This window comes from Alterinioella sp. B-7 (assembly GCF_056857775.1).
The window spans coordinates 1-55,139 of record NZ_JBSXNT010000032.1 but is presented as its reverse complement, the minus strand read 5'-3'; the positions used below and the strand labels follow the sequence as shown (position 1 = coordinate 55,139).

Here is a 55,139-nt window from a genome sequence, read left to right as displayed (position 1 = left end):
GAAGCCGTCAACGTGATTGCCGATTTCGCCGCCGAACGGCTGCGCGCAGAGGCGCGGATCGCCAGTTTTTCGATCGGCGGTTGGGACACGCATCGCAGCCAGCAGGGCGGGCTGACCCGCGCGCTCGGCCATCTGTCGACCGCGATCTTGCGGCTGCGCGCGGGGCTTGGACCGGACTGGGGCCAGACCACCGTTCTGGCAATGACCGAGTTCGGCCGCACGGCGGCTGAGAACGGCAGCGGCGGCACCGATCACGGCACCGGCAGCGCGTTGATCATGGCGGGCGGCGCGGTGCGCGGGGGCCGGGTGATGGGCGATTGGCCGGGGCTGGAGGAGGCCGCGCTCTTCGATCGGCGCGACCTGATGCCGACCCGTGATATCCGCGCCTATGCCGGGTGGGCCATGGCGGGGCTTTTCGGCACCGACCGCGGCGCATTGGAAGGCCAGGTGTTTCCCGGGCTCGACCTGGGCGCCGATCCCGGGCTGCTGCGATAGGTCACGGGGCGCCGATCAGACCGCCGCCATGCCCGCCATCCGGGAGACCAGCTGCGCCTTGAGCCGCGCCCGTTCGCCCTGCTTCAGCGTTCCCGGCAGCGCGGTCGCGGTTTCCGCCAGCAACGTGTCATGCGCCGAGCGGGCCAGCCCAAGCAGGAACCGGCGCAGATACCCCATCGGCGGCGCGTCCCGGTCCAGCAGCGCGATGGCATGGGCCAGGTCTTCGCGCAGCGCCAGACGGTCAGGCTCCAGCACCGTCGCATCCAGCGGGCGCGGCCCTTGCGGGCGCATATCCTCGGGCAGGTGACGCAGGATCTCGGACTGGAAGGCGGCCAGCGTGTCGACCGGCTTGGGCAGGAACCCGTCCGCCCCGGCCTCAAGCGCCGTCCTGGCCGCCGCTTCCCGCTCCGCGCCCGAAGTGGCCAGCACGACCGGCACCCGGTGCGCGGCGCGGTTCATTTCGCGGATCAGCGACAGGCCCGAGCCGTCCGGCAGCCCCAGATCGACCACCGCGACCGAAGGCCGGTAGGTTCTCAGGTGCCGATGGGCCGAGGCCAGGCAGTCGGCCCGCCGGATGCGCGCGCCCGAGCGCAGGCACAAGAGGCGCAGCGCCTCGGATGCGAAGCGGCTGTCTTCCACCGCCAGGATGGTCAGCCCCTGCAAGGGCCGCGCGGGCGTCGGTTTCGGATGAAAGAACGGCAGGTCAGTATCCGTTCTGGACGTATCGGTTTCCATAATCATAGCCCCCCAAAGGCGATTCTGGGGATGATTAAACAGTCTCAAGGTTGACAGATCGTAAATGCCGCCGCGGCGACGCGCCGCTTGTCTTTTCGCGGCCGCAGCGCCATATCCGGGACCAGACCAGCAAGGAAGGAAATCGGATGATCGGACGGCTCAACCACGTCGCCATCGCGGTGCCCGATCTGGAGGCGGCAACCGCCCAGTATCGCGACACGTTGGGAGCAAGAGTGAACCCGCCCCAGGATGAGCCCGACCACGGCGTCACCGTCGTCTTCATCGAGCTTCCCAACACCAAGATCGAGCTTCTGCACCCCCTGGGCGAGGGCAGCCCGATCGCGGGCTTCCTGGAGAAGAACCCCTCGGGCGGCATCCATCACATCTGCTACGAGGTCGAGGATATTCTGTCCGCCCGCGACCGGCTGCAAGCCTCGGGCGCACGTGTCCTTGGCACCGGCGAGCCCAGGATCGGCGCGCATGGCAAGCCGGTTCTGTTCCTGCATCCCAAGGATTTCACCGGCACGCTGGTCGAATTGGAGCAGGTGTGATGTCGATCTTTTCCGCCATCGCGCTTCTGGCCGTGATCTGGTTCATGACGCTTTTCGTGATCCTGCCGCTGAACCTGACCACCCAGGACGAGGCCGGATCGCGGGTGCGCGGCACCATGGGCTCCAGCCCGGTAGAGCCCCGCCTCAAGCGCAAGTTCATTCTCACATCAATCGTGGCACTGGTGCTGTGGCTGGTGATCGTCGGCGTGATCCTGAAGGGCTGGATCACGGTGGATGATTTCGACCTCTTCCGCCGTTTCGGCGGTCCGGGCGGCTAATTCCGGTTCAGCCGGTGATAGAGATGCGTGAAGGTGGCGGCCCCCAGGATCGGCACCAGAAGGTTGATCACCGGGATCGTCAGCGGCACCGCCATCAGCACACCCGCGGCGAAGATCTGCACCCGGTGACGCTTGCGAAAGCGGCGGGCCTCAGTGGGCTCCATCCGCCGCAACGCCACCAGTTGCGCGTATTCGCGGCCCAGGAGAATGCCGTTCACGCCCCAGAAGATCAGCGGCGCAAGCGGGGCCAGGAAGATATAGGCGACCAGCGCCACGAGGTTCACGGCCACCAGCAGCCCGAGAAACCGCGCCGAGTCCACCAGCCCCTCGGCCAGCCCCTGGTGGCGCGCGGGCGGCAGGGTGGGGTAATGCCGATCCTCCACCGCATCGGCGATCCGGTCGAGGAAAATGCCGGTGAAGGCCGAGGCGACCGGGATCATCAGGAAGATCGAGGCGAGCAGCATCACCGGCACGGCGGCCCACCCCGCGGCGGTGCCAATGCCGCCGATCTCGCCGATCCAGGGCAGGGTGAGGGTCTCGGGCACCAGCCAGCCGATCAGCAGCGCGACCAGCCAGTAGATCCCGACAAGCAGCGCCACGGTCAGCGCCAGCCCGGTCAGGAGGACAGAGGCAAAGCGCGGGTCGGGCAATTGCCGCAGCGCGCGCAGGAAATCGGTCAGGATCATTCCGCCACCCAGGTGGTGATGCGGTCGAGGTCGGGGCGCGGGCGTTCCGGGGGCAGGGCGGTTTCCGTGCCCAGGTGGATGAAGCCCGCGACGAATTCATGCGCCTCCAGCGTCAGGCCCTCGGTCAGGAACACCCGGTCCAGCGCCATCCAGCCGGTCAGCCAGTTGGCGCCCCATCCGCTGGCCAGCGCCGCATTGACCAGTGCAAGGCAGACCGCGCCGGCAGAGAGGATCTGCTCGACCTCCGGCACCTTTTCGGCCTCAACCGGCGCGGCGATGACCGCGACGACCAGATGCGCATCGGCAAAGCTGCGGCGCGATTTCTCGACCTTTTCAGCATCCAAACCGGCCTCGGCCCCCCGCGTCGCCGTCAGCTCTGCCAGCCGCGCACATGCCGCACGCTCCAGCACGACAAAGCGCCACGGTTCCAGCTTGCCGTGATCGGGGCTGCGGGCGGCGGCACGGAGCAGCGTCTCGACCGTCTCCCGATCCGGCACCGGCCCGGTCAGCGTCTTGGCAGGCCGCGAGCGGCGGCTCAGCAGGAACTCCATCACCTCGGGGCGCGGCGTCAGTGGGGCAAAGTCGGTCATCTGGGTCCTCGTGCGGCGTGTCTACAAGGCCATGTCGGACACGGGCGCGGAAAGATCAAGATGGGCGGGGCTGGTCTCGCCTGTCTTCGAGAACTTCTCCCATCTGACATTCTCGCGAAAAAGGACCGAACTCCGGCCGACTTTACTTTCATTTTGATGAAAATACCTCGGGGTCGTCATTGTTGCGCCATTGGTCCGAGCGGGTTGCCAGTGGTTGCGCCATTGGTCCGAGAACCCACTGGCGACGGCGACGGGCAGAGCCCCGGCGGATCTGATTGCGAAGCAATTCGACACCGCCCCGTGAGAATACCTACGACGCCTTCTTCTTGCGCGCCGTCTTCGTCTTGCCGCCCTTGGCCGCGCGTTCCTTGATCAGTTGCACGGCCATCTCCATGGTGACATCCGCGGGCTCCGTGCCCTTCGGGATCGTCGCGTTGACCTTCTCCCATTTCACATACGGCCCATAGCGCCCATCCATCACGTTGACGGGGCCACCTTTCTCGGGATGCTCTCCCAATTCCTTCAACGGCTTGGCCGTCGCCCGTCCGCCGCCGCGCTTGGCGGCTTTCTCGGCAATAAGCTCCACCGCGCGGTTCATGCCGACGGTAAAGACCTCCTCGACCTCGGGCAGGTTGGCGTAGATGCGGCCATGCTTGACGAAAGGCCCGTAGCGTCCGATACCCGCCTCGACCGGCTCGCCATCTTCGGGGTGCGGACCGATCTGGCGCGGCAGAGACAGCAGCGTCAGCGCCTTTTCCAGGTCCATATCCTCGGGCCGCCAGCCTTTCGGAAGCGAGGCGCGGGGCGGTTTCTTGTTCTCTTCCGTCGCCTCGCCACGCTGCACGTATGGCCCGAACCGGCCCGAGCGCAGGGTGATCACATCCTCACCATCCTCGCCCAACACCTTGTCACCGGTCAGGTTTTCCGGATCGCCGCCGATGGGCCGGGTGTAACGACATTCCGGGTAGTTGCCGCAGCCCACGAAGCCGCCGGTTTTCGAGGTCTTGAGATGCAGCTTGCCGGTGCCGCAAAGCGGGCAGATGCGCGGGTCCGAGCCGTCCTCGCGCGGGGGGTAGAGTTGCGGCGCGAGCGCTGCGTCCAGCTTGTCCAGGACTTCGGTGATCCGCAGCTCGGATGTCTCTGAAATCGCGGCGGAAAAGTCGCGCCAGAACTGGGCCAGAACCTGCTTGTAATCGCGATCCCCGGCGGAGACGTCGTCAAGCTCCTCCTCCAGGTTGGCGGTGAATTCATAGCCCACATACTTGCGGAAGAAATTCAGCAGAAAGATGGTGACGATCCGCCCCTTATCCTCTGGAATCAACCGGTTCTTGTCCTTGGTGACATATTCGCGGTCCTGGATCGTGGTCACGATCGAGGCATAGGTCGAGGGTCGCCCGATACCCAGTTCCTCCATCCGCTTGACCAGTGTCGCCTCGGTGTAGCGCGGCGGCGGCTGGGTGTGGTGCTGGAGCCCGAGGACTGCGCCGGATGTGCTGAGGATCGCGGCGTCATTGGCGCGCGCGCCTTCCGATTTCGTGACAGGTTTGTCCGCTTTTTCTGACAGTTTTGTCCATTCCGCCTCCAGCGCGCCCGCAACCGGCTTCAACGCGTCGCCCTCGTCGATCTGGGGCAGGCGGGCGCTGTCTTCGCCCTCGTCATCATCGCGGCCTTCCTCGTAGACCTTCAGGAAGCCGTCGAAATTGATCACCTGGCCGGTGGCGCGCAGGGCGACCTCGCCGCTGTCATCGGCAATATCGACGGTGGTGCGTTCCAGCCGGACCGATTCCATCTGGCTGGCGATGGTGCGTTTCCAGATCAGCTCATAGAGCTTGCGCTGGTCGGGTTCGCTCAGCTTGATCTTGTCGGGCGTCAGCGACATGTCGGTCGGGCGCACGCATTCATGCGCCTCCTGCGCGTTCTTGGCCTTGTTCTTGTAGAGGCGCGGCTTGTCCGGCACGTAATTGGCGCCGTAAAGCGTGCCGATCGTGTCGCGCGCGGCACTCACCGCCTCGGGCGCCATGTCGATGCCGTCGGTCCGCATATAGGTGATGTGACCCGCCTCATAGAGCCGCTGCGCGGTGCTCATGGTCTGGCGCGCGCCGAAACCGAATTTGCGACTCGCCTCCTGTTGCAGGGTCGAGGTCATGAAGGGCGCGGAGGGGTTGCGGGTGCCGGGTTTGGCCTCGACCCGCACGGCGCTGAGCGCGCGCGAGGCGACCGCCTTGACCGCCAGACCGGCAGCGGCGGCGGTTTCCAGGTCGAAACGATCCAGCTTCTTGCCGCCAAGCGTGGTCAGCCGCGCCTCGAAGCGTTTCCCGCGCGGGGTTTCCAGCACCGCCTTGACGGACCAGTATTCGCGCGGGTTGAAGGCCTCGATCTCCATCTCGCGTTCGACGATCAGGCGCAGGCAGACCGATTGCACCCGGCCCGCCGATTTCGCCCCCGGCAGCTTGCGCCAGAGGACCGGAGAGAGATTGAAACCGACGAGGTAATCCAGCGCGCGGCGGGCCAGGTAGGCCTCGACCAGTGGCGCATCGACCTCGCGCGGGTTCTTCATCGCCTCGGTCACGGCGGATTTGGTGATCGCGTTGAAGACGACGCGGGAAACCGGCGTGTCCTTCCTGATCGCCTTCCTTTTGCGCAGCGCCTCTTCCAGGTGCCAGCTGATCGCCTCGCCCTCGCGGTCGGGGTCGGTGGCGAGGATCAGGTTGTTGTCGTCCTTCAGCGCATCGGCGATGGCCTTGACGTGCTTGCGGCTGTCGGCACCGACCTCCCATTTCATCTCGAACCCGTTCTCGGTGTCGACCGATCCGTCCTTGGGGGGCAGGTCGCGCACATGGCCGTAGGAGGCCAGCACCGTGTAGTCGGAGCCGAGATATTTGTTGATTGTCTTGGCTTTGGCAGGGGATTCGACGACGACGACGGGCATTCATGAACCTTCAGATAACGGCGCTTGGGTGGCGGGCGAACATGTGGTGCCTCACCCGCGCTTGTCAATGCGTGATCGGAAAAAGCGCTACGGTACGGCGGGAATGGGCGAGGAGGGCCGCAGGCCCGAGGAGCGGCTAACCGCGCGGTGCGCCGATCGAAATCAGCCCGCCGGGTTGGCGGGTGATCTCTCCGTCCAGTTCCAGCGCGGCCAGCATCGGCGCGGCCTCGCCCGTGCTGACGCCCAGGTCGCGCAACAGCTGATCCTCCGAGACCGGAGCGGGGCCAAGCTGACCCAGGATCTGGCGGTGCAGCGCGGCGTGGTCGCGCCAGGGGCGCTGGGGTTGCGGCGGAGGGGCGGGCGGCTCCTGCAACTGCATCCGGGCCTGTTGCGGCGCGGGGGGGCCAAGCGCCTCGATCACGTCCTCGGCGCCGCGCACCAGCGTCGCGCCGTCGCGCAGCAGCAGGTTGCAGCCCGAGGCGCGGGTATCCATCGGGTGGCCCGGCACCGCCAGCACCTCGCGCCCCTGGTCGAGCGCGTTCTTTGCCGTGATCAGGCTGCCGGAACGCGCCGCCGCCTCCACCACCACGACGCCGAGGGCAAGCCCCGAGACGATGCGGTTGCGGCGCGGGAAATGGCGCGCCTGCGCCTCCATCCCGAAGGCCTGTTCGGAGAGGCGCAGGCCGGATCTGGCGATATCCGCCGCCAGGTCGGTGTTCTCGGCGGGGTAGACCACGTCGAGCCCGCCCGCCTGCACCGCGATGGTGCCGGTCTTCAGCGCCGCCCTATGCGCCAGCGTGTCGATGCCGCGCGCGAGGCCCGAGACGATGACATAGCCCGCCGCGGCCAGGTCAGCGGCCAGCCGCGTCGCCATCCGCGCCCCGAGTGACGAGGCGTTGCGGGTGCCGACCATCGCGATCATCGGGCGGGTCAACAGATCGGTGTCGCCAAGCGCCCAGAGGACGGGCGGCGCATCGGTGAGGTCGCAAAGTGCTGCGGGATAGGTCGGATCGCCCAGGCTGAGCATCCGTGCGCCCGCGCGTCTGGCCGCGCGAACCTCGGCCAGTGCGACCCCCTCGGGACAGGCGGTGTAGCTGTCGACACCGGCGGCCTGCGCGATCTGCGGAAGGGCGTCCAGCGCGGCGGTTGCGCGCCCGTGTGCCGCCATCAGGCGGCGATAGGTGGCGGGGCCGACGCGGCGCGATCTGATCAGGCGCAGACGTGCCAGCCGTTCCGCGCCGTCGTCTGCGGGGCGGGCGGTATAGGCGACGGCTGCCTCGTCGAATCCGGGTGCATCATCCTCGAACATGGCCCCGACGCTAGGGTGCCACTGGTTAACAGCGCGTTTACGGGCAGGATTACTGTGAAAGGCTCTTGGTGAAGCGGCGCACGGGCAGGGGGAAGGGGCCGTCGGAAGTGTCCAGCATGACCTCGATCACGCCCTCCTCACGCCAGCCCTGGCGCGCATAGAACCGCGCGGCGGCATGGTTGCCCAACCCGCAATCAAGCCGCGCGATGGGCGTACCGCCCGCTGCCAGCCGCGCCTCGGCATCGGCCATCAGCGCCGCCGCCAGCCCGGTGCCGCGTGCGGATGGCGCGACGTAGAGCTGGTTGATCTCGTCCGGTTTCAACGCCACGAAACCAAGCGGCGCGCCGTCGGGGCCGCCCACGTGCAGGCCCGCGTCAAAGCCGATCAGGCGGCGGGTGAAATCGTCGCGCGTGCGCAGCGCGGTCAGGGCGGCGGGCACGTCGGCGGCATGGGCCTCGTGCCAGCCCTGGTACCAGATCTCGGTGAGGGCGGGGATGTCTGCGGGTGTGGCGGGGCGGATGGGATGGGTCATAGGGGTGTCATCCGTCTCGTTCCGGTTCAGCCGGATCACTGGAGAAAATCGCGATCTTGTTTCCTTGCGGGTCGCGCAGGTAGCCGACATAGAAATCCGGTCCATAACCCGCGCGAAACCCCGGCTGGCCCTCATCGGAGCCGCCTGCAGCAAGGGCTAAGGCGTGAAGGTCGCGAACTTGGGCCTGATTGCGCGCCTCGAACGCGACCATCGACCCGTTGCCAGCCGTGGCGGGGCACCCGTCGAAGGGCGGCTTCACGTAGAAATCCGACGAGGCTGCAGGCTGCCCGACCGGTATCGGCAGCGTGTAGCTGAGGCCCGCCGGACCTTCGGTCAGCCCGTAACCAAGGACTGGCAGGAACGCCGAGTAGAACAGTTTTGCCCGCGCGATGTCATCCGCTCCGACGGTCACATAGGCAATCATGCCGCAGACCCGCCCACCGTCAGCCCGCCAATCAGCAAGGTCGGCTGGCCCACGCCCACCGGCACCCATTGACCGGCCTTGCCGCAGGTGCCCATGCCGGGATCGAGCGCCATGTCATTGCCGATCGCGCGGATTTTCTGAAGGGCGGTCGCACCGTCGCCGATTAGCGTCGCACCCTTGACCGGGGCACCGATCTTGCCGTCCTGCACCCGGTAGGCCTCGGTGCAGGAGAACACGAACTTGCCATTGGTGATATCGACCTGGCCGCCGCCGAAGCCCACGGCATAGATGCCGTCCTTGACCTCGGAGACAATATCGCCGGGGCTGGCCGCGCCGCCCAACATGTAGGTGTTGGTCATGCGCGGCATGGGCGCGTGGGCGTGGCTTTCGCGGCGGCCATTGCCGGTGGCGGGCACCCCCATCAGGCGGGCGTTCTGGCGGTCCTGCATGAAGCCCACCAGCACGCCATCCTCGATCAGCGTGGTCCTGGAGGACGGCGTGCCCTCGTCATCGACCGAGAGCGAGCCGCGCCGGTCGGGGATGGTGCCGTCATCCAGCACGGTGACGCCCTTGGCCGCGACCTGTTTGCCCATCAGACCGGCGAAGGCGCTGGTTCCCTTGCGGTTGAAATCGCCCTCCAGCCCGTGGCCCACGGCCTCGTGCAGCAAGATGCCGGGCCAGCCGGGGCCAAGCGCCACGTCCATGATGCCCGCGGGCGCGGCGACCGCGCCCAGATTGACCAATGCGATGCGCAGCGCCTCGCGCGCCAGCGCCTGCCAGCTTTCCGCCTGCAACCAGTCGCCAAGCTCGATCCGGCCGCCACCGCCCGCGTTGCCGCTTTCGCGGCGGCCGTTCTCCTCGACGATGACCGAGACATTGGCCCGCACCATGGGGCGCGCATCGCTGACGTGCAGGCCATCGGGGCGCAGGATCTCCACCTCCTGGTGGCTGGCGGCAAGGCTGGCCGAGACCTGGACGACGCGACGGTCGAGCGCGCGGGCGAAGGTGTCGATCTCGCGCAGGATATCCAGCTTGGCGGCAAAGCCCGCGCCCGCCATCGGGTCGGTATCGGTATAGAGGCGGTGATTCGTCGCCGCGGGCCCCGCCGCCCAGGTGCCGCCGCCATCGCCCACCGCCAGGCGCGCGGTTTCGACGGCGCGGCGCAGGGCGGCCTCGGAGATCTCGGTGGCATGGGCATAGCCCGCCACCTCGCCGCGCACCGCGCGCAGCCCGAAGCCTTCGGAGGCGTCGTAACTGGCTGTTTTCACGCGGCCATCGTCGAAGAGCAGCATTTCGGCACGCCTGCGTTCGAGGAACAGTTCACCGTCATCGGCCCCGTCTGTGGCCTCGCGCAGGAGCGCCAGACTGGCATCGAGGTCCAACTGGGTCTGGAAAGGGCGGAAGGCGGGGCTATCTGACATCTGAACTTGACCTCGGATGGGTGTCTGAAATGATCTGGATCAACAAAAGCGGGGGTGAGACATTTTTCACCACTGCCTTGCCTTGAACCCCTCTATATGGTTCATCACGACGAACACGCAACAGGGCCGGTTTGGGCCAAGGGGGCGTTCCCGCCAAGGACAGGACGAAAGCGAATGGATCTTTTCAACAAAATGAACGGCGCTGTCGCCGCAGTGACTGCCACTCTTGCCACTCGTGCCGCCGTCGCGCAGACCGCGCCCGAGGGGCTTGAAATCATCGGCGCGCCCGAAGCCGGCGGCACCGGCTTTCAGCCCGCCGCCACCAACCTGGCCGAGCAGATCCATTTCCTCGACAACCTGCTTCTGTGGATCAGCGCCATCATCGTGGTCTTTGTCTGCGGCCTGCTGGCCTGGGTCATCCTGCGCCACAACGCGCGGTCGAACCCGACCCCCGCCAGCTTCAGCCACAACACGCCGATCGAGGTCACCTGGACGCTCGTGCCGCTGGCCATCCTGGTCTTCATCGGGGCGTTTTCGCTGCCCGTCCTGTTCAACCAGCAGGAGATCCCCGAGGGCGACGTGGTCATCAAGGCGACCGGCAACCAGTGGAACTGGAGCTACGAATACCCCGGCACCGACATCGAGTTTTCCAGCTTCATGCTGCAACGCGACGAGCTTGAGGAGTATGGCTACAGCCAGGATGAATACCGCCTGGCCACCGACACCGCCGTGGTGGTGCCGACGGGCCAGGACATCGTTGTGCAGGTGACCGCATCGGACGTGATCCATTCCTGGACCATCCCCGCCTTCGGCGTGAAACAGGACGGCGTTCCGGGCCGCCTGGCTGAACTGTGGTTCAACGTCGAGCCGGGCATGGAAGGCATCTATTTCGGGCAATGTTCCGAGCTCTGCGGGCTGGACCATGCCTTCATGCCGATCACCGTCATGGCTGTCACGCCCGAAGAATACGAGGCCTGGCTGGGCACCGGCGGCACTGATTTCGCCGGGCTGATGAACGGCACCATCCTGGGCGATATCGAACTGGCCGCCGCCGAATGACCGCCGGTCCGGGGGGCCTTGTTCCCCGGACCTGATCCGCCCACCCCCGCGAAGGACGCCCCGCGCATGAGCGACGCTACCGCAAATACAAGCACGCAGGACCGGGAGGCGCAGTTCGGCGACTATGTCGCGCTGCTCAAGCCCCGGGTCATGTCGCTGGTGGTGTTCACGGCCTTTGTCGGCCTGATGGTCGCCCCCGTCGGCGTGCCGACCGTGGTGGGCTTTGCCGCGATCCTGTTCATCGCGCTGGGCGGCGGCGCCTCGGGGGCGCTGAACATGTGGTATGATGCCGATATCGACCGGGTGATGAAGCGGACGCAATCGCGGCCCATCCCCTCGGGCAAGGTTGCCCCCGGCGAGGCGCTGAGCCTCGGGTTGTGGCTGTCGGCGCTGTCGGTGGCGATGCTGGGGCTGGCCGCCAACTGGTTCGCGGCCGGGTTCCTGGCCTTCACGATCTTCTTCTACGCCGTCATCTACACCATGTGGCTGAAGCGCTGGACGCCGCAGAATATCGTCATCGGCGGCGCCGCCGGTGCGTTTCCCCCGATGATAGGATGGGCCGTGGCGACGGGGGGCGTGGCGATCGAGTCGGTGCTGATGTTCGCGCTGATTTTCATGTGGACGCCGCCGCATTTCTGGGCCTTGGCGCTGTTCATGAAATCCGATTACGACAAGGCCCATGTGCCGATGCTGACCGTCACCCATGGCCGCCCCTACACGCGCCGGATGATCCTGATCTATACGGCCCTGCTGGTCCCGGTGGCGCTTGGGCTTGGCCTGACCTCGATTGGCGGGCCGCTCTACATGGCGGCGGCATTGGTGCTGAACGCGCTTTTCGTGCGGGGCGCGTGGCGGGTCTGGCGGCGCGACGAGGACGCCGCCCGCGCCGACGCCTACGGGGCCGAGCGGCGGCTCTTCCGCTTTTCGCTGCTCTATCTGTTCCTTCATTTCGGCGCGCTGCTGGCGCAGTCTGGCCTTCGCACCCTCGATATGGGAGGTTGGTAATATGCCGATCACCGAGACCCACGAGATCCACCAGCGCCGCTTTGGCCGCAACCTCGGCGTGGCGCTGTGCCTGCTGGGGTTTGTCGGGCTGGTCTTCTTCCTGACCATCTCGAAGCTCAGAAATGGTGGTACCCTGGAGGGCTTCGACCATGCCGTGCGCCCATCGCTGACCGTGGAGGACACCGAATGAGCGCGCGCGGCGGCAATGCCAGGACGGTCTGGTCCCTTCTGGGGGTGGTCTTCGTCATGGGCGGGTTGGGGTTTGCCTCGGTCCCCCTTTATGACCTCTTCTGCCGTGTGACGGGGTATGGCGGGACAACGTCCACCTCCGATACCGCCAGCGAGGAAATTCTCGACCGGACCATGCTGGTGCGCTTCGACGCGTCGCTGGCCGAGGGGATGGCCTGGGAGTTCGAGCCCCCCGACGAACCGATGGAGATCCGCATCGGCGAAACCGGCATGGCCTTCTTTACCGCCACCAACCCGACCGACCGCACCATCGCGGGCACCGCCAGCTATAACGTGACGCCCTTCACCGCGGGGCTCTATTTCTCCAAGATCGCCTGTTTCTGCTTTACCGAGCAGGTTCTGGAACCCGGCGAAAGCGTCGAGATGCCGGTGACATTCTTTATCGACCCGGACATCGTGGATGACCCCGAGGCCAGCCGGATCCAGGCCATAACCCTGTCCTACACCTTCCACGTGTTGGACCTGCCCGATGACAATGACCTTGCCGCGCTAGACGGCACCAGTGAATAGACCACCCAGAGGACCACGCACCATGGCCCATGCCAAGAACCACGATTATCATATCCTGCCGCCATCGGTTTACCCGTTCCTCGGGGCGACCGCGGCCTTCCTGATGCTGTTCGGGGCCGTTGCCTGGATCTCGGGCGGGTTCACCACCTTCTTTGGCTCGGTCGAGCTGCCGGGCGGGCCCTGGCTGTTCCTGATCGGGTTTGTCGGCGTGCTTTACGTCATGTTCGGCTGGTGGCAGGACATGGTCGCCGAGGGCAATGGCGGTGTCGATCACACGCCCGTGGTGCGCATCGGGCTGCGCTATGGCTTCATCCTGTTCATCATCTCGGAGATCATGTTCTTCGTGGCCTGGTTCTGGGCGTTCTTCAAACAGGCGCTCTACCCGATGAACGAGTTTCCGGGCTCCAGCTACGAGATCCCGGACATCCATGCCGTCGATGCCTTCAACCTGCCGCTGATGAATACGCTGGTGCTGCTACTGTCGGGCTGTGCGATCACCTGGGCGCACCATGCGCTGGTGCATGAGAACAACCGTCGCGACCTGATCGCGGGGCTGGCCATCGGAATCATCCTGGGCGTGTTCTTTACCGGCCTTCAGGCCTATGAATACTGGGAGCTTCTGACGTATGAAGGCTGGTCCTTCGGCGGCGACATCTTCTATGGAGCCTTCTTCATGGCGACGGGCTTTCACGGCGCGCATGTGATCATCGGCACGATCTTCCTGACCGTGTGCCTGTTCCGCGCCATCCGGGGCGATTTCACGCCGCAGCAACATGCGGGCTTCGAGGCTGCTGCATGGTATTGGCACTTCGTCGACGTGGTCTGGCTGTTCCTGTTCTTCGCAGTCTATATCTGGGGGCAGTAGGACCAGGGCCTGACGCCGTTCGTGCCTGGCCTTGCATGACCTGTCCCCGGCCTGTCTGTCCGGAAGCCTCCGGCGGGGATATTTGCGGAACAAAGAAAGGAAGGGAGCGCCTTCCTTTTCGGGGGCGCGCGTTAACCTTAATGCGGGATGAAGGGCTGGCTTTGCGGTTGGCCCTTTTCTCTTTCGGGTAGGGGATCATGTCGAAGCGTATTGTCATGGCACTGCTGTTCGGGCTGGTGGGCGCGGGCGTGTTGATCGCGCTCGGGGTCTGGCAGGTCGAGCGGCTGGCCTGGAAAGAGGCCGTGCTGGCCGAGATCGCGGCGGGGATCGCCGCCGAGCCGGTGGCATTGCCGGTGGCGCCCGAGGACGCGCGCGACCGGTATCTGCCGGTGGCCGTCACCGGCCGGGTGCTGGAGGGCGAGATCGTGGTGCTGGCCTCGCTGCGCCAGGCGGGGCCGGTCTATCGCATCATCCGCGCCTTCGAGACCGCCGAGGGGCGGCGGGTTCTGGTCGATCTCGGCTTCGTGCATCCGAACGCGCGGGATCGGGCGCGGCCCGGCGGACCGGCGGAGATCGTCGGCAACCTCTACTGGCCCGACGAGGTGGATGGGTTCACGCCCGCGCCGGACCAGGACGCAGGCCTGTGGTTTGCCCGCGACCTGCCCGCGATGGCGGCGGAGTTGGAGACCGAACCGGTGCTGATCGTGGCCCGAGAGGCGCCGCAAGGCATGGATTGGGCGACCGTCTTTCCCGTCGATGCCTCGGGTATCCCGAACGACCACCTGGGCTATGCCGTGACCTGGTTTTTGCTCGCATTCGTGTGGATGGGGATGACAGGGTTTCTTGTCTGGCGTATCAGCAGAACACCCAACTGAAGGCACATCCGATATGCGCTATATCTCGACGCGGGGGGGCGCCCCCGATCTCAGCTTTGAAGAGGCGATGCTGACCGGGCTTGCGGGCGATGGCGGGCTTTACGTGCCTGCCGAGATCCCGGTGATGGCCGCAGGCGACATCGCGGGTTTGGCCGGGCTGAGCTACGAGGAGGTCGCGTTCCGGGTCATGCGGCCCTTTATCGGGGACGCCTTCACCGATGCAGAGTTCGCGGACATCATCGCGCGCGCCTATGCAGGCTTCGGCCATGCCGCCCGGGCGCCGCTGGTGCAACTCGGGGCAGGGCACCACCTGCTGGAACTGTTCCACGGGCCGACGCTCGCGTTCAAGGATTTCGCGATGCAGCTGATCGGGCAATTGTTCGAGGCCTCGCTGACGCGCTCGGGCCGCCGCGTGACCATCGTGGGCGCGACCTCGGGCGATACCGGTTCGGCGGCGATGGAGGCGTTTCGCGGCCTCGATGCGGTCGATGTGTTCATCATGTATCCGCATGGCCGCGTGAGCGAGGTGCAGCGCCGCCAGATGACGACGGTGTCCGAGGCCAACGCCCATGCGCTGGCGGTCACCGGCGATTTCGACACTTGCCAGGCGCGGCTCAAGGACATGTTCAACGACCATGCCTTCCGCGACGAGGTGCGACTGGCCGGCGTGAACAGCATCAACTGGGCGCGGGTGCTGGCGCAGGTGGTCTATTACTTCACCGCCGCCGTATCCTTGGGCGCGCCGCATCGTCCCGTCAGCTTCGCCGTGCCCACGGGGAATTTCGGCGACATCTTCGCGGGCTATATCGCGCGCCGGATGGGGTTGCCGATCGAGAAGCTGGTCATTGCGACCAACCAGAACGACATCCTGCACCGGGCGATTTCCGGCGGGGCATACGAGACGCAAGGCGTCACGCCTTCGATCAGCCCGTCGATGGATATTCAGGTCAGCTCGAATTTCGAGCGGGTGCTGTTCGATGTCTATGACCGCGATGGCGGCGCGGTGGCGCAACTGATGGAGGAGTTGAAGACGCAAGGCGGCTTCAGGATCAGCCAGGGCGCGCTGGAGCGGCTGCGGGGACTTTTCGCCTCGGGCCGCGCCTCGGAGGATGAGACGATGGCGATGATCAAACGCGCCAAGGCGGAGATGGGCGAGCTTCTCTGCCCGCATTCGGCGGTCGGCGTGCATGTGGCCGAGGATCACCTGGGCGCGACACCGATGATCACGCTCGCCACGGCGCATCCTGCCAAGTTCCCCGACGCGGTGGAGGAGGCCAGCGGCATCCGCCCCGGCCTGCCGCCACGCATGGCCGATCTTTTTGAGCGCGAGGAGCGCATGACGCGGGTCGAGGACGACCTGGGCGCCCTGCAGGAAATCATCCGGGAGGGCCGCAGCGCGTGAGTGTCCAGATCCATACCCTTTCCAACGGGTTGCGCGTCGTGACCGAAACCATGCCGGGGCTGCAATCGGCGGCCCTTGGCATCTGGGTCAATGCGGGCGGGCGGCATGAGCGGGTCGAACAGAACGGCATCGCGCATTTCCTGGAGCATATGGCCTTCAAGGGCACCAGGCGGCGTTCGGCGCTCCAGATCGCCGAGGAGATCGAGGATGTGGGCGGCTATATCAACGCCTATACCAGCCGCGAGGTGACGGCCTATTACGCGCGCGTCCTCAAGGACGACGTGCCGCTGGCCCTCGACCTGATCTCGGACATCTTGCTGAACCCCGCCTTTGACGCCCGCGAGATCGAGGTGGAGCGCGGTGTGATCTTGCAGGAGATCGGGCAATCGCTGGACACGCCCGACGACATCATCTTCGACTGGTTGCAGGAGGTCGCCTATCCTGAACAGGCGCTTGGCCGCACCATCCTGGGCCCCGCCGAACGGGTGCGCAGCTTCGACCGCGCCAACCTGGAAGGCTTCGTGGCGCAGCATTACGGGCCGGGGCAGATGATCCTGTCGGCAGCGGGCGCGGTCGATCATGATGAGATCGTGCGCCTGGCCGAAGCGGCCTTCGGTCACCTGCCCGCCAGCCCCGTCAGCCAGGCCGATCCGGGCCGCTTCCGGGGCGGCGAGCGGCGCGAGGTCAAGCAGCTGGAGCAGGCGCATTTCACCCTTGCGCTGGAGGCGCCGGGCTACCGCTCGGACAATATTTACACGGCGCAGATCTATGCCACGGCGCTTGGCGGGGGCATGTCCTCACGCCTGTTCCAGGAACTGCGCGAACGCCGCGGCCTGTGCTACACGATCTATTCCCAGGTCGGCAGCTATGCCGATACCGGGCTGATGACGATCTATGCGGGCACCGGCGAGGAAGACCTTGCCGGGCTTGCCGACCTCACCATCGAGGAGGTCCGGCGCAGCGTCGACAGCCTCAGCCAGGCCGAGATCGACCGGGCGCGGGCGCAGATGAAGGCGGGGATGCTGATGGGGCTGGAAAGCCCGTCCGCGCGCGCCGAGAGGTTGGCCCGGCTGGTGGCGATCTGGAACCGGGTGCCGCCGCTGGAGGAAACCATCGCGCGCATCGACGCCGTGGATGCCGCCGGTCTGCGCGATTTCGCGGGCCAGATGGTCGGCTCGGGGCAGGCGGCGCTGGCGCTTTACGGCCCCGTCGCGGGTGGCCCCAGCCTCGGGCGATTGGTGGAGCGTCTGGCCGCCTGATGATTGCCCGCCGAAAGAAAGTCCGGATCGAGACGGAGAGGCTCAGCCTGCGCCTGCCGGTCCATTCCGATTTCCGCGCCTGGTCCTGGCTGCGCGACAGTTCCGCCGAGTTCCTGCAACCCTGGGAACCTGTCTGGGCCGGCGACCATCTGACGCGCAAGAGCTTTACCAACCGGGTTTACTGGGCGCAGCGGTCGGTGGCGCAGGGCACGGCGCTGCCGCTCTTCCTGATCCGGCGCTCGGATGACACGCTGCTTGGCGCGATCACGCTGGACAATATCCGGCGCGGGCCTGCGCAGGCGGGCACGCTTGGCTACTGGATCGGGCAGGGCCACACGCGGCAGGGCTATATGCTGGAGGCGATCCAGGCGATCGGCCATTATGCTTTCCGCGAACTGGACCTGAGCCGGCTGGAGGCCGCCTGCCTGCCGGAAAACATCGCCTCGCGCGGGGTGCTGGAAAAGGCCGGGTTCAAATATGAAGGCGTCGCGCAGAGCTACCTGCAGATCGGCGGGCGCTGGCGCAACCACGTGCTTTACGCCATGCTGCGCGCCGACAGGCGGGGGCGCACCGATGCGGGCTGAGCCCTGCCGAAAGACCACCCGAGGGATACGCGATGCCCAACCCCGTCACGCCGGAATTTGAAGCCCATATGCGCAGCCTCCTGCCCGCTGCCGCCTTCCGCGACCCCGCGTCGCGCTACGGCGAGGAGCCGCGCGGGCAGAGCTTCGGAACGCCGGGACTGGTGCTGGCCCCGGCAAGCACATGCGAGGTCTCGACGATCATCCGCGCGGCGGGGCAGGCGGGGGTCGGGGTCATTCCCTATTCGGGCGGCACCGGGCTGGTTTCGGGCCAGGTCGCGCCGGAATTGTCCGCGCCGCTGGTCCTGTCGCTGGAACGCATGAGCCAGATCCGCTCGGTCGATCCGGCCGGTGCGGTGATAGAGGTCGGGGCGGGCGCGATCCTGGCCGACGTGCAGGGCGCGGCAGAGGCGGCGGGGATGCTCTTTCCGCTCAGCCTCGCCAGCCAGGGCTCGGCCCGGATCGGCGGCTTGCTGGCGACCAACGCGGGCGGGGTCAACGTGATCCGCTACGGCAATGCGCGCGATCTGTGCCTTGGGCTGGAGGCGGTGCTGCCCGATGGCCGCGTCTATGACGGGCTCACGGGCTTGCGCAAGAACAACCTGGGCTACGATCTGCGCAACCTGCTGATCGGGGCCGAGGGCTCGCTCGGCGTAATCACGGCGGCCACGCTGAAACTGATGGCGCGGCCCACGGATCAGGCGGCGGCGTTTTTCGTCGTCGACAGCCCCGCGGCGGCGCTGGACCTGCTGGCGCTGGCGCGCGGTCGGGTGGGCGAGGTTCTGTCGGGCTTCGAGTTGATCAGCGGCACGGGACTGGACTTCATGGCCGAGACCGGCATCGACATCCGCCAGCCCTTCGCCGATGCGCGGCCCGACTGGATGTGCTTGGTCGATCTGGGGCTGATGGGCACGCCGGGCGGCGCGGAGGAGGCCCTGGCGGGGCTTTTCGAGGCGGCGCTTGAGGCGGGGCTGGTCAGCGACGGGGTGGTCAGCCAGTCGGAAAGCCAGCGGCACGCGTTCTGGGCCCTGCGGGAGATGATCCCCGAGGCCAACCGGCGCATCGGCTCGATCTCCAGCCATGACATCGCGGTGCCGGTGACGCGCGTGCCCGATTTCATCGAGGAGGCGCCCAGGCGGCTGGCCCGCATCGGCACGTTCCGGATCAACAGTTTCGGCCATATGGGCGACGGCAACCTGCATTACAACGTGTTCCCGCCCAAGGGCCGGTCGCGTGACGAGTTCGCCAACCTGAAGGGCGAAATCCGCGCCTGCGTCTATGACCTCGTCGACGAGATGGGCGGCTCCATCAGCGCGGAGCACGGCGTGGGCCGGATCAAGCTGGCCGAGCAGGAGCGCTATGGCGACCCCGGATTGCTGGCCGCGATGCGCGCGATCAAACGGGCGCTGGACCCGGGCGGAGTCATGAACCCCGGCGCGGTGATCATTCCCTGACTGGCCCTTGAAAGAGTCTGCGCCCTGCCGGGGGTGGCAGGGCGCATGGGGTCTTCGAGTTGTGCAAGCAACTTTCTATGTCCGTGAGTGACGAACACCCCTCTTCTAGGCGGTCCCGCGTTAAGCGGCGGTAAACGCGGACGCAGTTTTCGCGGGAATTTGCGGCAGATCAAAGATTGTACCCCTGGCCGGTGGCAGGCTGGACCGCACAGACCGGGGAATCCGCCCCGGTTCGGGGTTTGACATGCGCCGCAAGCTCAGCACGACACTCACCATCTCGCCGCCCAATCTTGAGCGGACCGGTTATTTCGCCGTGGAACAGGCGCTGACCGGGCGGGCCGTGCCGATTGACCGCGACTGGCTGATCTCGCGCTTTCACGACGGGTTGCAGGTCCGGATGCTGCGTCCGCCCGCGCGCGGCCTGATCGAGTTCTCAAGCGGTCTGGCCTCGTGGCACCCGATCGAGGGAGCCGAGCGCTGCGTTGTCGTGCAGCGCCTGCACACGGGCGACGCCGAGGGGGCCGCGCTGCTGATCGAGGCGGCGGAGGATTGGGCGCGCTATTTCGGGTTCTCCGCGCTGCTGGTCCTGACCGGGCCGCATCCGCGCCTGCCCGATCCGCAAGACATGGCGGCGCTGGAGTATCGCCCGTTCGGGGACACCGCCGATGAGATCGGCCTGATGGGCAAGATCCTGCATGGGCCGATCCTGTTGCCATCGCTGCCGCAGGGCTGGGGCGCACGGGCCAGGGCGCTCGGCCCCGGCCTGGTGGTGCAATGCAGTGCGCGCTGCCCCCGTTCCCTGGCCTTCGCGCAGGAGGTGACGGAACGGGCCCGGCAGGCGGGGCACCCCGCGCGGGTCGATCTGATCGAGACGCCCAGGGCGGCGCGTAGCCGACGCATCTCGGCGGCCTCGGATTTCGCCATTGCGCTGGACGGGGACCGGCTCGACGATGGCAGGCTCAGCGAGGCGGAAACATGTGACCGGTTGCGGGCGTTGCTGCCTGACGCGTAGGGCTCAATCGCCCTCGAAGCTGCACAGGGCATGGACGCTCTGGCCCATCTTCTCCAGCTTGGCCCGACCGCCCAGATCGGGCAGGTCCACCACGAAGGCGGTGCCCACGACCTGCGCCCCAAGCCGCTCGATCAGCTTGATCCCGGCCTCGGCGGTGCCGCCCGTCGCCAGAAGGTCGTCGACCAGCAGCACGGTTTCGCCAGGGGCGAGGCAATCGTCGTGGATCTCGACCGTGGCGGTCCCGTATTCCAGCACGTAATCCTGTTCGACGGTCTTGCCCGGCAGCTTGCCTTTCTTGCGGATGGGGACAAACCCCACCGATAGCTGATGCGCCACCGCGCCGCCCAGGATGAAGCCGCGCGCCTCCAGCCCCGCGACCTTGTCGATGCGGCGTCCTACGAAGGGCGCAAGCAACTGGTCGATGGCCAGGCGAAACCCGCGCGGGTCGAGGAAGAGGGTCGTCACGTCGCGGAACAGGATCCCCTCATGCGGGAAATCGGGGATCGTGCGGATATAGTCCGCGACCGTCTTCTGGCTGATCATGGTCGGGCCTTTTCTCGTCGAATCCCCATGCCGGAATGCGGGGCGAGAATATCGCCATGGCGCGGGATGACCAGCCCCCTTTCGGGCGTTATTCGAGAAGGCCCGGGGCCGCGTTCAGGATGCGGCGGGCCTCTTCGTGGATATCGCGCACGATCTCGGCGGCGGGCTGCACGTCGCGCACCAGCCCCACGCCTTGCCCCGCCCATAGCGACATCGCCGCGATATCGCCGCTGGTCTCGGGGTGGGGCGTGTAGCTCTGGTATCGCCTGACGGCCGCACCGCCCGGGTCCAGGCCGATCGCCTCGCCTTCCCCCGGACGCTGGCCCGGCGCGGCGGCCCCGGCCTCGCGCCACGCCCGCGCGGTCGCGTTCGCCAGCGCCCGGTGCGGGGCGTCGGGCCAGTTGCCGTCATAGAGGTCACCATACCATTCGCTCGCGGTTTCCGGCGCGGCCAGGATGCGGGCGCGATAGTCGGGGTGGATCGTCGCCTCGCGGCTGGCCAGGAACCGGGTGCCGATCCAGACGCCCGAGGCCCCAAGCGTCAAGGCTGCCGCCATGCCGCGCCCGTCGGCGATGCCGCCCGCGGCCACCACCGGCACATTGACCGCATCCGCCACGGCAGGGACCAGCGCCAATGTCGCGACCTGCCCCCAGACATGGCCCCCGGCCTCCCACCCTTGGGCCACGATCACATCGGCCCCGGCCTCCGCCGCGATGCGCGCCTCCTCGGCGCTGCCGACGCTGACCATGACCGTCAGACCGCCGCGCCTGGCGGCCTCGATGGTGGCGGGGCTATGGCCCCAGAAGAGCGACACCGCATGGACCTGACGGTCGATACAGGCCCCGATCGCCTCGTCATGGGGGAGGTCGAGCCTGATGTTCACCGCGAAATTGCCGCCCGTGCGCGCGCGCACCGCGTCGATTCCGGCCGCGACCGCCGCAACCGGCCTGCCCCAGAGCGGGATGGTGCCATAGCCGCCCGCCTCGCAGACGGCGGCCACCAGGTCAGGCCCCGCCGCGCCGCCCATGGGGGCGGAGAGGATGGGGATGTCGACATCGAGCAACCGGCAGAGATCGGGGGTCATGGCGCGCCTTTCCTTGGATGCGCCAGCATGGTGCCGGGGGCGGGGGCGGGTCAATGCCCGCACCGGGGCGCGGAGGTGCGAGAGCCCGCGTCGACGCGGGCGTGATGCGCGGGGTCGACCCCGCGCTTGCCGGGAGACATCTCACGGGCGCGGGTAATGCCGCCTCAGCGCCTCGGCATCCTGCCCCAGCAGACGCACCACGGAATTGCCGGTCTCGTTGAAGATCGAATCGCCATAGGCGGGCGATTGGATATCGGTGGGCAGCCCCATCGCCTGCACCAGCTCCTCCAGCACGACCGAGGCGATCTCGCGGCGCATGATGTCGCGCGAAATGGCGATGGTCGCCGAACGGATGTCACCGCCGACCGAGCGGATCGCCACGCGCCCGACGGCCAGCGTCTCGCCGTCCATCTCGGGGTTGCCGGTGCTGGTGATGGTGCCGCCCTGCGCGGTCTGCAACAGGTAGACGCCGATATCGGGCGTGCCCTCGTAGACGCGTTCCAGCAGCAGGTAGGCCCCGGCGCCGTTGATCTCCTCGATGGCGGCGTCGATGGCGGCATCGACGAGGTTCAGCTTGTAGCTGGGAAAGGCCCTGTCGATCTGGGCGATGCCGACGGTGAGGTGCAGCCTGCGCGCCTCGGGCCAGCGGATCTGCGGCTTGGCGCAGGCCCCGCCCGGTCGCGCCGCGCAGGAGACGAGGCGGTAGAAGGCCTCGTCGCTGATCGGGCCCGGCACGGTGATAAACTCCTGCGCGGTTGCGGCAGGGGCGGCCAGGGCGAGGCTGAGGAACAGGAGGAACCGGGCGATCATGGCGAAAGGTTTGGACCGAAAGGGGGCGTCCGGGCAAGCACGGTTTTCGCGGGGCCCGCATCGGTGTTGCGGTCAGGTCTCGTCACTTGGTTGCCTGGGTCAGTCAGTCAATGAGCCAGCCAGCGGAAGAGGGCAGTTTGCGGGTGGGTGAACGCGAAGACTGATATGGAACATGCCCGCGCGCTGCACCCACACCCTCAAGACATGTCACAACACCCGCCCCGCCACCGCCTCCAGCCGCGCCACCAGGCTCGCGTCGCGTTTCTCCGGTGCGGTCATGATGGCGTGCTCCAGCGCGCGGTTGCAGCCGGCCGGGCAGTCGTCCCGCGTCGGTCCCAGCAGGGCAGGCAGTCTGCCCACCACCGCCCGCGCCTTGGCGGCATTGCCGGTCAGCACCTTGATGATCTCGGCAATCTCCACCGCGCCGTGATCCTCGTGCCAGCTGTCGTAATCGGTGATCATGGCGAGCGAGGCATAGCAAAGCTCCGCCTCGCGGGCGAGTTTCGCCTCGGGCATGTTGGTCATCCCGATCACATCCGCGCCCCAGGCATCGCGATACATTTTCGATTCCGCGAGGGTGGAGAACTGTGGGCCCTCCATCGCCAGATATGTGCCGCCCTCATGCAAGGTGACACCGGCGGTGCGGGCGGCGTCTGCACAGGCAGCGCCCAGATGCGGGCAGGTCGGGTGCGCGAGGCTGACATGGGCGACGCAGCCGGGGCCGAAGAAGCTTTTCTCGCGGGCAAAGGTCCGGTCGATAAACTGATCGACGAGCACGAAATCGCCCGGTGCCATCTCTTCGCGGAACGACCCGCAGGCGGAGACCGAGACAAGATCGGTCACACCCAGCCGCTTCAGCGCGTCGATATTGGCGCGGTAGGGCACAGAGGAGGGGGTGTGGACATGGCCGCGCCCGTGACGCGGCAGGAAGGCCATTTTGACGCCATCCAGATGCCCCGTCAGCACCGCGTCGGAGGGGGTGCCGAAGGGGCTGTCGATCCGGACCCACTCCGCGCCTTCCAGCCCCTCGATCTCATAGACGCCCGAGCCGCCGAGTATGCCGATCATGCGCTCCATGACCCTCACTCCCCCGGCCGCTGCATCGAAAAGAGCTCCGTCACCTTGGTGAAATCGCGATAGCCGAGGCGCGCGACGGGCTGGAAGGTGGTCACGTCGAAAATGCCATTCACCAGGCAATCGTCGCGCAGGTGGATGCCGATGACCTCGCCGAAGACGACGGTGTTGGCCTCGCCCTCGATCTGCACGATCTGCGTCAGGCGGCATTCCATGTTGGCGGGGGCATCGGCCACGCGGGGGGCGTCGATCATCCGGCACTCCGCCTTGGCGATGCCCGCATCGGCGAACTCGTCCACGCCCTTGTGCCAGGGGCCGGAGGTGCGGTTCATCACCTCGGCCTGCGCCGCCCCCACCACGTTGACGCAGAAGACGCCGGTTTGCTGGATATTGGCGGTGCTGTCCTTGACCCCGTCCTGGTCGGGCTTGCCGCTGGTGCAGGCGAACATGACCTGCGGCGGCACATAGGCCACGCCGTTGAAGAACGAATAGGGGGCCAGGTTGTCGATGCCATCGGCGTCTCTGGTCGAGATCCAGCCGATGGGGCGCGGCGTGATCAGCGCGTTGAACGGGTTATGCGGCAGGCCGTGGCCATCCTTGGGTTCATAGAACAATGCGTGTCCTTTCGCTTGCGGTTTGGCAACGGGGTAACGCCATGCTATCGGCCATGCCAGTGAAAACCGAAGCGCAGGCGAGGCGGGTTTGTATCAGCTAGGGGAAGAGACCCCGGAGGATTTCTGGGAGGTCGAGGCGCTTTACGACCTCTGTTTCGCGCCGGGGCGCGAGGCGCTCAGCTCCTACCGGCTGCGCGACGGGGTGGCGCGGGTGGCCGGGCTCAGCCTCGTGGCGCGCGACGCGGACGGCATCCTGTCAGGCGCAATCCGCTTCTGGCCGGTGCGGGTGGGCGCGGTGCCTGCGCTGTTGCTCGGCCCCGTCGCGGTCCACCCGACCCGGCAGGGCGAGGGGTTAGGCGGCGCGCTGATCAATGACAGCGTGGGACGCGCGGGCGATCTCGGCTGGCACCGGGTGCTGCTGGTGGGCGACGCGCCCTATTACAACCGCTTCGGGTTCACCCGGCTGGAGGGCGTCGAGATGCCGCCGCCGACCAACCCCGAGCGTGTGCTTGGCCATGGCGAATGGGCGGATATTCGCGGCCCGGTCCGAAAATGGGGGGAAACGGGGTAGGGAATACTGGCAGTAACCCCACGTCACCCGGTTCTATCGGTGAACGCAAGCGGATCGGGCCGCGACCCATGGCCGTTCGAAACGATAGATTTGGAGATTGAACGTGACCTTGAACAAGACCTTTACCCTCGTTGCCCTGACCCTGACCATGGCCCTCGCGGGCACCGCCGGACTGGCGCAGCAGGCTTCGCGCGCGGAACCCGGCGGCTTTTCCGAGAACACCCCCGGTGGTGGCGGCGGGCATGGCGGCGCGTCCGACCTGGCGGGCTTTGATGCGGGCGGGCGCAATCCGCAGGCGGTGATCCACGATTCCGATGCGCAGCTGGATGTATGGACAACGCTGTGCAACGACGCGGGCGGCGGCATGTCCACGGATGAGACCGGGAACTACACCTGCACCGACTCGAACGGCAACGAGATCGAGGATTATTGATCCCTTAGCGCGTCCCAACACCCGCCCGCGCCGACCTTTCCCGGTTGGCGCGGGTTTTTTGTCGTCACCCCTGCTGACGCAGCCAGTCCATCACCGGCTCGCGCACCGATTGCGCGCCGTTCTCGCGGGCCTCATGGATCACGCTGCGCACCTCGCGCAGATCGACACGACGCAGCAGGCTTTTCACCGGGCCGATGGAGGCGGGACGCATCGACAGGGTGCGCAGGCCCATCGCCGCGAAACACAGCGCCTCGATCGGGCGGCCCGCATCCTCGCCACAGAAGCTGAGCGGGGTATCGGTCTCGGCGCAGCGGGCCACGATCTGTTCGATGAAGGTCAGGAAGCTGACATTGAGCGTGTCATAACGGCGGCGCACACGCTCGTTCTCGCGGTCCGCTGCAAAGAAGAACTGCTTGAGGTCATTGCCGCCGATGGAAATGAAATCGGCCAGCTCGAAGAACTGGCGCGGCGCGAAGGCGAGCGAGGGCGTTTCCAGCATCGCGCCGATCTCGACGCTTTCGGGCAGGACATGGCCGAGCGCCTTCTCGCGGTCCAATTCGCGCAGCAGGTGGTTGCGGGCCTCGGTGAACTCCTCCAACTGCGCGATGAAGGGGAACATCACCGTCAGCGGGCGGCCAGCGGCGGCGCGGATCATCGCCTGTAGCTGCATCCGCATCATGCCGGGGCGGTCCAGCCCGACCCGGATCGCGCGCCAGCCGAGCGCCGGGTTGGGCTCGTCCTGCGGCTTCATGTAGGGCAGCACCTTGTCGGACCCGATATCGAGCGTGCGGAAGGCCACGCGCTTGCCGCCCGCCGCATCCATCACCCGCGAATAGAGCGCGGCGAGGCTCCCCCGGCGCGGCACCGTGCTGCGAGTCAGGAACTGCAACTCGGTACGGAAAAGTCCCACACCCTCGGCGCCCGAGGAGGGCAGCGAGGGCAGGTCGGCCATCAGCCCGGCATTCATATGCAGCCCGATCACCGTGCCATCCAGCGTCTCGGCGGGCTTGTCGCGGATCGAGCTGTAGCGCTCCTGTGCTGCCGCCCGCATCGCCATCTTGTCGCGGAACGCCTTGGTGACGGTCTCCTCGGGGCGCAGATGCACCACGCCCTGATCGCCATCGACCAGGATCAGATCGCCGTTCAGCGCCTCGGTGGTGATCCGGCTGGCATTGACGATGAGCGGTATGGCCAGCGCGCGGGCGACAATGGCGGCATGGCTGGCGACCGAGCCTTCCTCCAGCACCACGCCGCGCAGGGAACGCCCGTATTCCAGCAATTCGCCGGGGCCGATATTGCGCGCCACCAGCACCGGGTTGTCGGGCAGTTCCGCCCCGGTATCGCGGCCCTGGCCCGTCAACAGGCGCAGCATCTTGTTCGACAGGTCGTCCAGATCGTGCAGACGCTCGCGCAAATAAGCGTCGGGCACGGTTTCCATCCGGGCACGCGCGGCGGATTGTTCCTTTTCGACGGCGGCCTCGGCCGAGAGGCCATTGCGGATATCGGCCTCCATCCGGCGCATCCAGCCGCGTGAATTGGCGAACATCTTGTAGGCTTGCAGGACGTCGTATTGTTCCTTGTCGCCTTTCGGCGCGTTGTTCAGCATCTCGTCAACCGAGGTGCGCAGCTGATCGACCGCGTCATTGAGCCGCTCAAGCTCGGCCTCGGGGTCTTCGGCGATGGGGTTGGTGACGACGACGCGCGGCTCGTGCAGGAAGACATGGCCTTCCGCCGCGCCCTCCTGGCCGATGCCGCCATTCAACACGACCGACCGCTGGTGGCGCGCGGCCATCGCCTCGCCCTCGCCGACGAAGGCGCCAAGCTCGGTCATCTCGGCCAGTACCATGGCGACCACTTCGAGGGCATAGACCTCGTCCTCGGAATAGCGCCGCTCTTCTTGCGATTGCACCACCAGCACGCCGAGATTCTCGCCAAGCCTCTGGATCGGCACGCCGAGGAAGGAGGTATAGCGCTCCTCGCCGGTTTCGGCCATGTAGCGGAAACCGGGCTCGGACGGCGCATCGGCGGCATTGATCGGACGCAGCCGCTTGGCGACGCGGCCGACCAGCCCCTCGCCCACGCGGAGCCTCGTGACATGCACGGCTTCGGAGGACAGCCCTTCGGTCGCGCAAAGCTCCAACGTGCCGGAATCGCGCAGCAGGTAGATCGAGCAGACCTCGGTGCCCATGCTTTCGGCGATGATCGAGGTGATCCGGTCCAGCCGTTCCTGACCGGCCCCGGCCTCGGCCAGCGCGGCCTGCAACCGGCGCAACAGTTTCCGGCTCTGGCTTTCGGTTCCGTCGGCCATCCTGAAAATCCCTGGTCCCCGTCTGGCGCTATCCACCCGGAGACCAGCAATAGCGCGGGGGCCGGGGCGCGCGCAATGCAGAAGACGGGGGGTCGGCGCGATGTCGCGGTCCCGGCCACCCGGGCGGGCAGGTGTTTGCAGGGGGAACGGCACGACATCCGAACCGGGCCCACCGCGCCCCGGTCTCTGCGCGGGCCGACCGAACCGGCGCAAATGGCCCGAGCGGCACCGATCTGGGGTCGGGGCCGCGACCTGCGCCGAGGCCCCCCCGGTCGACCCGCGCGCCCTGATATGTTAGGGATGGGAGACCGCCGGACCCGCCCGGCGGCCATTTTTCAGTCCTAGAACGGTGCCGTTTCGATGAAATTCATATTGACCCTGACCATTCTGTCGCTCTCCGGGGTGGCCCATGCAGACGCCCTCGACCAGATCGCCCCGCCAGACCCGGGCGCCGCGCAGATCGTGGAACAGAGAACCACCCTGTCGGGCACCGATCTTGGATCGGGCCGCATCACCGGCCCCGCGCCCGTGCCGTGCCCCTCCGATCGGCGGGGCTGCCAGCCGCGCGATTGACGGGCTCTCAGCCTTTCTCCAGCTCGAAGGCGTCGTGCAGGGCCTGCACGGCCAGTTCCATGTATTTGCGGTCGATCAGCACCGAGACCTTGATTTCGGAGGTGGTGATCACCTTGATGTTGATGTTCTCGTCGCGCAGCGCCTGGAACATCCGCGCCGCGACACCGGCATGGGACCGCATCCCGATGCCGACGATCGAGACCTTGCAGACCTCGGTATCGGCGACCAGCCCGTGAAAGTTGATCTCGCCGCGCGCCTTGGCGTCGTTCACCGCCTTCTCCGCCCGCTTCACCTGGTTGGTGGGGCAGGAGAAGGTCATGTCGGTGCGCCCTTCCTCCGAGATGTTCTGCACGATCATGTCCACGTTGACGCCCGCATCGGCCAGCGGCCCGAAGATGGCGGCGGAGACGCCGGGCCGGTCGGCGACCGAGATCAGCGTGACCTTGGCCTCGTCCTTGGAATAGGCGACGCCCGCGACAGCTTTGCTTTCCATGTTGTCCTCCTCGGCGCAGACAAGCGTGCCGGCCGCATCATTGTGTTCCTCGAAGCTGGAGAGAACCCGCAGCTTCACATTGTAGCGCATCGCCAGCTCGACCGAGCGGGTTTGCAGCACCTTCGCGCCGAGGCTCGCAAGTTCCAGCATCTCCTCGAAGGCGATCTTGTCGAGCTTGCGGGCCTTGCCGCAGATGCGCGGATCGGTGGTGTAGACGCCATCGACATCGGTGAAGATATCACAGCGCTCGGCCCCGAAGGAGGCGGCGAAGGCAACGGCGGTGGTGTCCGATCCGCCGCGCCCGAGCGTGGTGATGCGGCCATCGTCCCCGATGCCCTGGAAGCCCGCGACCACGGCCACCTTCATACCCTCGCCGAACTTGGCCAGGATATTGCCGGTCGGGATCTCCTCGATCCGGGCCGAGGCATGGGCCGAGTTGGTCTTGAGCGGCACTTGCCAGCCCTGCCAGGACCGCGCGGAGACATCCATTTCCTGAAGCGTCAGCGCCATCAGGCCGGCGGTCACGTTCTCGCCCGAGGAAACCACCGCGTCATATTCGCGGGCGTCGAAAAGCGGCGAGGTTTCTTCCACGTAGCCCACCAGCTTGTTGGTCTCTCCCGACATGGCCGAAACGATGACGATCACGTCATAGCCACCCGCCACCTCGCGGCCCACGCGCTTGGCGGCGCGGCGGATGCGGTCGAGCGTTGCGACGGAGGTGCCGCCGAATTTCATCACCAATATGGGCATGGCCCCGGCCCCCGATCCCTCTGATCCGTTTTGCGGGTGTCATAGGAGGATGCTAAGGGGGTGGCAAGGGGACCGATGCGAGGGGGCAATGCGATGAAATTCACTGTGGCGGAGTTGCAGGCGGCGGCGGAACTGGTTCACGCCCGGATGGACCCGACGCCGCAGATCCAGTGGCCGACGCTCTCGCGCAGGGTCGGGGCCGAGGTCTGGGTCAAGCACGAGAATCACGCGCCGACAGGAGCCTTCAAGGTACGCGGCGGGGTGACCTATCTGGACTGGCTGGTGCGGACGCATCCGGGCAGCCGGGGCATCTGCACCGCGACGCGTGGCAATCACGGCCAGAGCCAGGCACGGGCCGCGGTGGCGGCGGGGCTGCGGGCGCTGGTCTATGTGCCGCATGGCAATTCGGTCGAGAAGAACGCCGCGATGCGCGCCTTTGGTGCGGAACTGGTCGAGCATGGCGAGGATTTCGACACCGCGCGGGAGGAGGCGTTCCGCGTCGCCGAGGCCGAGGGTCTGAGTATCGTGCCGCCCTTTCACAAGGAGTTGGTGCGCGGCGTCGCAACCTATGCGCTCGAGCTGTTCGGCACTGTGCCCGACCTCGATACGGTCTATGTGCCGATCGGCTGCGGCTCGGGCATCTGCGGTACCATCCTGGCGCGCGATGCAATGGGGCTGAAGACGAAGGTGGTGGGCGTGGTGTCCGAGGCGGCGCAGACCGCGAAGCTGTCTTTCGAGGCGGGCGCATTGGTTGAAACCAATGCCGCGCGCACCTTTGCCGATGGCATGGCCGTCCGGGTGCCCGTGGCGGATGCGCTGGCGATCTACGGACGCGGCGCCGAGCGCGTGGTTGCGGTCAGTGAGGAAGAGATCGCCGAGGCGATGCGGGTCTATTTCACCGATATCCACAATATCGCGGAAGGGGCGGGGGCGGCCCCGCTGGCGGCGCTGATGCAGGAGCGGGATCGAATGAAGGATCGCAAGGTCGGTGTGATCCTGTCGGGCGGCAATGTGGATATGGGCTGGTATCGGACGGTTTTGGGTGGCGGTGTGCCCGAAGTCTGAGTTGCGCCCGGCGGGCCGGTCGCGGCAGGGTTGGCGGGCTCGGGCCCCCTGCGGGAGCCCTCGCCCGCCAATTGGGGACCAGTCCCCAAACCCCTTGGGATATTTTCAGAACAAAGAAGGGGAAGGGGGCAAGTGACGGGCGGCGTCCTTCCGGGCGAAGGGCTTCATGGCAGGGCCATGTCGGGCGAGGAAGGTGCGGACGGTGTCGGGGTCGCGCCTCGACAGCTCGCGCAGCCACCAGGCAACGGATTTCTGGATGAACCAGCTGGGATCGGTGGTGTAGTCGGCGGCCCAGGTGAGGATGCGGGCGCGGGCGTTCTTTTCGGCGGGTTTGGGGTGGCGTTGCCTGGTCCAGGGCAGGGTGAAGACAAGCGCCGCCCGCTTGGTCCAGAGGTGGGAGGACACGGTCCAGGTCTCGACGGTGTCGAGCCGGACGGGATCGGCGACAAGGCGGCGCTGGCCCGCCATGGCGGTGGCATCGGCGATGGCCCAGGAATCGAGATCGGGCAGCCAGGATTGGATCAGGGCCCAGGCGCCATGGTCATCGGGGCGGATGCGGGCCTGCACCAATAGCTTGGCCGCCGTGATCCGGGCCTCGAAGATATCGGTCCGCCAGAGCGCGTCGGCGAAGGCGAGCCGATCCGGGAGGCTGAGGCTGCGGCGCAGGTCGGTGGCCAGGTCATTGCAGAGGGCGTTGGAGAGGCCCAGGTAGCGGCGCGGCACCTTGTGATAGGCCGCCATCCGCGCCGCGCGGGCGGGGTTTGCCTGTGCCTCCAGCGCGGCGAGGGTTTCGGCGGGCGTCACGGCACGCACCGGGCCATTATTCCACCGTCACCGATTTCGCCAGGTTGCGCGGCTGGTCCACATCCGTGCCCTTGTGTACCGCGGTGTGATAGGCAATGAGCTGCGCCGGGATCGAATAGAGGATCGGGGCCAGGAACGGGTCCACATCGGGCAGGACCAGGCAGGCCTGCGCGTCGGCCCCCGCCAGCCCCGCGCCGGTCGCGTCGGTCACCAGCAGCACCTGGCCCTCGCGCGCCATGACCTCCTGCATGTTGGACACGGTCTTGTCGAAAAGCGTGTCGCTCGGCGCCATGACGATGACCGGCACGGTCTTGTCCACGAGCGCGATGGGGCCGTGCTTCAATTCACCCGACGCATAACCTTCGGCATGGATATAGCTGATTTCCTTGAGTTTCAGCGCGCCTTCCAACGCCAGCGGGAACATTGCGCCACGGCCCAGGAACAGCACCGTCTGCGCCCGGCTGACCCCCCAGGTGACCTGGGCGATCTGATCCTCCAGCGCCAGCGCCTGGTTGACGAGGCCGGGCAGGTGGCGCAGCTTTTCCAGCAACTCGGCCTCGCGATCCGCCCCGATCCGGCCCTTCTGGCGCGCGGCCAGGATGGCGAGATGGGCCAGCACCGTCAGTTGGCAGGTAAAGGCCTTGGTCGAGGCGACGCCGATCTCGACGCCCGCTAGGATCGGCAGCGCCAGGTCGCTTTCCCGCGCGATCGAGCTTTCGGGGACATTGACCACCGACAAGATGCGCGCGGCGCGGCCTTCGGTGTAGCGCAGGGCTGCCAGCGTGTCCGCGGTTTCGCCCGACTGGCTGACGAAAAGCGCGGTGGTGCGGGCCGAGACGGGCGGCTCACGGTAGCGAAACTCGCTGGCGATATCGACATCGCAGGGCAGGCCCGCCAGTTGCTCGAACCAGTATTTAGCGGTCAGGCAGGCGAGGTTGGCGGTGCCGCAGGCGACCAGGATCAGGCGGTCGGTCTGGCTGAAATCCACGTCACCTTCCGGGATCACAACCTTGTTCTCGCGCGAATAATGCGCAATGCAGTCGGCCAGAACCGTGGGCTGTTCAAAGACCTCCTTGGCCATGAAATGCTTGTGCCCGCCCTTGTCGACCTGCGCCGATTGCGCCGGGATGCGGCGGATCTCGCGGGTCACGGCACGGTCGTGGTCGTCGAAGATCTCCGCGCCCGCGCGGGTGACGAAGGCGTAATCGCCCTCTTCCAGGTAGGTGATGCGGTCGGTCATCGGGGCCAGCGCAATCGCGTCCGAGCCGACATACATCTCGCCCGCACCATGCCCGATGGCCAGCGGCGAGCCCTTGCGCGCGGCCACCAGCAGGTCGTCCTCGCCGTGAAACAGGAAGGTGAGCGCGAAGGCCCCCTCCAGGTGGCGCAGGGTTTCGCGGGCGGCCTCGCGCGGGGGCAACCCGTCTGCCAGCAGGCTTTCGCAGAGCAGCGCGACGGTTTCGGTATCGGTGTCGGTCTCGACCCCGATCCCCCTGGCGGTCAGGCGCTCGCGCAGCGCGCGGTAATTCTCGATGATGCCGTTATGGACCACCGCGACACGCCCCGCCTGATGCGGATGCGCGTTGATGACCGAGGGCGCGCCATGCGTGGCCCACCTTGTGTGGCCGATGCCGGACTTGCCCGCCAACGGCTGATGCACCAGCAGATCGGAGAGGTTGACCAACTTGCCGACCGCCCGGCGGCGGTCCAGAACCCCGTCATTCACCGTGGCGATGCCCGCGCTGTCATAGCCGCGATATTCCAGCCGTTTCAGGGCCTCGACCAGAAGGGGGGCGACCTCATGCGCGCCCAATACGCCGACAATGCCGCACATGGTCAGTGGCCTTTTTGCTTGGATTTGAGGGCGCGCAGGCGGGACATCATCCGTGCGCCGAGCCCGTCCTTGTTCTCCTGCCTCGCGCGCCCGATGGCGAGGTCGCCGGGGGGCACATCGCGCGTGATCACGGACCCCGACCCGGTCATCGCGCCATCGCCGAGTGTCACGGGGGCCACCAGCATGGTGTTGGAGCCGACGAAGACATCCGCACCCACATCCGTGCGGTGCTTGAACACGCCGTCATAATTGCAGGTGATGGTGCCCGCGCCGATATTGCTGCGCGCGCCGATGCTGGCATCGCCGATATAGGACAGGTGGTTGACCTTCGCGCCTTCGCCGATTTCCGCGGCCTTCACCTCGACGAAATTGCCGATCCGTGCGCCATTGCCCAATTCCGCGCCGGGGCGCAGGCGGGCATAGGGGCCGACAATGGCGCCCGCGCCGACATGGGCCCCCTCAAGGTGGCTGAAGGCGCGGATGGTGGCGGCGTTTTCCACCGTGACGCCGGGGCCGAAGACCACGTTGGGTTCGATCACGGTGTCGCCGCCGATCCAGGTGTCGAGGGCAAAGAACACGGTTTCGGGCGCGGTCATGGTGACGCCGTTGTCAAACATCTCGGCGCGGCGTCTGGTCTGGAACAGCCGTTCTGCCTCGGCCAGTTCCGCGCGGGTGTTGATGCCGAGCGTCTCGGCCTCGTCGCAGGTGACGGCGGTGGCGGTCAGGCCCTTCGCGGCGGCAATCGCGGGCACATCGGTCAGGTAGTATTCGCCTGAGGCATTGTCATTGCCGACCACGGAAAGCAGCTCCATCAGCGTGGTGGCATCGGCGCAGAGCAGGCCGGAATTGCACAGCCGGATGGCCAATTCCTCGGGCGTGGCATCCTTGGCCTCGACGATCCCGGTGAGGCGCTCACCTTCCATGATCAGCCGCCCGTAACGACCGGGATCGGCGGCCTCGAACCCGAGCATCACGATATCATGGGTGGCGCGGGCGGCGCGCAGGTTCTCCAGCGTGTCCTCGGAAATGAAGGGGGTGTCGCCGTAAAGCACGATGACATCGCCCTCGAACCCCTCAAGAGCGTCCTTGGCCTGCAAGACCGCGTGGCCCGTGCCAAGCTGCTCGGCCTGGCGGGCACAGATCGCGGCGGGCTCGATCTCGGTGACGGCGCTTTCCACCGCCTCGGCCCCGTGTCCCGTGACGACGACGATGCGCGAGGGCGCCTGCGTCAGGCCCGCCGCGATGGCATGGGCCACCAGCGGAACGCCGCCCAGTGGGTGCAGCACCTTGGGAAGATCCGAGTTCATCCGGCTGCCCTGTCCCGCCGCCAGAATGACCAGCGCGCATCGGCCTGAGTTGTCCTGCATTGCACCTGCTTTCGTTTTCTGTCTTTGCGTATTATCCAACCGGGCGTGCCTTGCAAGGCGAGGCAGGGTCAAATTGCCTTACGGTTCGTTTCAACAGGCGGGCGGATTTCCGCCATGACGACGGGGGATGCGCCCATGCGCACGGTGATTTTCGATCTCGACGGCACGCTGGCCGATACCAGTGCCGACCTGCTCTTGGCGGGCAATGCGGCGATGGAGGCGATGGGTCACGCGCCGCAACTGGTGCTGGACCGCGACGCCGCGACCGCGCTGCATGGCGGCAAGGCGATGCTGCGCCTCAGCCTGGAGCGGATGGGCCATGACGACCTGGAGGCCGAGATCGAGCGCGGCTATCCGCTGCTCCTGGAGGCCTATGGCAACGCGCTGGACGTGCATACCGTCCTCTATCCCGGCGTGACCGAGGCGCTGGAGGAGCTGCTGGAAGAGGGTTTCGCCATCGGCATCTGCACCAACAAGCCCGAGGCGCTGGCAGACCGGCTGATGAGCGCGCTTGGCGTGCGGGGCCTCTTCGGCTCGCTGATCGGGGCCGATACCCTGCCCACCCGCAAGCCCGATATCGCGCCCTACCGCGCTGCGGTGGAGGGGGCGGGGGGCGTGATGGCGCGATCCCTCCTGGTGGGCGACACCGTGACCGACCGTGAAACCGCGCGCGCCGCCGGGGTCCCCTCGGTCCTGGTCAGTTTCGGGCCTCTCGGGATGGGCGTGGCCGAGCTTGCGCCCGAGGCGCTTTTGCATCGCTACGCGGAAATGCCGGGGCTGGCGCGCGAATTGCTGGCCTGACGGGGGCCATTGACGGCAGCCACGCCCGCGCCCAAGACTGCGCCCATGAAACAGAGCTTCACCGGCAATTTCACCCAACAGGAGCCGATCCCCGAGGCAGGGATAGAGGCCGCGCTGCGCGTCATGCGCTCGGGCCGGCTGCATCGCTACAACGTGGCCGAGGGCGAGGTGGGCGAAACCGTGCTTCTGGAACAGGAGTTTGCCGCGTTTACCGGGGCGGCTTACGCGCTGGCCGTGGCCTCGGGCGGCTATGCCATCGGCTGCGCCCTGCGCGCGATGGGGGTGGGGCCGGGCGATCCGGTCCTGACCAATGCCTTCACGCTGGCCCCGGTCCCCGGCGCGATTGCAGCAGTTTCCGCACACCCGGTCTTTGTTGACGTGACCGAGAGCCTGACCATCGACTTCGATCACCTGGCACAGCGGATTTCCGAGACCGGGGCCAAGGTGCTGCTGCTCTCGCATATGCGCGGCCATATCTGTGACATGGGAAAACTCATGGCGATCTGCGACGCGGGCGGCGTGGCCGTGATCGAGGATTGCGCCCACACGATGGGCGGCGGTTGGGACGGCGTGCCTTCAGGGCGGCACGGCGCGATGGCGGCCTATTCGACGCAGACCTACAAGCACATGAATTCGGGCGAGGGCGGGTTTCTGACCTCGGACGATCCCGACCTGATGGCGCGCGCGGTGATCCTGTCGGGCAGCTACATGCTTTATGACCGCCACCGCGCAGCACCCCCGCGCGAGGCCTTCGAGGAGGTGAAATACGTCACCCCGAACGTGTCGGGCCGGATGGACAACCTGCGTGCCGCGATCCTGCGCCCGCAACTGGCCGATCTTCCGGCGCAGGTGGCGCGCTGGAACGCGCTCTACCGCACGGTCGAGGAGGGCTTGCGCAACACGCCCGGCCTGAAAGTGATCGAACGACCCGCAGAGGAGGGCATCGTCGGCTCCTCGATCCAGTTCCTGCTGCCGGAATTTGGCGCCGACCGGATTGCGCATGTGCAAAAGGGCTGCGCCGCGCGCGGGGTTGAATTGAAATGGTTCGGCGGGGCCGAGCCGGTGGGCTTTACCTCGCGCTACGAAAGCTGGCGTTATGCGGAGACGCAGAGCCTGCCGCAGACCGACCGCATCCTCGCGGGGCTTATGGATATGCGCCTGCCGCTGACCTTCAGCCTCGACGACGCGTGCCTGATCGCCGGGATCATCGCCGACGAGGTGCGGGGGGCGCAATGACCGATTGGTCGAAAGGTGCCGCCTGGATGGCAGGCGAGGTGATCCCGATTGGCGAGGCGCGGATCGGCGTGACCGATTGGGGGCTGACCCATTCCGACATCACCTATGACGTGGTCCCGGTGATCGACGGCGCGTTCTTCCGGCTGCCGGACTACCTCGACCGGTTCGAGGCATCGCTGGCCACGGGGCGGTTTGATATCGGCATGGACGGGCAGGCGATGACGGCAGCGCTGGCGGCAATGGTGGCCCGCTCCGGCCTGCGCCATGCCTATTGCGCCATGGTGGCCGCGCGCGGCACGCCGATCATCCCCGGCAGCCGCGACCCGCGCGGCTGCACCAATCATTTCTACGCCTGGGTCGTGCCCTATATCCATGTGATCAAGCCCGAGGTTCTGGCACAGGGGGCAAGGGTCTGGATCGCGAAGGACACGCATCGGATTCCACCCGACAGCGTCAATCCACATGTGAAGAACTACCATTGGGGCGACTTCACCGCCGGGCTGTTCGAGGCCAAGGACGCGGGGTTCGAGACCGTCATCCTGACCGATCACGACGGAAACGTGACCGAAGGACCGGGCTTCAACGTCTTTGCCGTGACGGGCGGGCGCGTCGTCACGCCCGAACGCGGCGTGTTGCAGGGCATCACCCGCCGGACCGTGCTGGAAATGTGCGCCGAACTGGGTGTCGCAACCGAAATACGGGCCGTGCCCCTGGCCGAATTCATGGCGGCCGACGAGGTGTTCTTATCCTCCTCGGGCGGCGGCGTGATGCCGATTGCGCAGGTCGATGACCGGCTCTTTGGCAATGGCGGGGCAGGGCCGCTTGGTCTGCGCCTGTCCGAGCTCTACCAGGATTGGACGCGGCGGGCCGCGCACCGCACGGCGATCCCGTATCGCTGACCCCCATCATTGCAGGCCGGCACAGGATTGTTTTGACTCGCAGGACGCGACTTGCTAATAACTGAACAAGCGTTCAATTAAGGGGAGGCCAGCGCGATGTTCGCTGCAACCATGCAATTCGACCTCGGCGAAGACGTCAACGCGATGCGCGAGATGGTGCATCGTTGGGCGCAGGACCGCGTCCGCCCGATGGCCGAGGAAATCGACCGCAAGAACCTGTTTCCGCCCGAGCTGTGGCAGGAGATGGGCGAGCTTGGCCTTCTGGGCGTCACCGTGCCGGAGGAATATGGCGGCGCGGGCATGTCCTACCTGGCCCATGTCATCGCGGTCGAGGAAATCGCGCGGGCCTCGGCCTCGGTCTCGCTCAGCTACGGCGCGCATTCCAACCTTTGCGTCAACCAGATCAAACTGAACGGCACGGACGAACAGCGGGCGAAATACCTGCCGCGCCTGATCTCGGGTGAGCATGTCGGCGCGCTGGCCATGTCCGAGGCCGGGGCGGGATCGGACGTTGTCTCGATGAAACTGCGCGCCGAGAAGCGCAACGACCGCTTCATCCTGAACGGCACCAAATACTGGATCACCAATGGCTGTGACGCCGATACGCTGGTGGTCTACGCCAAGACCGACCCCGAGGCCGGATCGAAGGGCATCACCGCCTTTCTCATAGAAAAAGAGATGGTGGGTTTCTCGACCTCGGAGCATTTCGACAAGCTCGGGATGCGGGGTTCGAACACCGCCGAGCTGATCTTCGAGGATGTCGAGGTGCCGTTCGAGAACATCCTGGGCGAGGAGGGCAAGGGCGTGCGCGTCCTCATGTCCGGCCTCGACTATGAGCGCGTCGTGCTGGCGGGCATCGGCACCGGCATCATGGCGGCCTGCCTGGACGAGATCATGCCCTACATGGTCGAGCGCAAGCAATTCGGCCAGTCGATCGGGAACTTCCAGCTGATGCAGGGCAAGATCGCGGACATGTACACGGCGATGAACTCGGCCCGCGCCTATGTCTACGAGGTCGCCAAGGCCTGCGACCGGGGCGATGTGACCCGCCAGGACGCGGCCGCCTGTTGCCTCTATGCCTCGGAACAGGCCATGGTGCAGGCACATCAGGCGGTGCAGGCGATGGGGGGGGCAGGGTTCCTCTCCGACAGCCCGGTTGCCCGCATCTTCCGCGATGCCAAGCTGATGGAGATCGGCGCCGGGACGAGCGAGATTCGCCGGATGCTTGTGGGACGCGAGATGATGGGGGCGATGCGCTGAGCGGGTCAGCGACAGGAAAGGTCGATCATGGGAAGCCTCGTTGAGATGGAAGCGGAGGGCGGCGTGCTGTATGGCCAACTCGGTTGGCTTGTGTCTCTTCTGGAATGGGCGGCGGCGGGCATCGACATTGCCGCCATCCTCCTGATCCTGATCGGCGGCGTCCGCTTCATCCTGGGCGTCGGCAAGGCTGAGATCATCCTGCGCGGCGTCGACCGGGTGCGCGAAACCAACCGCGAACGGGTGGAACTGGGGCGCTATATCCTTGCCTCGCTGGAGCTCTTCATCGTGTCGGATATCATCCACACGGCGCTGAGCCTCGCCTTCGCCGACCTGCTGTTCCTGGGCCTTCTGGTCGTGATCCGGTCGGTGATCTCGTATTTTCTGGATCGCGAACTTGATCAGCTGCGCAAGGAACTGGGCGAATGACCATGACCCGAGGGAGGATCTGACATGACCGACAGCAAAGCATTCGACGGGCTGCGCGCCCTCTTCGTCAACACCTCGCTGAAGAAGGATGGCAGCCAGAGCCACACCCGCCTGCTGATGGGCGTGTCCGCGGAGATCATGGAGAAAAACGGGGTCCGCGTCGAACATGTGCATATGCTCGATCACGCGGTGCCGCCCGGTGTCTACCCGGATATGACCGAACATGGGTGGGACCGTGATGACTGGCCGGAATTGTGGGCGAAGGTGAAGGCGGCCAACATCCTGGTGGTCGGCACGCCGCTGTGGTTGGGCGAGGAAAGCAGCGTCTGCCGGGTGCTGATCGAGCGGCTCTACGGCATGTCGGGGATGCTGAACGACAAGGGGCAATCGGTCTATTACGGCAAGGTCGGCGGCTGCGTCGTGACCGGCAACGAGGATGGCATCAAGCACGCGGCGATGACCATTCACTATGCGCTTGGGCATCTGGGCTATACCATCCCGCCGCAGGCCGATTGCGGCTGGATCGGAGAGGCGGGGCCGGGCCCGTCCTATGGCGATGAGGTGGACGGCAAACCTGCCGGTTTCGACAACGAGTTCACGCAGCGCAACACGACGATCATGACCTGGAACCTGATGCACCTGGCCAAGCTGCTGGCCGATGCAGGCGGCTATTCGAATGAGGGCAATGACCGCGAGGCGTGGAAGGCCGGGTGCCGGTTCGACTATGCCAACCCGGATTATCGCGCCTGAGGCGCGTGACCGAATTTCGCGCCCAAGGCGCAGGAGGTGGATGTGAAACTGAAATCCAATGTCTTGACCGGCTCCGAGGATTTCGCGGCCAACCGCGCGGCCAACATGGCGGCGCTGGAGACGGTGCGCGAGGCGGCGCAGGCGGCGCGCATGGGCGGTGGCGAGAAATCCCGCGCGCGTCATGAAAGCCGCGGCAAGATGCTGCCACGCCGACGGGTGGCGAACCTGCTCGATCCCGGCAGTCCTTTCCTGGAGGTGGGCGCGACGGCGGGCCATGACATGTATGGGGGCGCCGCGCCCTGCGGCGGGGCCATCGCGGGCATTGGCCGGGTGCATGGCCAGGAGGTCATGGTTGTCTGCAACGACGCCACCGTGAAGGGCGGTACCTATTATCCGATCACGGTCAAGAAACACCTGCGCGCGCAGGAGATCGCCTCGGAATGTCAGCTTCCCTGCATCTACCTCGTCGATTCCGGCGGGGCCAACCTGCCCAACCAGGACGAGGTCTTTCCCGACCGCGATCATTTCGGGCGCATCTTCTACAACCAGGCGCGGATGTCGGCCAAGGGGATCCCGCAGATCGCCGTTGTCATGGGCTCCTGCACGGCGGGGGGGGCTTATGTGCCTGCGATGTCGGATGTGACCATCATCGTGAAGGAACAGGGCACCATCTTTCTGGCCGGTCCGCCGCTGGTCAAGGCCGCGACGGGCGAGGTCGTCAGTGTCGAGGAACTGGGCGGCGGCGATGTGCATACGCGCCTCTCGGGGGTCGCGGATTACCTGGCCGAGGACGATGCCCACGCGCTGGCGCTGGCGCGGCGTGCGGTGCGCTCGTTCAACCGGGCGAAGCCCGCGACCGTGCAGTGGCAGACGCCCGAAGACCCCGCCTATGACCCAGAGGAATTGCTCGGCGTGGTTCCGGCCAGCCTGACCACGCCCTATGACATCCGCGAGGTGATCATGCGCGTCGTCGATGGCAGCCGTTTCGACGAGTTCAAGCCGCGTTTCGGCGAAACGCTGGTCACGGGGTTCGCGCATCTGATGGGCTGCCCGGTGGGGATCATCGCCAATAATGGCGTGCTGTTTTCCGAAGCGGCACAGAAGGCGGCGCATTTCGTGGAACTGTGCAGCCAGCGCAATACCCCCCTGGTTTTCTTGCAGAATATCACCGGCTTCATGGTCGGGAAACGCTATGAGAACGAGGGCATCGCGCGCCACGGGGCCAAGATGGTGACCGCCGTTGCGACAACGAATGTGCCCAAGATCACCATGGTCGTGGGCGGCTCTTTCGGGGCCGGCAATTACGGCATGGCGGGGCGCGCCTACCAGCCGCGCTTCATGTGGTCCTGGCCCAATTCCCGCATTTCCGTGATGGGCGGCGCGCAGGCGGCGGGGGTTCTGGCCACCGTCAAACGCGACGCGATCGAGCGGGCGGGGGACGAGTGGTCGGCCGAGGAAGAGGCCGCCTTCAAGCAGCCGACGCTGGATATGTTCGAGCACCAGTCGCACCCGCTCTATGCCTCGGCGCGGCTCTGGGATGACGGGGTGATCGACCCGAGGAAGAGCCGCGAGACGCTGTTCCTGTCGCTCTCGGCGGCGCTGAATGCGCCCATCGAGGAGACACGTTTCGGCGTGTTCCGGATGTGAAAATGGCCATGCACCCCCCGTACACCCCCCGATGCACCCCCCGTGCAGACGCGTGCGCGCCCCTGCGGGCGTCAGTCGCGCGGTCGATGTCCCGTCAGCAGGAGCGCGCTGCCGCCGGTCAGGCGGGTCTCGGTGACGCTCAGCCCCGCGATGCGCAGCGCCCTGGTGACGCTGTCTCCGGTGCCGAAATTCTTCGTGTATGCCCCGAGCATCATGAAGTCCTGGGCGCCGCGCAGGAACATCCGTTCGACGAGGGGCAGTACGCGGTCGAGATAGAGCCGGTAGAGCGGGCGCAGGCGCCAGCCGAGCGGGTCGGTCGCCTCGATCAGCGAGAACGGCGCGCCGGGTTTGAGGATGCGATGAAGCTGGGTGGCAAAGATCCGGTGCTGCGCGGCGTCGAAGGTCTTGAGGCCGAAGGTGGAGATCGCGAAATCGGCAGAGGTGTCGGGCAGGTCGGTTTCCAGCATGTTGGCGCACAGATGCGTGATGCGACGCGCGCGGGGCCCGTGCAGCCGCGCGACGGCCTCGGCGTGCATGGCGGGGCTGATGCCGATGGCGGTGATTTGCGCGATTTCCGGAAAGCGCGCCAGAAGATGCGGCCAGACCTCGCCGGTGCCCGCCATCAGATCGACGCCCCGCGCGGGCAATCCCTGCGGCAGGTCCAGCCCCGCGACACAGTGACGGCGCCAGCGCCGAACCAGACCGAAGGAGGCCACCGCGCTCCAGACCCGGTAATTGGCCGAGCAGCGGTCGAACACCTCGGCGATATAGGTCGGATCGTAGATATCGCGTGTCATGGCCAGCAGCCTGTGGCGGTTGCGGCTGGTTGGCAAGGGGCGAGCGGAGCGGCGTTCGGAAAGGGGGGACGGCCATGACAGGTCCGAGCTTGCAGCAGATCATCGACGCCAACCCCGAGGCCGAGACCTTCCGCTTCGGCGACGGGCCGGAGCTGTCGGCGGAGATCCTCGCGCTGGTGCGTGCGGGGAAGAAGACCGCGACCTGCGAGGCGATGCGGGTCTATGAGGGCGAGGGGGATGCCCTGCCGGTCGTCGGTCGGCGCGACGTGGCGCTGAACTGGGACGGGACACCGGCCTTGATGGTCGAGACGGTCGAGGTCAGCACCCGGCGTTTCGACCAGATGGATGCGGCGTTCGTTGCGGCGCAGGGCGAGTTCCGCGACCTGGCGCATTGGCGCGCGGCCTACAAGGCGTATTTCACCCGCAATGGCGGCTTCAGCCCGGATATGGAGTTGATGTGCGAGCGGTTCCGCGTGGTGGAGGATTACGCATGAGGCGGGCAAGAATTCTGGAAAATTCTTCCACCGCTTCAATGGTGGGCGGAGTCGGGTTTGGAGATTGCGGGAGCGAGGGGCCAGCCCCTCGCGCTCCCCGGGATATTTATGGAACAAAGAAGGGGTGGGGGGTATCCGCTGCTTCGGAGGGGTTGAGATGTTTGACAAGATCCTGATTGCGAACCGGGGCGAGATTGCCTGCCGGGTCATGGCAACGGCGCGCAAGCTGGGGGTGCGCAGTGTGGCGGTCTATTCCGATGCCGATGCGGGCGCGGCCCATGTGGCGATGGCCGATGAGGCGGTGCATATCGGCGGGCCTGCGCCCGCCGACAGCTACCTGCGCGGCGATGTCATCATAGGGGCGGCGCTGGAGACAGGCGCGCAGGCGATCCATCCCGGTTACGGCTTCCTGTCGGAAAACCCCGGTTTCGTCGAGGCGGTGGACGCGGCGGGGCTGGTCTTTATCGGGCCCTCGGCCAGTGCCATTCGCAAGATGGGGCTGAAGGACGCCGCCAAGGCGCTGATGGAGGAGGCGGGCGTGCCCGTCGTGCCGGGCTATCATGGCGAGAACCAGGATCCGGGCTTCCTGGCCGAGCAGGCCAGGGCCATCGGCTATCCCGTCCTGATCAAGGCGGTCGCGGGCGGTGGCGGCAAGGGGATGCGCAAGGTCGAGGCCGCGAAAGGCTTTGGCGATGCGCTGGCCTCTGCCATGGGCGAGGCCAGGACCGCCTTCGGCAATGATGCCGTGCTGATCGAGAAATACATCCAGCAGCCGCGCCATATCGAGGTGCAGGTGTTCGGCGATGGCACGCATGCGGTGCATCTCTTCGAGCGCGATTGTTCCCTGCAACGCCGCCACCAGAAGGTGATCGAGGAAGCGCCTGCCCCCGGCATGACAGAGGAGATGCGTGCCGCGATGGGCGAGGCGGGCGTGCGTGCCGCCGAGGCGATCGGCTATTCGGGGGCCGGAACCGTCGAGTTCATCGTCGATGGCTCACACGGGCTTCGCCCCGACGGGTTCTGGTTCATGGAGATGAACACCCGGCTTCAGGTGGAACATCCCGTCACCGAGGCCATCACCGGGGTCGATCTCGTCGAATGGCAATTGCGTGTGGCAAGCGGCGAGAGCCTGCCCTGCGCCCAGGAGGATCTGTCGATCACGGGCCATGCGTTCGAGGCCCGGCTCTATGCGGAGGATGTGCCCAAGGGCTTCCTGCCTGCCACCGGCACCCTGGCGCATCTGGTCTTCCCCGACGGCGCGCGCTCTGACACCGGCGTGCGGCCCGGCGATGCGATCAGCCCCTGGTATGATCCGATGATCGCCAAGATCATCACCCATGGGCCGACGCGGGGCATTGCGCTCAAGCAGATGGAGCAGGCGCTGAGCCATACGGAAGTTGCGGGCTCGGTCACCAACCTGGCCTTCCTGCGCGCGCTGACCCGGCATCAGGGCTTTGCGGCGGGCGAGGTGGATACCGGGCTCATCGACCGCGACCTTGACGTATTGGCGAAAGACCCGGTCGCCTGTTCGCGCTGCCGGTCGCTGGCCGCCCTCGGCGCGCTCGGGCTGCATGAGGGTCAGGACGCTCTCGCGGGATTCACCCTGTGGGAGCCGCTGCACCAATATGCCGTCTTCGGCTATCGTGACGAGGTGTTGCCGGCAATGGTGGAGACGCTCGCCCCCGGCCATTTCCGCGTCACGCTGGAGGGGGCGGCCCATGAGGTCAGCCGCGACTTGGTCGGCTGGCGCATCGACGGCGCGCTGGTGCCCGCGCGGGTGGTGCGCCATGCGGCGGGCCTGCACGTGTTCTGGGGCAATGCCTACGGGTTCGACATCATCGACCCGCTGGATGTCGCCGCCGCCGCCGGGGCGGTCGCAGGCGTGATCGAGGCGCCGATGCCGGGGCTGGTGAAAGCGGTTTATGTCGAGGCGGGGCAACGGGTCACCGCGGGCGACCGGCTGGCCGTGCTGGAGGCGATGAAGATGGAGCATACGCTGAGCGCGGGCCGCGACGGGGTGGTGGCCGAGGTGCTGGCGGGCGCAGGTGATCAGGTCGAGGCGGGGGCCGCGCTGATCGTGCTGGAGGAGGAGGAATGATCCGCCTGCATCACGTCGCGCAAAGCCGCTCGATGCGCACGCTCTGGCTGCTGCATGAGCTGGGCGTGCCTTTCGAGGTCCGGACATGGCCCTTCGACAAGGCGCTGCGGGGGGCGGAGTTCCTCGCGCTCAACCCGGCGGGGCGCGTGCCCGCGCTGGAGATGGACGGGCGCAGCTACTGGGAAACCGGGGCAATCACCGAGATCCTGTGCGAGCGCTTCGCGCAGGCCGGGCTTGGCCGCGCGCCGGATCATGCGGAGCGCGCCGATTGGCTGATCTACCTGCATTTCTCCGAGACCATCAGCCAGCATACCGCCGCGCTGACGCAGCAGCATATCGCGCTTTACGATGACGCGATGCGCAGCCCGGTGATCATGAAGCTGGAGGCAAAGCGGCTGGCAAAATGCCTCGGCGTGATCGAGGCGCGGGTCGCGGTGCGGGACTACCTGCTGGAGGGCGGATTTTCAGCGGCGGATGTCTCGGTGGGGCAGGCCGTCTACATGGCGCGCCATTTCGTGCGGCTGGACGGGTTTCCGGCGCTCTCCGCCTGGTATGCGCGCATCACCGCGCGGCCCGGTTTCGTGGCCGCAACCCCGATCACGGGCGAGGAGGACCAGCTCTATACCCGCGATTACTATGAACCCTGGGAGGGCAAGTGATGGCACGTGTCGAGATTTTCGAGGTCGGCCCGCGCGACGGGTTGCAGAACGAGGCGCGGCTCATTCCGGCGGCGGACAAGATCGCGCTGGTCGATTGCCTCAGTCGCGCCGGGTTCCGCCGGATCGAGGTGGCCAGTTTCGTCTCGCCGAAATGGGTGCCGCAGATGGCGACCTCGGCGGAGGTGCTGGCGGGGATCACGCGGGCGCCGGGTGTGTCCTATGCGGCGCTCACGCCCAACATGAAGGGCTATGAGGGCGCGAAGGCGGCGCGTGCCGACGAGATCGCGATTTTCGCCTCGGCATCGGAAGGGTTCTCCAAGGCCAATATCAACGCCACCATCGAGGAGAGCATCACCCGTTTCGTGCCGGTGGCGCAGGCGGCGAGAGCCGATGGAATTCCGGTGCGCGGCTATATCTCCTGCGTGACCGACTGCCCCTTCGACGGGCCGACGCCGCCCGCCGAGGTGGCCCGCGTGGTGGCGACCCTGCGCAATATCGGCTGCTACGAAATCTCGCTTGGCGACACGATCGGGCAGGGGCGGCCCGAAACCGTTGACGCGATGCTGGAGGCGGTCTTGCAGGAATGCGCGCCGGAGGAACTGGCCGGCCATTTTCACGATACCGCCGGTCGCGCGCTGGACAATATCGAGGTGGCTCTGGCGCGCGGGCTAAAGGTGTTCGATGCCGCCGTCGGAGGGCTTGGCGGGTGTCCCTACGCGCCGGGGGCCGCGGGCAATTTGGCCACGGAACGGGTCGCCGACCGGCTGGCGGAGCTGGGGCACGAGACCGGGCTGGACCGCGCCGTGATCGCTGAGGCAGTGACGATGGCGCGCGCGTTAAGGGAAGGATAAGCCCATGGAAACGATAGATATTCAGACCGATGACCGGGGCGTTGCGACGCTGACGCTCGCGCGGCCCGAGAAGCATAACGCGCTGTCGGCGCAGATGATCGCGGAGCTGACGCAGGCGGCGGAGCAGCTTGGCAACGATCCTGCCGTGCGCGTCGTGGTGCTGACCGGCGACGGGCGCAGCTTCTGCGCGGGCGGCGACCTGGGCTGGATGCAGGAACAGATGCGCGCCGACGCGGCAACCCGCGGGGCCGAGGCGCGGAAATTGGCCGAGATGCTCGGGGCGCTCGACCGGATGCCGAAGCCGCTGATTGGCCGGGTGCAGGGCCAGGCCTTTGGTGGCGGCGTGGGCATGATGTCGGTCTGTGACGTGGCCATTGGCGCGGACGGCGCCAGGTTCGGGCTGACCGAAACCCGGCTCGGCCTGATCCCGGCCACTATCGGGCCCTATGTCGTGGCCCGCATGGGCGCGGCGCGGGCACGGCGGGTCTTCATGTCGGCGCGGATATTCGGCGCGGAGGAGGCGGTGGCGTTGGGCCTGCTGGCCCGCGCGGTGCCCGAGGCTGACCTGGATGCGGCGGTCGAGGCCGAAGTGGCGCCTTACCTCAACTGCGCCCCCGGCGCGGTGGCCGCCGCCAAGACGCTGGTGGCCCGTCTGGAGCCGCGCGTCGATGCCGCCACCATCGACATGACCATCGAGGCGCTGGTCGCGGCCTGGGAAAGCGACGAGGCGCGCGAGGGTGTCGCGGCCTTCTTCGACAAGCGCAAGGCGGCGTGGATGCCGGACTGACATCCACCGGGCCCAGGGCCAGGGCCCTCACCCCTTCTTTGTTCCCAAAATATCCATGGGGGAGCGCGAGGGGGCAATCAGCCCCCTCGCACCGGTCGGCGCCGAAGGCGGCGAAATCACCTGCGGCCTGCACCCCTGCTTGCCAATCGGTCACGGACAGGCTTTTCTGTCCGGACATCCGAATGGGCACCCTGCTTGGCGCGCGCGGCAATACCGGCGCGGCACGCCGCCGCGCGTTCTTGTTGCGCCTCCGGGGGGAGGATGCGCGCCGTTGTCGAGCGACGGGCCGCACCCCGCCACCCTTTCCGGGGCATGAGATGGTCCCGGGCTGGCGCCCGCGCGGGGACTGGTTTCCGGTGATCTTGCAGGGTTGAGGGGCGGCAGGCTTTTCGAAAAGCCTCATCAAGAGCTTTGCAAAGCTCTTGTCCCGCGCGGGGGGGAGCCCGCGGTTCGCCGCCCGCCTCGACGCGGCCGACGCCCGGACGGCGAATTGGCGGATCTGCCGCGCCCGCTTGCCGTTGACCCTGCCACGGGGCAGGGCTAAACCCCTTGAGGGAAAGATACGCCAATGGACGGCGCGCAACGCGCGCGCCGGGAAGGAGCCACATCCGATGGACGAGTTGCTGCGGGAATACCTCCCCGTCCTTTTGTTTCTGGCCGTGGCCATCGGGCTCGGGCTTGTCCTGATCCTCGCGGCCATCGTGCTGGCGGTGCGCAACCCCGACCCCGAGAAGGTCTCGGCCTATGAATGCGGGTTCAACGCCTTCGACGACGCGCGGATGAAATTCGACGTGCGATTCTACCTCGTCGCGATCCTCTTCATCATCTTCGACCTCGAGATCGCCTTTCTCTTCCCCTGGGCCGTCGCCTTCGGGGATATGTCTATGGCGGGGTTCTGGTCGATGATGGTGTTCCTGGCCGTGCTGACCATCGGCTTTGCCTATGAGTGGAAGAAGGGAGCGCTGGAATGGGAGTGATGGCTGGACAGAACACCGCGGGCCATGATCCCGAATACGCCACCCAGACCCTGAATGCCGAGCTTCAGGACAAGGGGTTCCTGCTGACCACGGCGGAGGACCTGATCAACTGGGCGCGCACCGGCAGCTTGCACTGGATGACCTTCGGCCTCGCCTGCTGCGCGGTCGAGATGATGCACACCTCGATGCCGCGCTATGACGCCGAACGTTTCGGAATCGCGCCGCGCGCCTCCCCCCGCCAGTCGGACGTGATGATCGTGGCGGGAACCCTGACCAACAAGATGGCGCCAGCGCTGCGCAAGGTCTATGACCAGATGCCCGAGCCGCGTTACGTGATCTCGATGGGCTCCTGCGCCAATGGCGGCGGCTATTACCACTACAGCTATTCCGTGGTGCGCGGCTGCGACCGGATCGTGCCGGTGGACCTCTACGTGCCCGGCTGCCCGCCGACCGCCGAGGCCCTGCTTTACGGGCTCTTGCAACTGCAACGCAAGATCCGCCGCACCGGAACGATCGCGCGATGAAGGAGTGCCCCAGATCATGACCCAAGACTTGCAAGACCTGGCCGACCTGATCACCCAGAAACAGGGCGATGCGGTGATCGGCACGGATATCGCCTTTGGCGAGCTGACGGTCGAGATCACCCCCGCCTCGGTTCCCGATTTCGTCGAGTTCCTCAAGACCGACCGCGAATGCCGCTTCTCGACCCTGATCGACATTACCGCCGTCGATTATCCGACCCGCGACAAGCGCTTCGATGTGGTCTGGCATTTCCTGTCGATGTATCAGAACCACCGCATCCGGGTGCGCGCCCGCGTCCGCGAAAGCGACATGGTGCCCTCGATCGTCGAGGTCTACCCGGCCGCCAACTGGTTCGAGCGCGAGGTGTTCGACATGTATGGCCTGATGTTCAAGGGCCATCCCGACCTGCGCCGGATCCTGACCGATTACGGCTTTCGCGGCTACCCGCTGCGCAAGGATTTCCCGACCACCGGCTATACCGAGGTGCGCTATGACGAGGCGTTGAAGCGCGTCGTCTACGAGCCCGTCAACCTGGTCCAGGAATACCGCCAGTTCGATTTCATGAGCCCCTGGGAAGGTGCCGAGTACATCCTGCCCGGCGATGAAAAGCCCGAGGCGGCGAAGGGCTGACCATGGGCGACGCAACCCTCCTTTTCGGGATCGGCGCGGCCAAGGCGGGGACCACCTGGCTTTACCGCTTTCTCGCCGCGCACCCCGAGGTACGGCTGCCCGCCGTGAAGGAGCTGCATTATTTCGACACCGCCGAAACCGGCAAGTTCGACCGCCAGGTCGCCCGGATGCGCAAGGAAAAGGCGCGCCGCACGGGGCGGCTGCCCACCGGTGACGAGAAGCTGGACCGCCGGCTGAAACGCGAGGTCTGGGCCTATAACCGCTGGCTGAATGTCATCGCCGACCCCTCCGACGCGGCTTATGTCGATTTCCTGACCCATAAGGCCGGGGATGCCCGCGTCGTGGGCGACATCACCCCCGCCTATGCGACGCTCTCCGAGGCCAGCCTGACCCGGATGGCGGGGCTGGCCCCGAGAACCCGGTTCATCTACCTGATGCGCGACCCGCTGGACCGGCTCTGGTCCAATATCCGCATGGCTGCCGCGCGCAGGGCAGGGGTGTTGAAAGACACCGCCGAGGCGCTGCTCGAAAAGGTGGTTTCCGGCGACGACCAGACCATCACCGCGCGCTCGAACTACGCCCTGACGCTGGCCCGTGTGAACGCCGCGCTGGACCCCAGGACGGTGTTCCTGGGCTTCTACGAGACGCTCTTTCAGCCCGAGACCGTGGCGCGGATCTGCGACTTTCTGGGGATCACGCCCCGCGCCGCCAAGACGCAGGCACGCGTGCTGGCGGGCGAAGACCTGACAATGACCGAGGGGCAGCGCGCCCGTGCGCTGGCATGGCTGGCCCCTCAATATGATGCGGTGCGCGGGGCCATGGGTGCCCTGCCGCAACGCTGGACGGATAACATGGAGGCGCTGGCATGATGGATGGCGGCAAAGGCTTCGAGGACGCCCAGACGGGCGAACAGAAGATCCGGAATTTCAACATCAATTTCGGCCCCCAACACCCGGCGGCGCATGGCGTGCTGCGGCTGGTGCTGGAGCTGGACGGCGAGATTGTCGAACGCTGCGACCCCCATATCGGCCTGCTGCATCGCGGCACCGAAAAGCTGATGGAATCCCGCACCTACCTGCAGAACCTGCCCTATTTCGACCGGCTGGACTACGTGGCGCCGATGAACCAGGAACATGCCTGGTGCCTGGCCATCGAAAAGCTGACCGGCACCGTGGTGCCGCGCCGCGGCTCGCTCATCCGGGTGCTCTATTCCGAGATCGGGCGCATCCTCAACCACCTGCTCAACATCACCACGCAGGCGATGGATGTGGGCGCGCTGACGCCCCCCTTGTGGGGCTTCGAGGAACGCGAAAAGCTGATGATCTTCTACGAGCGGGCCTGCGGCGCGCGCCTGCACGCGGCCTATTTCCGCCCCGGCGGCGTGCATCAGGACCTGCCGCCCGAATTGCTGGACGATATCGAGACCTGGGCCAACGACTTCCCCAGGGTGATCTCGGATATTGACGAGCTTCTGTCGGAAAACCGCATCTTCAAGCAGCGTAACGCCGATATCGGCATCGTCTCGGAACAGGACGCGCTGGATTGGGGCTTTTCGGGCGTCATGGTGCGCGGCAGCGGCATGGCCTGGGACTTGCGCCGCGCGCAACCCTATGAATGCTATGACGAGTTCGACTTCCAGATCCCCGTTGGCAAGAACGGCGATTGCTATGACCGGTATCTCGTGCGGATGGAGGAGATGCGCCAAAGCCTGGCGATCATCCACCAATCCATCGAGAAGCTGCGCGCGCCCGAGGGCAAGGGCGACGTCATGGCGCGCGGCAAGCTCAGCCCGCCCTCGCGCAAGGACATGAAGACCTCGATGGAGGCGCTCATTCATCACTTCAAGCTCTATACCGAGGGCTTCCACGTGCCCCCCGGCGAGGTCTATGCCGCCGTCGAGGCCCCCAAGGGCGAATTCGGCGTCTACCTCGTCGCCGACGGCACCAACCGCCCCTACAAGGCCAAGATCCGCGCGCCGGGCTACCTGCACCTGCAAGCGATGGATTTCGTCGCGGGCGGGCACCAGCTGGCCGATGTGGCGGCGATCATCGGCACGATGGACGTGGTGTTCGGTGAGATTGATCGGTGACGGGCCGGGCGGGGGGTAGGGCATGAGCCTCACCCTCCTCACCACCCTCTGCGGCCTCATCACCTTCGCCATCCTGGCCGTCCTCGCCTATGCTTTCTGGTCCGACCCCGACAAGGGCCTGCAACAGACCACGCATCGGCTGGAGAAACTGCCCCTCGTCATGGCCGACCGCTACACGGCCTTCGCCATCCTGGCGCTGGCCTTCACGGCTTATGGCGACCTCAATATCCTGATCCTCTTCTTCGGTATCTGCGCCTTCATGGGCTTTGCCGACGGCCTCATCTACGCCCGCGCGGGCCATCCGCATTGGAAACACACCGCCAGCGGCATCCTGTCCACACTGGCGCTGTCCGTGGCGCTTGCCGCGCGCCTGACCGCCTGAGAGGAAAGGCCCCCGCCATGCGCCAGCTTCTCGGATACGCCCTTAGCCTTGCGATGCTTGCCGCCCCCGCCTTGGCGCGGGACGCGGCCGATTTCGACGCCGCCGTCGCCACGGTGCTGGCCGAGGGGTTCCCGTTCTGCGACACCGGCGCGCCCGATATGGAGGAAGGGCTCGCCCTGCGCGTTGCGGTCGAGGTGATGCAGGCCGATCCCGGCGCGCTCTCGCAATCCGAGGCCATCGCCGGGGCCAGCGAGGCCGTGCAGCGCCAGATCGCAACCGGCGCGCTGATCGCGGATGAGACCGGCCTGCGGCTGGCCGACTGCCCCGAAAGCACCGCCCAGATGACCCTGCGTTTCGCCCATCAGGCCAATGAATTGCTGCTGCTGGAGGGGCCTGCCCGCGCCGCGCTGCTGGCCGGGGCATACCGCGCCTATGGCTGCACCGTCCCGCCGGATGAGGCGCGCGCCTTCTTCCGGGCCACGATCAATCATTTCGCCGCCACCTTCGATCTGACCATTCCCCCCGCCATCCCCGATAGCGGCATCGCCTCGGTGGCGGATTTCATCGAAGCGGTCGAGATCGTCGAGGTCCGCACCCGCCGCGCCATGATCGCGCAGGGCCGCCTGATGCAGGCGGGCGACGGCACCCTGCGGCTGACCGCCTGTGCCGCGCCCTGAACGACCGCAAGGCCCAAAGAGACGCATGGACATTTTCGCGCCGCTCTGGCAGCAAGCGAACGAACGATATTCGACGGGACCGACCTGATGCTGAGACGCCTTCACCACGACCAGCCCGAAAGCTTTGCCTTCACCGACGCCAACCAGGCCTGGGCGCGCGCGCAGATCACCAAGTACCCCGAGGGGCGGCAGGCCTCGGCGATCATTCCGCTTCTGTGGCGGGCGCAGGAACAGGAAGGCTGGCTGACCCGTGCGGCCATCGAACATGTGGCGGGCATGCTGGACATGGCCTATATCCGCGCATTGGAAGTGGCGACCTTCTACTTCATGTTCCAGTTGCAGCCGGTGGGCTCCGTCGCCCATATCCAGGTCTGCGGCACCACGTCGTGCATGATCTGCGGGGCCGAAGACCTTGTCGCCATCTGCAAGGACAAGATCGCCGCCAACGCGCATGAGCTGTCATCCGATGGCAAATTCTCCTGGGAAGAGGTCGAATGCCTCGGCGCCTGCTCGAACGCGCCCATGGTGCAGATCGGCAAGGATTATTACGAGGATCTGACGGCGGAGAGCTTCACCCATATCCTCGATGAACTGGCCGCGGGCCGGGTGCCCACGCCGGGGCCGCAGAACGGGCGCTATGCGTCGGAACCCGCGGGCGGGCTGACCTCGCTGACCGACTATGCCGAGGGGCGGGACGAGCTCAACATCTCCGCCCGCCTGGCGACGGATATCGGCGACACGATCAAGCGCATCGACGGCACCGAAGTGCCGCTTCTGACGCCATGGGGCAAGCAATCGGGCAATGGCGACACGCACGCCGAGGACCACGCCGCACCCGAGCCCGAGGAGGCGCCCGAGCCGCCGGTGCAGAAATCCGAAGCGGTCGAGGCCCCGGCGCAGGAACCTGTGCGCGAAGAGGCGCGCGCCGATTCCGAGCGGGTGCCGGAAAGCGCCGCGCCGGAGGTCGACGAGGAGGCCGCCGCGCCCGAGGACCACGCCGAGGCAGGCGCCAAACCCGAGGCCGACGAGACGCTGGCCGACACGGTCGAGGAACGCGAACCCGAACTGCTCAGCTCGGCGCGCGAAGGCGGGGCCGATGACCTCAAGAAGATCAAGGGCGTCGGGCCCAAGCTGGAAGGCGTGCTGAACGATCTGGGTTTCTACCATTTCGACCAGATCGCCGCCTGGGGCCCGGCCGAGATCGCCTGGGTCGATACCCGCCTGCAATTCAAGGGCCGGATCGAGCGTGACAATTGGGTCGCACAGGCCGCCGAACTCGCCAGGGGCTGAACGCGGGCCTTTCCCGACAGGCGCAAACGCGCGATTCTGGTCGAAACACCCAAGGTGTGGCCCCGGCATCGCGCGCGATTTCCCTGCATGTTCACAGGCGCAGGGGGGCGAACGGGCCACCGGTGGGACAAGAGACCGGAGCGCCCGAGCCATGCATCACGATTACGACTCCATGTTTTCCTCGCACCAGGGGAAAGCGGCCAAGCGGCAGGCCAATGCCGATCTGCTGGCCGATACGCTCTGGCGCTACGTGCAACCGAAATCGGTGATCGACCTGGGCTGCGGCATGGGGTTCTTCCTCAAGGCCTGCGCCGACCGGGGCGCCGATATCCGCGGCATCGACGGCGAATGGAGCAAGGATGTCGCCCCCGTCGTGGCCAAATCCGCCCTCAGCTACGCCGATCTCAACCAGCCGGTGAAGCTGCGCAAGCGGCACGACCTGGCCGCCAGCATCGAGGTGGCCGAACACCTGCTGCCGGAACGCTCCGAAGGTTTCGTCGCTGACCTCTGCAAGCTCTCCGACACCGTCCTCTTCTCCGCCGGTATCCCGCATCAGGGCGGCGCGGGCCATATCAACCTGCGCTACCAGCATGAATGGGCCGAGATCTTCGCCGAGCAGGGCTATGCCTGTTTCGACCCGATCCGGCGGCGCATGGCGGCGATGGGCGATATCTACCCGTGGTTCGCGCAGAATATCCTGCTCTATATCAAGGACGGCACCGCCATCGACCCGCTGCTCGATGAACACCGCATCGCGCCGCAGGCGGCCAGCTATGTCGGTCTGACGCTCTACCACCGGCGCGAGCGCAACCTGGCGCGCAGGCTGCGCAAGGCGCGGATGGAGGCGAAACTTGCCAAGGCGGGGGAGGGTTGACGCCCGTGGCGTCTGGACGGGGATACATATGTTTTCCGTCCCCGATGCCCGGACCATGAGGAACCCGGCGCGGGCGTGATCGGATCACGCGGCAACCTTGCCCCCGATTGCCGGATAGACCTGCCTGACGGCCGGAATCGGAGTTTCGATTTGGGTGATGCCTATGTCGGCTGCGCGGGATGAAGCGTCATTCACTTTTTCTGTCGTTCCGATGGCCCTTTTTGCCCATGGCTCGCTTGATAATGGCTGCTGGAAAAACAAAGACAACAACAAGCCCCACAAGTATCGCGCCGAAAAAATGATGCAGCTTAGGACTCTCTGAAGAACCTCCCCATTTCGGCGTGATCTGGTAGGATTCTGGCGGATGACAGAGGAGCCCGCCGATGCCTAAGCAGCCAGCCATTCCCGGCCTTCGTGACGCAATGAAGAAGAAGGTGACGCGGCGGGAG

Annotated in this window: 59 protein-coding genes (1 of these 59 running past the window's edge); 39 read left to right on the top strand and 20 right to left on the bottom strand. The window is 66.7% G+C overall.

Annotated features, from left to right (window positions below; translation table 11 throughout):
• Positions 1-495, top strand: partial view of a DUF1501 domain-containing protein gene (locus tag AC13C7_RS09985; protein ID WP_482867374.1) — the final stretch only. It extends 714 nt beyond the left edge of the window; only the last 495 of its 1,209 coding nucleotides appear in the window; its start codon lies off the left edge, out of view; its stop codon occupies positions 493-495.
• A gap of 15 nt (positions 496-510) precedes the next feature.
• Here AC13C7_RS09985 and AC13C7_RS09980 read toward each other — a convergent pair whose 3' ends face one another.
• Positions 511-1,230, bottom strand: coding sequence for a response regulator transcription factor (locus AC13C7_RS09980; RefSeq protein ID WP_446117344.1), 720 nt, complete (start codon positions 1,228-1,230; stop codon positions 511-513).
• 146 nt (positions 1,231-1,376) lie between these two features.
• Between AC13C7_RS09980 and mce the strand changes: the two genes are divergently transcribed.
• Both mce and AC13C7_RS09970 read left to right on the top strand, forming a co-directional pair.
• Positions 1,377-1,781: a methylmalonyl-CoA epimerase gene (gene mce / locus AC13C7_RS09975; protein ID WP_446117343.1), complete on the top strand. Its 405-nt coding sequence runs from the start codon at positions 1,377-1,379 to the stop codon at positions 1,779-1,781.
• Positions 1,781-2,059 carry a DUF1467 family protein gene (locus tag AC13C7_RS09970; protein WP_172317144.1) on the top strand — a complete coding sequence of 93 codons (279 nt, stop codon included), beginning with the start codon at positions 1,781-1,783 and terminating at the stop codon, positions 2,057-2,059. The genes mce and AC13C7_RS09970 overlap by 1 nt, the downstream gene beginning before the upstream one ends.
• On the opposite strand, the gene AC13C7_RS09965 is transcribed toward AC13C7_RS09970, so the two are convergent.
• The 7 genes from AC13C7_RS09965 to tldD form a co-directional block, all read right to left on the bottom strand.
• Positions 2,056-2,745, bottom strand: coding sequence for an EI24 domain-containing protein (locus AC13C7_RS09965; protein ID WP_482867373.1), 690 nt, complete (start codon positions 2,743-2,745; stop codon positions 2,056-2,058). The genes AC13C7_RS09970 and AC13C7_RS09965 overlap by 4 nt on opposite strands.
• Positions 2,742-3,335, bottom strand: a complete 594-nt coding sequence (locus AC13C7_RS09960) for a nitroreductase family protein (protein WP_482867372.1) — start codon at positions 3,333-3,335, stop codon at positions 2,742-2,744. Before AC13C7_RS09960 ends, AC13C7_RS09965 begins: the two co-directional genes overlap by 4 nt.
• A gap of 310 nt (positions 3,336-3,645) precedes the next feature.
• Positions 3,646-6,264 (bottom strand): type I DNA topoisomerase, encoded by a 2,619-nt coding sequence (gene topA / locus AC13C7_RS09955; RefSeq protein WP_482867371.1) that lies wholly within the window; start codon positions 6,262-6,264, stop codon positions 3,646-3,648.
• Positions 6,265-6,400: 136 nt separating this feature from the next.
• A complete protein-coding gene (dprA, locus tag AC13C7_RS09950) occupies positions 6,401-7,573 on the bottom strand; it encodes a DNA-processing protein DprA (RefSeq protein ID WP_482867370.1) in 1,173 nt (390 codons plus the stop codon).
• Positions 7,574-7,622: 49 nt separating this feature from the next.
• On the bottom strand, positions 7,623-8,105 hold the full coding sequence (locus AC13C7_RS09945) for a GNAT family N-acetyltransferase (protein ID WP_482867369.1): 483 nt from the start codon (positions 8,103-8,105) through the stop codon (positions 7,623-7,625).
• Positions 8,106-8,112: 7 nt separating this feature from the next.
• Positions 8,113-8,529: a VOC family protein gene (locus tag AC13C7_RS09940; RefSeq protein WP_482867368.1), complete on the bottom strand. Its 417-nt coding sequence runs from the start codon at positions 8,527-8,529 to the stop codon at positions 8,113-8,115.
• Positions 8,526-9,950, bottom strand: coding sequence for a metalloprotease TldD (gene tldD / locus AC13C7_RS09935; RefSeq protein ID WP_482867367.1), 1,425 nt, complete (start codon positions 9,948-9,950; stop codon positions 8,526-8,528). The genes AC13C7_RS09940 and tldD overlap by 4 nt, the downstream gene beginning before the upstream one ends.
• 174 nt (positions 9,951-10,124) lie before the next feature.
• Here tldD and coxB point away from each other — a divergent pair, with 174 nt between their 5' ends.
• From coxB to AC13C7_RS09880, 11 genes are all read left to right on the top strand, one after another.
• Positions 10,125-11,009 carry a cytochrome c oxidase subunit II gene (coxB, locus tag AC13C7_RS09930; RefSeq protein WP_482867366.1) on the top strand — a complete coding sequence of 295 codons (885 nt, stop codon included), beginning with the start codon at positions 10,125-10,127 and terminating at the stop codon, positions 11,007-11,009.
• A gap of 66 nt (positions 11,010-11,075) precedes the next feature.
• Positions 11,076-12,014, top strand: coding sequence for a heme o synthase (cyoE, locus tag AC13C7_RS09925; protein ID WP_482867365.1), 939 nt, complete (start codon positions 11,076-11,078; stop codon positions 12,012-12,014).
• Between the two features lies 1 nt (position 12,015).
• On the top strand, positions 12,016-12,204 hold the full coding sequence (locus tag AC13C7_RS09920; protein ID WP_172317160.1) for a hypothetical protein: 189 nt from the start codon (positions 12,016-12,018) through the stop codon (positions 12,202-12,204).
• Positions 12,201-12,773: a cytochrome c oxidase assembly protein gene (locus tag AC13C7_RS09915; protein ID WP_172317162.1), complete on the top strand. Its 573-nt coding sequence runs from the start codon at positions 12,201-12,203 to the stop codon at positions 12,771-12,773. The genes AC13C7_RS09920 and AC13C7_RS09915 overlap by 4 nt, the downstream gene beginning before the upstream one ends.
• A gap of 22 nt (positions 12,774-12,795) precedes the next feature.
• The gene (locus AC13C7_RS09910; protein ID WP_172317164.1) at positions 12,796-13,638 is read left to right on the top strand and encodes a cytochrome c oxidase subunit 3; all 843 of its coding nucleotides are present in this window, start codon (positions 12,796-12,798) and stop codon (positions 13,636-13,638) included.
• A gap of 197 nt (positions 13,639-13,835) precedes the next feature.
• Positions 13,836-14,513 (top strand): SURF1 family protein, encoded by a 678-nt coding sequence (locus AC13C7_RS09905; RefSeq protein WP_172317166.1) that lies wholly within the window; start codon positions 13,836-13,838, stop codon positions 14,511-14,513.
• 13 nt (positions 14,514-14,526) lie between these two features.
• Complete coding sequence (gene thrC, locus AC13C7_RS09900) at positions 14,527-15,915, top strand: threonine synthase (RefSeq protein WP_172317168.1); 1,389 nt, start codon at positions 14,527-14,529, stop codon at positions 15,913-15,915.
• Positions 15,912-17,174, top strand: coding sequence for a M16 family metallopeptidase (locus AC13C7_RS09895; protein WP_172317170.1), 1,263 nt, complete (start codon positions 15,912-15,914; stop codon positions 17,172-17,174). The genes thrC and AC13C7_RS09895 overlap by 4 nt, the downstream gene beginning before the upstream one ends.
• A complete protein-coding gene (locus AC13C7_RS09890) occupies positions 17,174-17,758 on the top strand; it encodes a GNAT family N-acetyltransferase (RefSeq protein ID WP_172317171.1) in 585 nt (194 codons plus the stop codon). Before AC13C7_RS09895 ends, AC13C7_RS09890 begins: the two co-directional genes overlap by 1 nt.
• Positions 17,759-17,790: 32 nt before the next feature.
• Positions 17,791-19,209, top strand: coding sequence for an FAD-binding oxidoreductase (locus AC13C7_RS09885; RefSeq protein ID WP_482867364.1), 1,419 nt, complete (start codon positions 17,791-17,793; stop codon positions 19,207-19,209).
• Between the two features lie 244 nt (positions 19,210-19,453).
• Entirely contained in the window at positions 19,454-20,221 is a 768-nt protein-coding gene (locus AC13C7_RS09880; protein WP_482867363.1) for a hypothetical protein, read from the top strand.
• 3 nt (positions 20,222-20,224) lie between these two features.
• Here AC13C7_RS09880 and AC13C7_RS09875 read toward each other — a convergent pair whose 3' ends face one another.
• From AC13C7_RS09875 to AC13C7_RS09855, 5 genes are all read right to left on the bottom strand, one after another.
• Positions 20,225-20,764: an adenine phosphoribosyltransferase gene (locus AC13C7_RS09875; protein WP_214647387.1), complete on the bottom strand. Its 540-nt coding sequence runs from the start codon at positions 20,762-20,764 to the stop codon at positions 20,225-20,227.
• A gap of 88 nt (positions 20,765-20,852) precedes the next feature.
• Positions 20,853-21,848: an NAD(P)H-dependent flavin oxidoreductase gene (locus AC13C7_RS09870; protein ID WP_482867362.1), complete on the bottom strand. Its 996-nt coding sequence runs from the start codon at positions 21,846-21,848 to the stop codon at positions 20,853-20,855.
• 141 nt (positions 21,849-21,989) lie between these two features.
• Entirely contained in the window at positions 21,990-22,658 is a 669-nt protein-coding gene (locus AC13C7_RS09865; protein WP_172317179.1) for a DUF2927 domain-containing protein, read from the bottom strand.
• A gap of 207 nt (positions 22,659-22,865) precedes the next feature.
• A complete protein-coding gene (locus AC13C7_RS09860) occupies positions 22,866-23,735 on the bottom strand; it encodes an S-methyl-5'-thioadenosine phosphorylase (protein ID WP_482867361.1) in 870 nt (289 codons plus the stop codon).
• 5 nt (positions 23,736-23,740) lie between these two features.
• A complete protein-coding gene (locus AC13C7_RS09855; protein WP_482867360.1) occupies positions 23,741-24,346 on the bottom strand; it encodes a flavin reductase family protein in 606 nt (201 codons plus the stop codon).
• Between the two features lie 88 nt (positions 24,347-24,434).
• Between AC13C7_RS09855 and AC13C7_RS09850 the strand changes: the two genes are divergently transcribed.
• A complete protein-coding gene (locus AC13C7_RS09850; RefSeq protein ID WP_482867359.1) occupies positions 24,435-24,917 on the top strand; it encodes a GNAT family N-acetyltransferase in 483 nt (160 codons plus the stop codon).
• A gap of 103 nt (positions 24,918-25,020) precedes the next feature.
• Complete coding sequence (locus AC13C7_RS09845; protein WP_482867358.1) at positions 25,021-25,350, top strand: hypothetical protein; 330 nt, start codon at positions 25,021-25,023, stop codon at positions 25,348-25,350.
• A gap of 64 nt (positions 25,351-25,414) precedes the next feature.
• Here the strand turns inward: AC13C7_RS09845 and ptsP are convergent, their stop codons facing one another.
• The gene (gene ptsP, locus AC13C7_RS09840; protein ID WP_482867357.1) at positions 25,415-27,658 is read right to left on the bottom strand and encodes a phosphoenolpyruvate--protein phosphotransferase; all 2,244 of its coding nucleotides are present in this window, start codon (positions 27,656-27,658) and stop codon (positions 25,415-25,417) included.
• 360 nt (positions 27,659-28,018) lie between these two features.
• Between ptsP and AC13C7_RS09835 the strand changes: the two genes are divergently transcribed.
• Positions 28,019-28,231, top strand: a complete 213-nt coding sequence (locus tag AC13C7_RS09835) for a hypothetical protein (RefSeq protein WP_482867356.1) — start codon at positions 28,019-28,021, stop codon at positions 28,229-28,231.
• Between the two features lie 7 nt (positions 28,232-28,238).
• On the opposite strand, the gene AC13C7_RS09830 is transcribed toward AC13C7_RS09835, so the two are convergent.
• On the bottom strand, positions 28,239-29,474 hold the full coding sequence (locus tag AC13C7_RS09830) for an aspartate kinase (RefSeq protein WP_482867355.1): 1,236 nt from the start codon (positions 29,472-29,474) through the stop codon (positions 28,239-28,241).
• Between the two features lie 93 nt (positions 29,475-29,567).
• On the opposite strand from AC13C7_RS09830, the gene AC13C7_RS09825 reads away from it, so the two are divergent.
• Positions 29,568-30,539, top strand: coding sequence for a threonine dehydratase (locus tag AC13C7_RS09825; RefSeq protein ID WP_172317193.1), 972 nt, complete (start codon positions 29,568-29,570; stop codon positions 30,537-30,539).
• A 105-nt stretch (positions 30,540-30,644) separates the two neighbouring features.
• Here the strand turns inward: AC13C7_RS09825 and AC13C7_RS09820 are convergent, their stop codons facing one another.
• From AC13C7_RS09820 to glmU, 3 genes are read right to left on the bottom strand one after another with little or no spacing between them, the layout of a single operon-like run.
• Positions 30,645-31,352, bottom strand: coding sequence for a DNA alkylation repair protein (locus AC13C7_RS09820; protein ID WP_482867354.1), 708 nt, complete (start codon positions 31,350-31,352; stop codon positions 30,645-30,647).
• A gap of 7 nt (positions 31,353-31,359) precedes the next feature.
• Complete coding sequence (gene glmS / locus AC13C7_RS09815; RefSeq protein WP_172317195.1) at positions 31,360-33,177, bottom strand: glutamine--fructose-6-phosphate transaminase (isomerizing); 1,818 nt, start codon at positions 33,175-33,177, stop codon at positions 31,360-31,362.
• Between the two features lie 2 nt (positions 33,178-33,179).
• Positions 33,180-34,544 carry a bifunctional UDP-N-acetylglucosamine diphosphorylase/glucosamine-1-phosphate N-acetyltransferase GlmU gene (gene glmU / locus AC13C7_RS09810; protein WP_172317197.1) on the bottom strand — a complete coding sequence of 455 codons (1,365 nt, stop codon included), beginning with the start codon at positions 34,542-34,544 and terminating at the stop codon, positions 33,180-33,182.
• A gap of 135 nt (positions 34,545-34,679) precedes the next feature.
• On the opposite strand from glmU, the gene AC13C7_RS09805 reads away from it, so the two are divergent.
• The 7 genes from AC13C7_RS09805 (at position 34,680) to AC13C7_RS09775 (ending at position 41,563) form a co-directional block, all read left to right on the top strand.
• Positions 34,680-35,345, top strand: a complete 666-nt coding sequence (locus AC13C7_RS09805; protein ID WP_446169999.1) for an HAD-IA family hydrolase — start codon at positions 34,680-34,682, stop codon at positions 35,343-35,345.
• A 45-nt stretch (positions 35,346-35,390) separates the two neighbouring features.
• Positions 35,391-36,581 carry a DegT/DnrJ/EryC1/StrS family aminotransferase gene (locus AC13C7_RS09800; RefSeq protein ID WP_482867353.1) on the top strand — a complete coding sequence of 397 codons (1,191 nt, stop codon included), beginning with the start codon at positions 35,391-35,393 and terminating at the stop codon, positions 36,579-36,581.
• Positions 36,578-37,480: an aminotransferase class IV gene (locus AC13C7_RS09795; RefSeq protein ID WP_172317201.1), complete on the top strand. Its 903-nt coding sequence runs from the start codon at positions 36,578-36,580 to the stop codon at positions 37,478-37,480. Before AC13C7_RS09800 ends, AC13C7_RS09795 begins: the two co-directional genes overlap by 4 nt.
• A gap of 96 nt (positions 37,481-37,576) precedes the next feature.
• The gene (locus tag AC13C7_RS09790; protein ID WP_172317203.1) at positions 37,577-38,740 is read left to right on the top strand and encodes an isovaleryl-CoA dehydrogenase; all 1,164 of its coding nucleotides are present in this window, start codon (positions 37,577-37,579) and stop codon (positions 38,738-38,740) included.
• Positions 38,741-38,767: 27 nt separating this feature from the next.
• A complete protein-coding gene (locus AC13C7_RS09785) occupies positions 38,768-39,166 on the top strand; it encodes a DUF1622 domain-containing protein (RefSeq protein ID WP_172317205.1) in 399 nt (132 codons plus the stop codon).
• A gap of 24 nt (positions 39,167-39,190) precedes the next feature.
• On the top strand, positions 39,191-39,916 hold the full coding sequence (locus AC13C7_RS09780) for a flavodoxin family protein (protein ID WP_328700448.1): 726 nt from the start codon (positions 39,191-39,193) through the stop codon (positions 39,914-39,916).
• A gap of 105 nt (positions 39,917-40,021) precedes the next feature.
• Positions 40,022-41,563, top strand: a complete 1,542-nt coding sequence (locus AC13C7_RS09775) for a carboxyl transferase domain-containing protein (RefSeq protein WP_482867601.1) — start codon at positions 40,022-40,024, stop codon at positions 41,561-41,563.
• Between the two features lie 71 nt (positions 41,564-41,634).
• On the opposite strand, the gene AC13C7_RS09770 is transcribed toward AC13C7_RS09775, so the two are convergent.
• Complete coding sequence (locus tag AC13C7_RS09770) at positions 41,635-42,360, bottom strand: class I SAM-dependent methyltransferase (protein ID WP_482867352.1); 726 nt, start codon at positions 42,358-42,360, stop codon at positions 41,635-41,637.
• A 74-nt stretch (positions 42,361-42,434) separates the two neighbouring features.
• Here AC13C7_RS09770 and AC13C7_RS09765 point away from each other — a divergent pair, with 74 nt between their 5' ends.
• From AC13C7_RS09765 to AC13C7_RS09700, 14 genes are all read left to right on the top strand, one after another.
• Complete coding sequence (locus AC13C7_RS09765; RefSeq protein WP_446119865.1) at positions 42,435-42,854, top strand: ASCH domain-containing protein; 420 nt, start codon at positions 42,435-42,437, stop codon at positions 42,852-42,854.
• 157 nt (positions 42,855-43,011) lie between these two features.
• A complete protein-coding gene (locus AC13C7_RS09760; RefSeq protein WP_482867351.1) occupies positions 43,012-44,952 on the top strand; it encodes an ATP-binding protein in 1,941 nt (646 codons plus the stop codon).
• Positions 44,949-45,611 (top strand): glutathione S-transferase family protein, encoded by a 663-nt coding sequence (locus tag AC13C7_RS09755; RefSeq protein ID WP_482867350.1) that lies wholly within the window; start codon positions 44,949-44,951, stop codon positions 45,609-45,611. Before AC13C7_RS09760 ends, AC13C7_RS09755 begins: the two co-directional genes overlap by 4 nt.
• Positions 45,611-46,462 (top strand): hydroxymethylglutaryl-CoA lyase, encoded by an 852-nt coding sequence (locus tag AC13C7_RS09750; RefSeq protein ID WP_172317217.1) that lies wholly within the window; start codon positions 45,611-45,613, stop codon positions 46,460-46,462. Before AC13C7_RS09755 ends, AC13C7_RS09750 begins: the two co-directional genes overlap by 1 nt.
• 4 nt (positions 46,463-46,466) lie before the next feature.
• Positions 46,467-47,249, top strand: a complete 783-nt coding sequence (locus tag AC13C7_RS09745; RefSeq protein WP_172317219.1) for a crotonase/enoyl-CoA hydratase family protein — start codon at positions 46,467-46,469, stop codon at positions 47,247-47,249.
• Positions 47,250-47,860: 611 nt separating this feature from the next.
• The gene (locus AC13C7_RS09740; RefSeq protein WP_172317221.1) at positions 47,861-48,226 is read left to right on the top strand and encodes an NADH-quinone oxidoreductase subunit A; all 366 of its coding nucleotides are present in this window, start codon (positions 47,861-47,863) and stop codon (positions 48,224-48,226) included.
• Positions 48,226-48,750 (top strand): NuoB/complex I 20 kDa subunit family protein, encoded by a 525-nt coding sequence (locus AC13C7_RS09735; RefSeq protein ID WP_172317223.1) that lies wholly within the window; start codon positions 48,226-48,228, stop codon positions 48,748-48,750. The genes AC13C7_RS09740 and AC13C7_RS09735 overlap by 1 nt, the downstream gene beginning before the upstream one ends.
• Positions 48,751-48,766: 16 nt before the next feature.
• Positions 48,767-49,378, top strand: a complete 612-nt coding sequence (locus AC13C7_RS09730) for an NADH-quinone oxidoreductase subunit C (RefSeq protein ID WP_172317225.1) — start codon at positions 48,767-48,769, stop codon at positions 49,376-49,378.
• Between the two features lie 2 nt (positions 49,379-49,380).
• Complete coding sequence (locus AC13C7_RS09725) at positions 49,381-50,247, top strand: sulfotransferase family protein (RefSeq protein WP_482867349.1); 867 nt, start codon at positions 49,381-49,383, stop codon at positions 50,245-50,247.
• Positions 50,244-51,467 (top strand): NADH-quinone oxidoreductase subunit D, encoded by a 1,224-nt coding sequence (locus AC13C7_RS09720; RefSeq protein WP_482867348.1) that lies wholly within the window; start codon positions 50,244-50,246, stop codon positions 51,465-51,467. Before AC13C7_RS09725 ends, AC13C7_RS09720 begins: the two co-directional genes overlap by 4 nt.
• Before the next feature lie 22 nt (positions 51,468-51,489).
• Positions 51,490-51,849, top strand: a complete 360-nt coding sequence (locus AC13C7_RS09715; RefSeq protein ID WP_482867347.1) for a hypothetical protein — start codon at positions 51,490-51,492, stop codon at positions 51,847-51,849.
• Between the two features lie 17 nt (positions 51,850-51,866).
• Positions 51,867-52,526 carry a hypothetical protein gene (locus tag AC13C7_RS09710; RefSeq protein ID WP_482867346.1) on the top strand — a complete coding sequence of 220 codons (660 nt, stop codon included), beginning with the start codon at positions 51,867-51,869 and terminating at the stop codon, positions 52,524-52,526.
• A gap of 87 nt (positions 52,527-52,613) precedes the next feature.
• A complete protein-coding gene (locus AC13C7_RS09705) occupies positions 52,614-53,816 on the top strand; it encodes an NADH-quinone oxidoreductase subunit E (protein ID WP_172317233.1) in 1,203 nt (400 codons plus the stop codon).
• Positions 53,817-53,967: 151 nt separating this feature from the next.
• Positions 53,968-54,690, top strand: coding sequence for a class I SAM-dependent methyltransferase (locus tag AC13C7_RS09700; protein ID WP_172317234.1), 723 nt, complete (start codon positions 53,968-53,970; stop codon positions 54,688-54,690).
• Between the two features lie 187 nt (positions 54,691-54,877).
• Here AC13C7_RS09700 and AC13C7_RS09695 read toward each other — a convergent pair.
• Positions 54,878-55,139, bottom strand: a 262-nt coding sequence (locus AC13C7_RS09695; protein WP_482867345.1) for a hypothetical protein, incomplete at its 5' end; no start/stop codon positions are given.

Coding starts and splice junctions, on each gene's coding strand:
- AC13C7_RS09700 (WP_172317234.1), top strand. CDS start 53,968: ATGCATCACGATTACGACTCCATGTTTTCCTCGCACCAGGGGAAAGCG.
- AC13C7_RS09755 (WP_482867350.1), top strand. CDS start 44,949: ATGATCCGCCTGCATCACGTCGCGCAAAGCCGCTCGATGCGCACGCTC.
- AC13C7_RS09790 (WP_172317203.1), top strand. CDS start 37,577: ATGTTCGCTGCAACCATGCAATTCGACCTCGGCGAAGACGTCAACGCG.
- AC13C7_RS09780 (WP_328700448.1), top strand. CDS start 39,191: ATGACCGACAGCAAAGCATTCGACGGGCTGCGCGCCCTCTTCGTCAAC.
- AC13C7_RS09965 (WP_482867373.1), bottom strand. CDS start 2,745: ATGATCCTGACCGATTTCCTGCGCGCGCTGCGGCAATTGCCCGACCCG.
- AC13C7_RS09875 (WP_214647387.1), bottom strand. CDS start 20,764: ATGATCAGCCAGAAGACGGTCGCGGACTATATCCGCACGATCCCCGAT.
- AC13C7_RS09980 (WP_446117344.1), bottom strand. CDS start 1,230: ATGGAAACCGATACGTCCAGAACGGATACTGACCTGCCGTTCTTTCAT.
- AC13C7_RS09940 (WP_482867368.1), bottom strand. CDS start 8,529: ATGATTGCCTATGTGACCGTCGGAGCGGATGACATCGCGCGGGCAAAA.
- AC13C7_RS09915 (WP_172317162.1), top strand. CDS start 12,201: ATGAGCGCGCGCGGCGGCAATGCCAGGACGGTCTGGTCCCTTCTGGGG.
- topA (WP_482867371.1), bottom strand. CDS start 6,264: ATGCCCGTCGTCGTCGTCGAATCCCCTGCCAAAGCCAAGACAATCAAC.
- glmS (WP_172317195.1), bottom strand. CDS start 33,177: ATGTGCGGCATTGTCGGCGTATTGGGCGCGCATGAGGTCGCCCCCCTT.
- dprA (WP_482867370.1), bottom strand. CDS start 7,573: ATGTTCGAGGATGATGCACCCGGATTCGACGAGGCAGCCGTCGCCTAT.
- glmU (WP_172317197.1), bottom strand. CDS start 34,544: ATGCAGGACAACTCAGGCCGATGCGCGCTGGTCATTCTGGCGGCGGGA.
- AC13C7_RS09870 (WP_482867362.1), bottom strand. CDS start 21,848: ATGACCCCCGATCTCTGCCGGTTGCTCGATGTCGACATCCCCATCCTC.
- AC13C7_RS09880 (WP_482867363.1), top strand. CDS start 19,454: ATGCGCCGCAAGCTCAGCACGACACTCACCATCTCGCCGCCCAATCTT.
- thrC (WP_172317168.1), top strand. CDS start 14,527: ATGCGCTATATCTCGACGCGGGGGGGCGCCCCCGATCTCAGCTTTGAA.
- AC13C7_RS09865 (WP_172317179.1), bottom strand. CDS start 22,658: ATGATCGCCCGGTTCCTCCTGTTCCTCAGCCTCGCCCTGGCCGCCCCT.
- AC13C7_RS09740 (WP_172317221.1), top strand. CDS start 47,861: ATGGACGAGTTGCTGCGGGAATACCTCCCCGTCCTTTTGTTTCTGGCC.
- AC13C7_RS09805 (WP_446169999.1), top strand. CDS start 34,680: ATGCGCACGGTGATTTTCGATCTCGACGGCACGCTGGCCGATACCAGT.
- AC13C7_RS09920 (WP_172317160.1), top strand. CDS start 12,016: ATGCCGATCACCGAGACCCACGAGATCCACCAGCGCCGCTTTGGCCGC.
- AC13C7_RS09725 (WP_482867349.1), top strand. CDS start 49,381: ATGGGCGACGCAACCCTCCTTTTCGGGATCGGCGCGGCCAAGGCGGGG.
- AC13C7_RS09765 (WP_446119865.1), top strand. CDS start 42,435: ATGACAGGTCCGAGCTTGCAGCAGATCATCGACGCCAACCCCGAGGCC.
- AC13C7_RS09910 (WP_172317164.1), top strand. CDS start 12,796: ATGGCCCATGCCAAGAACCACGATTATCATATCCTGCCGCCATCGGTT.
- AC13C7_RS09905 (WP_172317166.1), top strand. CDS start 13,836: ATGTCGAAGCGTATTGTCATGGCACTGCTGTTCGGGCTGGTGGGCGCG.
- AC13C7_RS09830 (WP_482867355.1), bottom strand. CDS start 29,474: ATGCCCATATTGGTGATGAAATTCGGCGGCACCTCCGTCGCAACGCTC.
- AC13C7_RS09770 (WP_482867352.1), bottom strand. CDS start 42,360: ATGACACGCGATATCTACGATCCGACCTATATCGCCGAGGTGTTCGAC.
- AC13C7_RS09860 (WP_482867361.1), bottom strand. CDS start 23,735: ATGGAGCGCATGATCGGCATACTCGGCGGCTCGGGCGTCTATGAGATC.
- coxB (WP_482867366.1), top strand. CDS start 10,125: ATGGATCTTTTCAACAAAATGAACGGCGCTGTCGCCGCAGTGACTGCC.
- AC13C7_RS09775 (WP_482867601.1), top strand. CDS start 40,022: ATGGCGGCGCTGGAGACGGTGCGCGAGGCGGCGCAGGCGGCGCGCATG.
- mce (WP_446117343.1), top strand. CDS start 1,377: ATGATCGGACGGCTCAACCACGTCGCCATCGCGGTGCCCGATCTGGAG.
- AC13C7_RS09750 (WP_172317217.1), top strand. CDS start 45,611: ATGGCACGTGTCGAGATTTTCGAGGTCGGCCCGCGCGACGGGTTGCAG.
- AC13C7_RS09825 (WP_172317193.1), top strand. CDS start 29,568: ATGAAATTCACTGTGGCGGAGTTGCAGGCGGCGGCGGAACTGGTTCAC.
- AC13C7_RS09885 (WP_482867364.1), top strand. CDS start 17,791: ATGCCCAACCCCGTCACGCCGGAATTTGAAGCCCATATGCGCAGCCTC.
- AC13C7_RS09800 (WP_482867353.1), top strand. CDS start 35,391: ATGAAACAGAGCTTCACCGGCAATTTCACCCAACAGGAGCCGATCCCC.
- AC13C7_RS09705 (WP_172317233.1), top strand. CDS start 52,614: ATGCTGAGACGCCTTCACCACGACCAGCCCGAAAGCTTTGCCTTCACC.
- tldD (WP_482867367.1), bottom strand. CDS start 9,950: ATGTCAGATAGCCCCGCCTTCCGCCCTTTCCAGACCCAGTTGGACCTC.
- AC13C7_RS09720 (WP_482867348.1), top strand. CDS start 50,244: ATGATGGATGGCGGCAAAGGCTTCGAGGACGCCCAGACGGGCGAACAG.
- AC13C7_RS09730 (WP_172317225.1), top strand. CDS start 48,767: ATGACCCAAGACTTGCAAGACCTGGCCGACCTGATCACCCAGAAACAG.
- AC13C7_RS09785 (WP_172317205.1), top strand. CDS start 38,768: ATGGGAAGCCTCGTTGAGATGGAAGCGGAGGGCGGCGTGCTGTATGGC.
- AC13C7_RS09715 (WP_482867347.1), top strand. CDS start 51,490: ATGAGCCTCACCCTCCTCACCACCCTCTGCGGCCTCATCACCTTCGCC.
- AC13C7_RS09835 (WP_482867356.1), top strand. CDS start 28,019: ATGAAATTCATATTGACCCTGACCATTCTGTCGCTCTCCGGGGTGGCC.
- AC13C7_RS09760 (WP_482867351.1), top strand. CDS start 43,012: ATGTTTGACAAGATCCTGATTGCGAACCGGGGCGAGATTGCCTGCCGG.
- AC13C7_RS09745 (WP_172317219.1), top strand. CDS start 46,467: ATGGAAACGATAGATATTCAGACCGATGACCGGGGCGTTGCGACGCTG.
- cyoE (WP_482867365.1), top strand. CDS start 11,076: ATGAGCGACGCTACCGCAAATACAAGCACGCAGGACCGGGAGGCGCAG.
- AC13C7_RS09945 (WP_482867369.1), bottom strand. CDS start 8,105: ATGACCCATCCCATCCGCCCCGCCACACCCGCAGACATCCCCGCCCTC.
- AC13C7_RS09710 (WP_482867346.1), top strand. CDS start 51,867: ATGCGCCAGCTTCTCGGATACGCCCTTAGCCTTGCGATGCTTGCCGCC.
- AC13C7_RS09735 (WP_172317223.1), top strand. CDS start 48,226: ATGGCTGGACAGAACACCGCGGGCCATGATCCCGAATACGCCACCCAG.
- AC13C7_RS09890 (WP_172317171.1), top strand. CDS start 17,174: ATGATTGCCCGCCGAAAGAAAGTCCGGATCGAGACGGAGAGGCTCAGC.
- AC13C7_RS09960 (WP_482867372.1), bottom strand. CDS start 3,335: ATGACCGACTTTGCCCCACTGACGCCGCGCCCCGAGGTGATGGAGTTC.
- AC13C7_RS09795 (WP_172317201.1), top strand. CDS start 36,578: ATGACCGATTGGTCGAAAGGTGCCGCCTGGATGGCAGGCGAGGTGATC.
- AC13C7_RS09970 (WP_172317144.1), top strand. CDS start 1,781: ATGTCGATCTTTTCCGCCATCGCGCTTCTGGCCGTGATCTGGTTCATG.
- ptsP (WP_482867357.1), bottom strand. CDS start 27,658: ATGGCCGACGGAACCGAAAGCCAGAGCCGGAAACTGTTGCGCCGGTTG.